The sequence below is a fragment of the Mycobacterium sp. AT1 genome, from assembly GCF_002043095.1.
Taxonomy (GTDB): domain Bacteria; phylum Actinomycetota; class Actinomycetes; order Mycobacteriales; family Mycobacteriaceae; genus Mycobacterium.
On record NZ_MVOC01000022.1, the window covers coordinates 1 to 56,633 of the forward strand.

The following is a 56,633-nucleotide window of genomic DNA, read 5'->3' on the forward strand; positions in this document are numbered from 1 at the left end:
TTGGGGGCCTTAGGCATTTCTATGGCAATTCGCCAAGCTCTCAGTCGAATAGCGTCGCAACTGGAAACAGACGATTCCGTTCCATTTCCAGCAGTTGCTTCTTCTTATCCAATCCGCCGCCATATCCGGTGAGGCTTCCATTTGCGCCTATCACGCGATGGCACGGCACGATGATGCCAATCGGATTATGGCCGTTGGCCAATCCGACCGCCCGCGATGCGCCAGGTGATCCGATTAGTGCTGCTATTTGGCCATAGGACCGGGTTTCGCCGTACGGAATGCCGAGCAGTGCGGCCCACACCTTGCGTTGAAACTCCGTACCGACCAGATCAAGATCCAAATCGAAGTCGAGAAGTTCGCCTGCGAAGTACGCCTCCAGTTGCGCTACGGCGTCGCCGAAGTGTGCCTCGTGGGCTTCCCAGCCGTCGCGGCTTGGCTCGTACGTCTGGTCCACCATTCGCAGGTGCTGCAGCCGACCGCCGCTGCCGGCCAGCGTCAGCGTCCCCACGGGGCTGTCCATGGTGCGGAAGTGCACTGTCTCCATCACTTGTCCTTCTCGGTCGTCTTGGGCGGCCAGTAGTTGACGTCATGCTCGAGGGCGGTCCAAAGATGTTGAGTCGCATAGGCCCTCCACGGTCGCCAGCGGCCGCTACGTTCCGTGAGCACCTTCGGGTCGGAGGGCAGTCCCAGCGCCTTGGCCGCGGCGAGAACGCCAAGGTCGGTCACGGGGAAGGCGTCGGGATCGCCAAGGCCGCGCATCGCGATCACCTCAGCGGTCCAAGGACCAATGCCGGGCAACGCAAGCAGCTGCTGTCGGGCCCGGTTCCAGTCACACCCCGGATCGAGCACCACGCTCCCATCGGCGAGTGCGCGGACGAGCGTCGTGAAGGTCCGCTGCCGTGTCTTCGGGAAGGCGAGGTGCGTCGGGTCGACGGAGGCCAACTGCTCGACACTCGGGAAGACGTGGGTGAGCCCGCCCTTGGCGTCGTCGATCGGGGTCCCGTATGCCCGCGCCAGACGTCCCGCGTGTGTCCGCGTGGCCTTCACCGAAATCTGTTGGCCAATGACGACCCGCAACGCCAGCTCCGATTCGTCGACCGTGCGGGGGATGCGCTGTCCTGGCGCCTTGGCTATCAACGCGGTCAGTTGTTCGTCCCCACTGAGGGCGTCCACGACCGCTTCGGGGTCGGCGTCGAGGTCGAGCAGCCTGCGGCATCTGGCGATGGCGGTCGAGAGATCCCGAAAGTCGTCGAGCGCCAGTTCGCACTTCACGTGATCGGGGTGCGGGGTGAGGCTGACGACGCCGTTGCCCGCGACCAGACGCAGCGTGCGGCGATAGGCGCCGTCACGTACCTCTTCGACGCCGTGGGCACCGCTCGCCGCGAGGTGTCCGAACAGGCCCTCGTAGGCGAAGGGCGTGCGCACCGGCAGCCGCAGAGTGACCACTCCTGATCCGGTGGCCCGCCCGGGGCCGAACGTCGTCTGTGCCCGCTGGCGCAAGGCCGTTGGGGTCAGGGCCGTCACGGACAGCACGGTCTCGTTGAACTGGCGGATGGAGGAGAAGCCGGACGCGAACGCGACATCGCCGAACGGCAGATCCGTCGTCTCGATCAGAACCCGGGCGGTCTGGGTGCGCTGGGCTCGCGCCAGGGCGAGGGGAGCGGCGCCCACCTCCGCGTGCATCAACCGCTCCACCTGGCGGGTGGTGTAGCCGAGGCGGGCGGCCAGCCCCGTGACGCCGTCGCGGTCGACGGTGCCGTCGGCGATCAGTCGCATTGCCCGGGCCACTACGTCACCTCGGACGTTCCACTCCGGTGAACCCGGCGAGGCGTCCGGCCGGCAGCGCTTGCAGGCCCGGAACCCGTCCCGCTGAGCGGCCGCCGCGGTCGGGTGGAATCGCACGTTGCGGGCCAGCGGCGGACGCACGGGGCAACTGGGTCGGCAATAGATGCCCGTCGTGAGAACAGCCGTGACGAACCAACCGTCGAACCGGGCGTCCTTGGACTGAACCGCCCGATAGCAGCGGTCGAAGTCGTCGTACATGCCTAGACCATTACACGCAGGCACCGACAGCACTGGCGGAAAAGCGACATGTCAGTCGCGTCGGCCGGACGCTAACCGAGGATACGAGCCTTCTGGGCTTGGAACTCGGCGTCCGAGAGCACGCCGCCGTCGCGCAGAGTGGCCAGCCGCTCCAACTGCGCGATCGTGTCGTCGACACCGGCCGCCGGGGGCGCACTCGCCGGTGGCGGCTGTGTCGGGGCCACCTGGGGATTCACCTGATCGGCCGCGGCCCAGCGATTCTGTTGGCGGCGTTGGACTTTGCCGTGCACGGCGCTGGCCACCGCCGCTCTTCTCACGGTTCGTAGGAGACTCATGGGTCAGATCCCTTCCAACGCTGCGTTGATGTCGTCGACGTCGACGGGTCCCTCGGATACGATCCGCGCGCCCGCCTCCTCCCAGTCCGCGATGACCCCGATGAGAGCCAGTTCCTCGTAGACGAGAACTGCGGCCGACCCCTGTGGCGCGAGTTGGCCACCCACTGCGGCGAGGTCGTCGGAGTCGAGGAGTCCCGAGAACGCGCCATCGAACTCGGTCAGATCGGCACCGAGTTCGGTGGCCGCCAGGACCCGGGTCGTGCCGGTGGCGTCCTTGGTGACGAATTCCAGGTCGAGCACGCGAATCAGACCGTCGTCGACGAGTCGCAGGAGTCGATCCAATCCCGGACGCAGGGTGGCTGCGTCGGTGAATTCGACGACGACGTAGTCAGTGGGGCCAAGATGGTCGTCGAGCATGCGCCATTCCTGTCAACTCGATGGGCCAGGGTCCTCGATGGTCGGTCACGTCTAGACATACGCGAAGACGACACAGCATATGACGATCAGCGCAGCGATGACGATGGCTGCTCGCTGGGTATTTCGATGCCGCACGACGCTTCCTCTCAGACGAAGTTGAAACGCTCGGTGTGTACGTGGGCGCCCGGTATCCCGACGGCGTCGAGTGCCGTCTCCATCGCGTCCTGCATGGCGCCGGGTCCGCAGATGAAGTACTGCAACGAATGGCGCTCGGCGGGCAGGTGTCTGCGCAGAATGTCAGCGGTGATGTAGCCCCGTTCGCCGGCCCAATCCGCGGGCGGTTTCGATACCACGTAGACCACCGTGAGCGCCAACTGCGTTGCCAGAGTGTCGATCTCCTCGCGGAACGTTGCATCCTCGACTAGGGGAACCCCGAAGAACAGATAACACGGTCTGGTTTCACCTCGGTCGGCGAAGGTGCGCAAGATGCTCATCAGCGGCCCGATGCCCACCCCACCGCCGAGGAGGACGAAGCCGGGCCCGTCGTGCCAGTCCGGGGAGAACACCCCATGCGGACCGTCGAGGTAGGCGCGGGTGCCTGGCGCGATGGAACCGACAGTGCGGGTGAAGTCCCCGAGCCCCTTGATGCTCATTTGCACGGTGGCCGGGTCGTCGCCGTTGGAGGAGAACGAGAACGGATGCTGCGTCAGCGCGAACGGTGAGCGGTGTACCGACAGCCAGCCGAATTGTCCTGGTGCGAATGTGAATCCGCGGTGTCCGTCGGGGCGAAACGTGATCGTGGTGACTCCACCCCGCTCAGGCACCACTGATTCGACCGTCCACGGTCGTCGCGTTCGCATTACCGGCCTGATCACGCGGACCCACATGAACATCGTGAGGAACCCGCCGGTCATCACCACCCACAGCACTCGCTTCCACGGCTGGTTCACGTAGTGACCGATCAGTTCGACGTGGACCAGGGCGGCGGTGATCGCGACGGTGGACAGCACCAGGTGCATCGCTTGCCAGACCTCGTAGCGGATGCGAAGCGAGGAGCGCCACACCGACGTCACGATGACGGCGATCAGACAGAGGATCGACAGGGTCCCGAATCTGCCGGCCCAGGGCGCGGTGAATGGATTGACGCGCTCGAGGTAACTCGTGTCGACCAGGACGATCAGGAGAACGGGGTGGGCGAGGATGAGGGTGGTTCCGACATAGCCCATGTAGCGGTGAAAGTGCACCAAGGCGTCCTCGCCGAACGGAGCTGCGAACGTCTTCACGCGGGCTACCAGGATGAACTGCAACCCCATCATCGACAACCCGACGAAGCCCAGTGCCACGGCGAACTCGCGCCAGAATCCACGATCGTCGTCCACCACGCCGATTGCGGCGAAGATCAGGGGAACGATGACCACGGCGATGTACGCGCCGAGCCATGCGATTGCCCGCACAGCCACCCGTTCGTGCGGGGTCGCGGGAGGCGAGAGGTCATCGACCACGGCACGCTCTCAACGTATTCTTCACGGTCTCAAAGCCTATCGACGTGGGGCTGGACGCGCCGGGAAAGCGGCTGGATGCGACGGCATGACGTCCCCCCCGGGGGAAAGATCGGTCATGCCACCGTCGGAAGCGTCGACGTCTTCGAACACTGAGCATCAGGACCCAGGCCCGAGCCCCGCCTCGCGATGATCACCCCGAGCGTCCACGTCGTTGGTGACCTGACGAGAAAAACGGGTAATGATCACCCCATGGCCCTGATTCCCATGCCCACCGCCGTGATCGACGACGCCGACGTGGCGTGCGCACTGAGTCGAGCGGTCCGGGTCATCAACCCCGTAGTCGACCTGTTGTCCCGCGCCGACCCGTTCGGGTTGAAGGGCCGCAGCCATCGCATCGGGGACTCCGACGGTTCGGTCGACAGGGCGCTCGACGCGCTCGCGTGGGTGCTCAACACCGCCGACGTTCCTGGCACGCAGGCGTGGGCGGACATGACCCTCGACGACCGGGTCAACTGGTGGGTGCACCGAGTGGGTGCGGTGGACAACGTCCTCGTCGCGTTCCCCGGAGTCTTCGGCGCGGTAGCCGACCGGCTGCCCGTCCAGGACGCGCTCGGATTCGCCAATCAGGCGATCGTGTTGTGCGCCGTCGCAAGGGAATACGGCATCCACGACCACGGACAGCAGGTGCGGCTGCTCGCAGCGGTCATGTGCGGGCGCGAGGTCGACGCCGACGAGTACACCGCCGACGCCGACGCCGCTCCGGAGCCGGAGCCGGAGTCGTCCCCGATGGACGGCACCCCGTTGGCCTTTCTGAAGCCGCTGTGGCGCGTGGCGGGACAGCTGCGCGCGATCGTCGACGAACTGGGCAAGCGCTCACGGCCGCGACGGATCTTCCGCTACCTGGGGATGCTGCCCGCGGTGGGTGCGGTCGCCGACTACTTCGGCGAATACGGCGCGCTGGTGCGGGCGGCGAAGGCAGGCCGCAAGTGGATCGAACGCCAGCCGGAGTCGGTCAGCGCGTGATCGGGCAGGAGACGTCGACGTAGATGGGGGTGGTCGTCGTCGGATCCGTAGTCGGGTCGCCCGGGTTGTGAATCGACGTCACCCTGCACGTCTCGAGGAGTGACGTGTCCCCAGCGGGTGCGCCGTTGACCATTACGCCGTAACCCTGTTCCTGGAGTTCGTCGATGACCGCGGCCGCCGATTCGCTGTCGATGTCCGGATCAGCCGCGCTGGGGCCGGCCAAGGCGATCGTCGCGACCCCGCCCACGACGGCCATCGTCGACGCGAGGACTCGCGTGGGGAAGGGCATGGCGTGGTCCTCTCGGCAATCGGATCGAGCGTCCCACCAGTGGGAATGGCACGAGCGTAACTGCCGAGAGTCGCCGTCCCCGGCTTCTACACCGGTACGGCGAGCCGCGTCGGTTCGTCGTGACCGCGCAGCGTCACCGTCTCGCCCAACGTCCACCGCGCGGCTTCGGCGTCACCCGCCCGGGCCACGGTGTCCGACGAGGCGACGAGGTGCCCGTCGATCGTCTTGGACAGCTCGCACAGCCGGGCGGCCTCGTTCACCGGTTCGCCGATGACGGTGTACTCGAACCGATCCTTGGCGCCGACGTTGCCCGCCACCACCTGTCCCGCCGCCACCCCGATGCCCGCCTGACACTCGGGCACCTCGACGCGGAGGCGCTCCGCCATCGCGCGGGCGGCGGCGAGCGCCTCCTCCTCGGGGTTCTCCAACGACACCGGCGCCCCGAACACCGCAAGCACGGCGTCGCCCTCGAACTTGTTGACCAGGCCGTGATGTCGGTCCACCTCGTCGACCACCACGGCGAAGAACCGGTTGAGCAGCTCGACCACCTCGACGGCGGGCCGACTGGTCACCAGCTGCGTCGACCCGATGACGTCGACGAAGATGACCGCGGCCAGCCGTTCTTCGCCACCGAGTTCCGGCTGCTCCTTCTCGGCGAGTGCGGCGACCTCACGGCCGACGTGCTGGCCGAACAGGGCACGCACCCGCTCCCGCTCGCGAAGTCCGGTGACCATCGAGTTGAAGCCCCGCTGTAGCTGGCCGAGCTCGGTGCCGTCGAACACGACCAGGTTGGTATCCAGGTCGCCCTGCTCGACGCGGTTCAGCGCGGCACGCACGCCCCGCACCGGCGTCGCCGTCAGCCACGACAGGATCCACATCAGCACGAAGCCGAAGACCAGTGCGAACAGCGCGAGAACCACGATCGCCCAGGCGAATTGGGTGGGCGTCTGGTTCTTCAGCGTCAGGGAGAAGACGGCCGCGAGCAGGATGCCCAGCACCGGGACGCCCGAGCCGAGGGCCCAGAACACCATGATGCGTCCCAATACCCCCGGGGCGAACCGGCGTGGGGGAGGGCCCACCTCGAGCGCCTGCGCCGCGACCGGGCGCAGCGCGAATTCGGTGAACATGTAGCAGCTGGCCGATACGACGATGCCGGGAAAGCTGATGCCCAACAACCACTTCGGGATGAACTGGGTGTCGTGCACGCCGTACGTGGTGGTGATCATGACGGTCCCGATGCCCCAGAGGATCAGCAGCACGCGCGTCAGCCGCCACGGCGCGAAGAAGGTGTTGCGCTGGTCGGCCTTGGTGGGTGGGCGCTCTTCGATGGCCCAGCGGACGTTCTTCATCACGCGGTAGGTGGCCCAGACCGTGCCGACGATCAGGGCGCCGAAGAGGTAGACGGGGACCGCGATGAACGTGATCCATCGGACGTCCGGGGCGAAGACGTTCGGCGTCGGGAAGGCGACGGTGACGACGAGGGTTGTGACGCCGATGCCGATCAGGTTCGCGATGATCACGAACGTCGTCAGGATGACCTGGATGCGGATCCGGCGGCGAAGTTGGCTCTCCGAGACACGCCCGAGGACCCACGAGCCGTATTCGGGTGTCGTGGACCCCCGTCCGCTCTGGCTGGTCAGCCTCTCCAGTACCCGGCCCAGTCGTTGCGCCGCGTTCTTCGTCTCCGTCATCGTGGCGTCAGCCTAGTGACCCGGACCCGGCCATCTATGGTGGTTCGGTGCGCCTCGTCATTGCCCAGTGCACCGTCGACTACGTCGGCCGTCTCACCGCCCATCTTCCGTCCGCGCGGCGGCTGCTGCTGTTCAAGTCGGACGGCTCGGTCAGCGTGCACGCCGACGACCGCGCCTACAAGCCGCTGAACTGGATGAGTCCGCCGTGCTGGCTCGTCGAGGAGAACGGCGGCGACAGTCCCGTCTGGGTGGTGGAGAACAAGGCGGGCGAGCAGCTTCGCATCACCGTCGAGGACGTCGAACACGACTCCAGCCACGAGCTGGGCGTCGACCCGGGCTTGGTGAAGGACGGTGTCGAGGCGCATCTGCAGAAGCTGCTTGCCGAACACGTCGAGTTGCTGGGCGTCGGGTACACGTTGGTCCGGCGGGAATACATGACGGCCATCGGCCCGGTCGACCTGATGTGCCGCGACGAGCTGGGACGCTCGGTGGCCGTCGAGATCAAGCGCCGCGGCGACATCGACGGCGTCGAGCAGCTCACTCGCTATCTCACCCTGCTCAACCGTGACACGGTGATCGCGCCCGTCAGCGGTGTCTTTGCCGCCCAGCAGATCAAGCCGCAGGCGCGAACGCTGGCCGTCGACCGCGGGATACGTTGTGTGACTTTGGATTACGACCAGATGCGCGGTCTGGACAGCAACGAGTTCAGGTTGTTCTGACGCCGTAGGATGGGCGAATGGCCAAGCGGCGCACCCCACCTCGTCGACAGCGCCCGTCGACCCCGTTTGCGCTGTCGCGCCGCGTCGAGCTCGGGGCGGACGGACGGGACTACGACGTAAGGGCGGTCGCCGCGTCGAGGGCCGTCAAGACCTATCGGTGCCCCGGCTGCGACCACGAGATCAAGCCCAGCGTCGCGCACGTAGTGGTCTGGCCCGCCGACAGCGGAGACGACGCCCTGGACGACCGGCGGCACTGGCATACGTCGTGCTGGGCCAACCGCTCGAACCGCGGACCGACCCGGACGTGGTCGTAGCGGTCAGTGCTCTTCGGTGGCCGGCTCGACCAGCTCGACCAGCACGCCACCGGAATCCTTCGGGTGGATGAAGTTGATCCGCGAGTTTGCCGTACCTCGACGCGGTGCGTCGTAGATCAGCCGGAGGCCGTCAGCGCGCAGCCGCTCGGACAGTGCGTCGAGGTCGCTGACCCGGTAGGCGAACTGCTGAAGGCCCGGCCCGCGCTTGTCGATGAACTTCGCGATGGTCGACGTCTCGTCGAGCGGTGCCATCAACTGGATCTGGGTGCTGCCGCTAGGAGCCCCGCGCACGGTCAGCATCGCCTCGCGGATCCCCTGGTCGTCGTTGACCTCTTCGTGCAGCACGATCATGCCAAGATGGTCGTGGTACCACTTGATCGCCACGTCGAGGTCGGGGACGGCGATGCCGACGTGGTCGACGGCCGTGACCAGTGCGCTGGCGAGGGCCGGACGTGTACCGACATGCTCCGTTGTCATTTAGTCACGGTAACCTTTACCGGAATGATTGCGTAAGTGTGATAGGCCACACAGTCCTGAATACGAAGCTCGTGGAGGTTGGACATGACGACGTCGGTGATCGTTGCTGGAGCACGCACTCCGGTCGGAAAGCTGATGGGTTCGCTGAAGGACTTCTCGGGTAGCGACCTCGGCGGGATCGCCATCGCTGGAGCCCTTGAGAAGGCTGGCGTGGACGCCTCGTTGGTCGAGTACGTGATCATGGGTCAGGTGCTCACCGCCGGCGCAGGGCAGATGCCCGCCCGGCAGGCCTCGGTCGCCGGAGGCATCGGCTGGGACGTGCCCTCGTTGACGATCAACAAGATGTGCCTGTCCGGCATCGACGCCATTGCGTTGGCCGACCAGTTGATCCGCGCCGGTGAATTCGACGTCGTGGTCGCCGGTGGCCAGGAGTCGATGACCAAGGCGCCCCATCTGCTGATGGACAGCCGGTCTGGCTACAAGTACGGCGACGTGAAGGTGCTCGACAGCATGGCCTACGACGGCCTGCACGACGTCTTCACCGATCAGCCCATGGGTGCCCTGACCGAGCAGCGCAACGACGTCGACGCGTTCACCAGGGCCGAGCAGGACGAGTTGGCGGCGCGGTCGCACCGGCTTGCCGCCGCGGCGTGGAAGGACGGCGTCTACACCGACGAGGTCGTGCCGGTGAAGATCCCGCAGCGCAAGGGTGACCCGATCGAGTTCACCGAAGACGAGGGCATCCGGGCCAACACGACGGCCGAGTCGTTGGCCGGGTTGAAGCCCGCCTTCCGCAAGGACGGCACCATCACCGCTGGTTCGGCGTCGCAGATCTCCGACGGGGCTTGCGCGGTCGTGGTGATGAACAAGGCCAAGGCGCAGGAGTTGGGCTTGACCTGGCTGTGCGAGATCGGGGCGCACGGCGTGGTCGCCGGGCCCGATTCGACGCTGCAGAGCCAGCCGGCGAACGCCATCAAGAAGGCGATCGCGAAGGAGGGCATCACCGTCGAGCAGCTGGACGTGATCGAGATCAACGAGGCGTTCGCGGCGGTCGCGCTCGCCTCGGCCAAGGAGCTCGGCATCGACGGTGAACGCGTCAACACCAGTGGCGGCGCCATCGCGATCGGTCACCCGATCGGCATGTCCGGGGCGCGGATCACCCTGCACGCGGCCCTGGAATTGGCTCGCCGCGGATCGGGTTACGCGGTCGCCGCCCTCTGCGGTGCCGGTGGTCAGGGTGACGCGCTCGTCCTGCGTCGCCCCTGACCAGTAGCGGGTCCGAACGTCCGCGCACAACGACACGGCGTAGTAGCCAGCGGTGCGGTCAGGCACAATGGCGGCCATGAGTAGCACCTTCGACCGCCACCGGACTGCGGGCTGGTTCCGAATAGTCGCCTTCACCGAGGCCGTCACCTGGGTGGGACTGCTGGTGGGCATGTACTTCAAGTACGTGGGAACGCCGCGGACCGAGATCGGCGTGAAGATCTTCGGCATGGCGCACGGGCTGGTCTTCATCGCCTTCGTGCTGGCCGCGCTGCTGGTCGGACGAGCGTTCAAGTGGTCGGTTGCGACGTGGTTGCTGGCGTTGCTGGGGAGCATCGTGCCGCTTGGGAGTGTGATCTTCCTCATGTGGGCCGAACGCACGGGCCGGACGGTCCCGCGCGGAGGGCAGGAGCGAAGCGACCGGGGACATGGAGCCGGCGCCGCCGTGGCCGCTCCGGCCGTCCCCGAAACGACGTGACAAACTTGTTCGTGTGACACGTCCACGACCTTCCGTCGGCCCCGCGTTGGCGGGTGCGTTCGATCTATCGGCACTCAAGCAGCCGCCACCGTCACGGGACGCCCCGGCGGGCCCCCCGCCCGACGGTCTCGACATCACCGAGGCGAACCTCGAAACCGAGGTGCTCGCCCGGTCCAACCAGATACCCGTCGTCGTCCTGCTGTGGACGCCCCGCAGTGACGCCAGCGTCCAGCTGGGCGACCTGCTGGCAGCCCTGGCGAAGAGGGACGGCGGCACGTGGGCGCTGGCGACGGTCAACGTCGACACCACGCCCCGGGTGGCCCAGGTCTTCGGCGTGCAGGCCGTGCCGACCGTCGTCGCGGTCGCGGGCGGTCAGCCGATCTCCAGCTTCGAGGGTGTGCAGCCTCCTGAGCAGCTTCGGCGGTGGATCGACTCACTCCTGAGCGCCACGGCGGGCAAGCTCGAGGGTGGCGAGGCAGGGGACGCCGAAGAGGTCGACCCAGAGCTCGAGCGGGCGCGATCGCTGTGGGACGCCGCCGAATTCGACGAGGCTCTCGCCGCGTACCAAGCCATTCTCGACGCCAAGCCGAACCACGCCGAGGCCAAGGATGCGCTGCGGCAGATCGCGTTCCTCAAGCGGGCAACGGCTCAGCCGGAGAATGCCGTCGCGACCGCTGACGCCGCTCCCACCGACGTCGAGGCGGCCTTCGCCGCGGCCGACGTCGAGGTGACTCAGGACCTGGTCGTCGAGGCGTTCGAGCGGCTCATCGCACTGGTGCGGCGCACCGCGGGCGACGAGCGCACGGCGGTCCGCACCCGGTTGGTCGAGCTGTTCGAGCTGTTCCCGCAGGACGACCCGAGGGTCATCGCGGGCCGGCGGAACCTGGCCAACGCGCTCTACTGACGATTTCGGCGCGCTCATCCGCGGTAGTCGCGGACGAGCGCGCCGAAATCGGGTGGGGGTGGGGGATTAGACCGGTTCGAACCACAGTGCGGACAGCGGCGGCAGCACCATCTCCGCTGAGGCCGGGCGACCGTGCCACGGATCCGCCGTCGCCTCGACGGCGCCGAAGTTTCCTGCGCCAGCACCGTTGTAGATCGTCGCGTCGGTGTTGAGCACCTCGCGCCACGTCCCCGTGTGCGGCAACCCGAGGCGATACGAGCCGTGCTCCGCACCAGAGAAGTTGAACACGCAGGCCAGCATCGAACCGTCGTCACCGAAGCGCATGAAGCTCAGCACGTTGTTGGCCGAGTCGTTGGCGTCGATCCACGAATAGCCCTCCGGGCTGGAGTCGCGGGAGAACAGGGCACGACGGGTCTTGTAGATCTCGTTCGCATCGGCCGTGAACCGCTTGATGCCACCGGAGAAGCCCTGCTCGTCCAGCTGGAACCAGTCGACGCCGCGCTCCTCGGACCACTCCGCGCGCTGACCGAATTCCTGGCCCATGAACAGCAACTGCTTGCCGGGATGGGCCCACTGGTAGGCCAGCAGGCTGCGAACCCCGGCGGCCTTCATGTGGTCGTTGCCAGGCATCCGGCCCCACAGCGTGCCCTTGCCGTGCACGACCTCGTCGTGGCTGATGGGAAGGACGAAGTTCTCACTGAAGGCGTACAGCAGGGAGAACGTCAGCTCGTGATGGTGGAAGCTGCGGTGAATCGGGTCACGCTGCATGAAGGCCAGCGTGTCGTTCATCCAGCCCATGTTCCACTTCATCGAAAAGCCAAGTCCACCAAGGTTGGTCGGACGGGTGACACCCGGCCACGAGGTGGACTCCTCGGCGATGGTGACGATGCCGGGGGTGGCCTTGTGGACGGTCGCGTTCATCTCCTGCAGGAACTGCACGGCCTCGAGGTTCTCCCGGCCGCCGTAGATGTTCGGCGTCCAGCCACCCTCGGGCCGTGAGTAGTCGAGGTACAGCATCGACGCCACGGCGTCCACCCGAAGCCCGTCGATGTGGTACTCCTGCAGCCAGTACAGCGCATTGGCCACCAGGAAGTTACGCACCTCGGCGCGACCGAAGTCGAATACGTATGTGCCCCAGTCGAGTTGCTCACCACGCCGTGGGTCGGAGTGCTCGTAGAGAGCCGTTCCGTCGAACCGTCCCAGAGCCCATGCGTCCTTCGGGAAGTGCGCGGGCACCCAGTCGACGATCACGCCGATGCCGGCCTGATGCAGTCGGTCGACCAGGAACCGGAACTCGTCGGGAGTGCCCAATCGCGACGTCGGCGCGTAGTACGACGTGACCTGGTAACCCCAGGATCCGCCGAACGGATGCTCCGCGACGGGAAGCAACTCCACGTGGGTGAAGCCCTGCTCGACGACGTACTCGGTCAGCTGGTCGGCGAGTTCCCGGTAGCTCAGGCCCGGCCGCCAGGACATCAGGTGCACCTCGAGGGTGCTCATCGGTTCGAAGACCGGGTTCTTGATGGCCCGCTCGGCCATCCAGTCGTCGTCTTCCCACGTGTATTCGCTCTTGGTCACCCGTGAGGCGCGCAGGGGCGGCACCTCGGTGGCAAACGCCATCGGGTCGGCGCGCTCGGTGGTGACGCCGTCGGCGCCGTGCACGCGGAACTTGTACAGGCCGTCGGCCGGGAAGTCGGGCCAGAAGAGTTCCCACACCCCGGAGGAGCCCAGCGTCCGCATGGGCGCGTCGTTCCCGCTCCAGTGGTTGAAGTCGCCGATCAGGCTGACGCCCTTGGCATTTGGCGCCCACACGGCGAAGGAGACGCCGCTGACGGGTCCGTCGGCGGTGCTGTAGGTGCGCGGGTGGGCGCCCAGCGCCTCCCACAGCCGCTCGTGGCGACCCTCGGAGAACAGGTGCATGTCCATCTCGCCAAGGGTGGGCAAGAAGCGGTAGGGGTCGGCCACCGTGTGGACGTGCGGGTCGTCGTCGCCGTTGGGATAGCTGACCTCGAGGCGGTAGTCGATCAACCCGGTGAACGGCAGGACGACGGCGAAGAGCGCGTCCTCGACGTGGGAGAAGGTGTAGCGCTCCTTGCCGATGAGGGCGACGACCTCGAGCGCGTTCGGCCGCAACACCCGGATGACGGTGTGGTCGTCGTACTCGTGCGCGCCTAGGATCGAATGCGGGTCGTGGTGGGTGCCCCACAGCAGACGGGAAAGCTCCGACGGGTCGGGCCGCAGGTTCTTGGTGGTGATGTCGTTGGTACTTGTCATGTGAATCAATCCCTCCGCAGCAGCTCGAGCCGCTTGTCGGTTGGTATGTGCGGCATGTTCAGGATGTGGGCGACGGAACGCCCAGGCTCGAGACGTACGTAATTGGCCTGGCCCCACTGATATTCGTCGCCGGTGATCTCGTCGCGCACCCAGAAGCGGTCGTAGTCGGCCATTCCCAGCGCCGCCATGTCCAGCCTGATGGTGCCCTCTTCTGGACCAAATGCGTTGAGCGTCACCACCACCAGCACGCAGTCGCCGCTGATGGGATCGAACTTGCTGTACGCAAGCAACGCATCGTTGTCGATCTCGTGGAACGTGATGGTGCGCAGTTCGGTGAGAGCGGGGTGCACCTTGCGAATCTCGTTGAGCCGCGTCAGGAACGGCTCGAGCGAATTGCCCGATGCGAGTGCACCGTCGAAGTCACGCGGCCGCAGCTCGTACTTCTCGGAGTCCAGATATTCCTCACTGCCCTCGCGGACGGCCTGGCCTTCGAAGAGCTCGTACCCGGAGTACACACCCCAGGTAGGGCTCATCGTCGCGGCCATCGCCGCGCGGATCGCAAACATGCCGGGGCCGCCGTACTGCAGGATCTCGTGCAGGATGTCCGGGGTGTTCACCCACAGGCTCTGACGTGCGTAGTCGGCGTGTTCGGCGATCTGCTCGCCGAATTCGGTCAGCTCCCACTTGGCCGTTCGCCACGTGAAGTACGTGTACGACTGCGTGTAGCCGAGCTTGGCCAACCCGAACAACCGCGCCGGACGGGTGAACGCCTCGGCGAGGAACAGCACGTCCGGGTCGTCGTTCTTGACCTCGCCGATGAGCCAGGCCCAGAAGTTCGGCGGCTTGGTGTGCGGGTTGTCGACCCGAAACACCTTGACGCCGTGCGACACCCAGAATCGGACGACGCGAAGGACCTCGGCGTAGATGCCCGCCGGGTCGTTGTCGAAGTTGATCGGATAGATGTCCTGGTACTTCTTCGGCGGATTCTCGGCGTAGGCGATCGTCCCGTCGGGGAGGACGGTGAACCACTCGGGGTGGTCCTTGGCCCACGGATGGTCCGGCGCGCACTGCAGGGCCAAGTCGAGTGCCACCTCGAGACCCTGATTGCGCGCCTCGGCCACGAAGTCGTCGAAGTCCTCGATGGTGCCGAGCTCGGGGTGCACCGCGTCGTGCCCACCCTCGTCGCTGCCGATCGCCCATGGCGAGCCGACGTCGTTCGGCGCGGCGGTGACACTGTTGTTGCGCCCCTTGCGGTGCACCTTTCCGATCGGATGGATCGGCGGCAGGTAGACGATGTCGAAGCCCATCCGCGCGACGCGGGGCAGCGTCTTGCTCGCGGTCGCGAACGTGCCGTGCACGGGCTTGCCGTCGCCGTCCCAGCCGCCCGTCGAACGCGGGAAGATCTCGTACCACGCGCTGAACCGGGCCAGCGGACGATCCACCCAGATGCCGTACTGCTCACCGCGGGTGATCAGCTCGCGCAACGGATAGTCGTGCAGCAACGCCTCCACCTCGGGTGCGAGGGCTGCCCCCGCCCGCGTGTACGGGTCGCCGGGGGCGCGGAGATTCTTCGCGGCCTCGAGCAACGGATAGCGGTCCTGCCGTGGCACTCCGGTGGACGCCCGTTCGAACAACTGCGCTCCGATGAGCAGATCGTTGTTCAATTCGGATTCGCCCTGGCCTGCGTTGAGCTTCGCCGTGACGTTCTTGCGCCACGTCGCGATGGGATCGCCCCACCCGTCAACGCGGTAGGTCCACAGGCCGACGGCGTCGGGGGAGAACTGCCCGTGAAAGGTGTCGGGCTCGTCGCCCGGCTCCATCGGCAGCCGCTGGGGTTTGATGCGCTGCGAGCCGCCGACGACTTCCTCGATGGGCACCGCTTCGACGTGCGAGTTCGCCAAGCCCTGGGGGGCCGCGGCGAGCTGCGGGTAGGTCTTTCCGTGGTACCGCACCACCAACGTCGCCGACACGGCGTCGTGGCCCTCTCGCCACACCACCGCTTTGATCGGCATTACCTCACCGACCACGGCCTTGGCCGGATAACGGCCGTTGGAAACTACCGGTGCGACGTCGTCGATCTCGATTCGACCGGCCACCACTGCTCCTTACGCTCGCGGTCCGACCGCGGGCTGTCATCTGCTTGATTACCTTGTCGCGCTCTATACCCACCGTAGTGTCCGACTGAACCCCATGTGCCGGATGGACCGATCGAGATGACCTTGAACGGGGTGCTGCGGTGGGTAGGGTGAATCCGCGTGAAGGCACTCCGTAGATTCACCGTTCGCGCCCATCTTCCGGAACGTCTTGCGGCGCTTGAGCGACTCTCGGTCAACCTACGCTGGTCATGGGACAGGCCGACGCAAGAGCTGTTCGCCACAATCGATTCCGGGCTGTGGGAGCAATTTGGACAAGACCCGGTGGCGGTACTCGGGGGAGTGAACCCGAAACGCCTCGACGAGCTTGCTGGCGACGAGGCATTCCTCGCGCGGCTCGACCATCTGGCGGCCGAATTGGACACCTATCTGACCCGACCGATGTGGTACCAGGAGCGAACGTCGGCTGGAGTCTCGCTCCCGACGGGCATCGCCTACTTCTCCATGGAGTTCGGCGTCGCAGAGGTGCTGCCGAACTACTCGGGCGGCCTTGGCATCCTGGCGGGCGACCACCTGAAGTCCGCATCCGACCTGGGTTTGCCGCTCATCGCGGTGGGCCTGTACTACCGGTCGGGCTACTTTCGTCAGTCGTTGACCGCCGACGGTTGGCAACGCGAGGACTATCCGTCACTCGATCCTCAGGGGCTGCCACTGCGCCTGCTCACCGACGCGTCGGGTGAGCCGGTGCTGGTGAGTCTGGCGATGCCCGACGGCGGACAGTTGAACGCGCGGGTATGGATCGCGCAAGTTGGTCGGATTCCCTTGCTGCTCTTGGATTCCGACATTCCGGAGACCGAGCACGAGCTGCGCTCGGTGACCGATCGGCTCTACGGCGGCGACCAGGAACACCGCATCAAGCAGGAGTTGCTCGCCGGCATCGGCGGGGTTCGGGCGATTCGGGCGTTCACCGCTGTGGAGGGGCTGCCGGAGCCGCAGGTGTTTCACATGAACGAGGGGCACGCCGGGTTCCTCGGCGTCGAACGGATTCGTGAGCTGGTCACCGACGGTGAGCTCGACTTCGACACCGCGTTGGCCGTGGTGCGCTCGAGCACCGTGTTCACCACCCACACTCCCGTCCCCGCGGGCATCGACCGCTTTCCGGTGGAGATGGTCGAGCGCTACTTCGGCGCGTCGGAGGCTGGTTCCGAGCTCGTGCCCGGCGTGCCGCTGGACCGCATCGTGGCGTTCGGCGAGGAGGACGACCCGGTGAAGTTCAACATGGCCCACATGGGGCTGCGGTTGGCGCAACGCGCCAACGGGGTGTCGCTGCTGCACGGCAAGGTCAGCCGCGGCATGTTCAACGACCTGTGGCCCGGCTTCGACCAAGACGAGGTTCCGATCGGATCCATCACCAACGGAGTGCACGCCCCGACGTGGGCGGCACCGCAATGGGTCGAGCTGGCCCGCGAACTGATCGGCAGTGAGGACCTCAGCTCTCTCAGCGAGGCGGACACCTGGGAGCGGCTGCAGCAGGTCGACACGGGCCACCTGTGGTGGATTCGGTCTCAGCTGCGCGGGTTGCTGGTCGACGACGTCCGCCGTCGCCTGCGGCGTTCCTGGTTGGAGCGGGGCGCGTCGGAGGCCGAACTCGGCTGGATCGCCGACGCCTTCGACCCCAACGTGCTGACCGTCGGCTTCGCTCGACGGGTGCCGACGTACAAGCGGCTGACGCTGATGCTGCGCGACCCCGAGCGGCTCGAGAAGCTGCTGCTCGACGAGGAACGGCCGGTGCAGCTGATCGTGGCAGGCAAGTCGCACCCCGCCGACGACGGCGGCAAGGCGCTGATCCAAGAGATCGTCCGGTTCGCCGACCGGCCCGAGGTGCGGCACCGGATCGCGTTCCTGCCCGACTACGACATGTCGATGGCGCGGTTCCTCTACTGGGGCTGCGACGTGTGGCTGAACAATCCGCTGCGGCCGTTGGAGGCGTGCGGTACGTCGGGGATGAAGAGCGCGCTGAATGGCGGGCTCAACCTGTCGATTCGCGACGGGTGGTGGGACGAGTGGTACGACGGCGAGAACGGTTGGGAGATCGCGACTGCCGACGGCCTGGCCGACGAATCCCGCCGCGACGACCTGGAGGCCTCGTCGCTCTACGACCTGTTGGAGAAGTCGGTCACCACGAAGTTCTACGAACGCGACGAGCACGGCGTGCCGCGGCGATGGATGGAGATGGTGCGTCACACGCTGCAGGTGCTCGGTCCGAAGGTGCTGGCCTCGCGGATGGTGCGCGACTACACCGAGAAGTACTACGCGCCGGCGGCGGCGTCGCTGCACCGCACGATCGAGGAGGTCGACGGCGTGCCGTTCGGGGCGGCACGGGACCTCGCCGCGTTCTGCGAACGGGCGCGCGGCAGCTGGCCGAACGTCCGCATCACCGACGTCGACGGTTACGGGCTACCAGACACCCCGTTGCTCGGGTCCGAGCTCACGTTGACCGCCACGGTGCACCTCGACGACCTGCGGCCCGATGAAGTGGTGGTGGAGGCGGTCGTCGGCCGGGTTGACACGGCCGACGTGCTGGTCGACCCCCTCGTCGTGCCGATGACGCATACGGGCTCGGCCGACGGCAACGACGTCTTCTCGAGCACGACTCCGCTGCCCGTGGCCGGCCGGGTCGGGTACACCGTTCGGGTGTTGCCGCACCACCGGCTGCTTGCGGCGGACGACGAGCTCGGTCTCGTCACGCTCGCATGAGCCGCATCTTCGAAGTCGCCGTCGACGGCGGGCCATATGCGCTGGCGGCCGGTTCCGACGGCGCGATGTGGGTGACGCTGGTGCACCGCGGCGCCATCGCGCGGGTCGGCCCGGACGGTTCCCTCGAGGTCTACCCGGTGGCCGAGGGCAGCAAGCCGTCGATCATCACCGCCGGGCCCGACGGTGCGCTGTGGTTCACCCGCACCGGCGACGACCGGATCGGGCGAATCTCCACCAACGGTCATCTCGCGTCCTACGAATTGCGAAGCGGCAGTGAGCCGTACGGCATCACATCCGGACCCGACGGAGCGCTGTGGTTCACGGCGACCGGCACCGGCGTCGTCGGCCGGATCGACGTCGACGGCGAGATCAGCGAGGAGGCCGTCCCAGGCGGCATGCCGTCGACGATCACCACCGGACCGGACAACGCGCTCTGGTTCACGCTGAACCGGGCCAACGCCATCGGCCGCCTCGACCGCGGCGATGTCACGGTGCGCAAGCTGCCGACGCCCAACGCCGGTCCGGTGGGTATCACGCGGACCCATGACGACGCGGTGTGGTTTACCGCGGTGCTCGCCGACAAGGTGGGCCGCATTCCGATGAACGAGGCGATGCAGGAGCTGGACCTCCCCGGCAAGCCACACGCGGTGGTGGCCGACCCCTCCGGCGGGGTGTGGGTCAGCCTGTGGGGTGCCGATCAGATCGCGCACTTGAGCGCCGACGGTGAGGTCGACACCATCGATCTGCCCGCGGGCAGCGAGCCCCACGGCTTGGCCATCGGTCCCGACGGAGCGCTGTGGGTGGCGCTGGAGGCGGGTTTCGTGATGCGCCTCCCCACCGCCTAGCGCGACTTGGGCGCGCTCATCCGCGCTCACCGCGGACGAACGCGCCGAAATCGCAAGGGGGGTGTCAGTTGAAGCGCTTGAAGCAGCGGTCCTGGTCACCGAGGACGCCGACGCGGAAGGCGTCGATCCGCGAGAAGCCCGACGGCACCGAGTCGCCGTTGACGTCGCTGGCGGCCACCCCGTTGACGAGGATGCCGGAGACCGCCTCGTCGACGTCACCGGCGGTGAGCTGGATCGTGTCGCCGTTGGCGGTGGTGATGCTGTCGGTCATCTTCACCGTCGCGACACCGGTGAGGCACGCGGTGCGAAGGGCTGCCTTGGCGTCGTCGAGTGCGACGCCACCGTGTTCCTTCTGCACCGCCTGCATGAAGCGGGACACGACCACCGAGTAGGCGGTGTTGTCACCGGAGACCACGCCGCTGTCGTCGACGCCTTGTGCGCCAAGCTCTTCGAGCTCGGACAGGTCGACGGTGATGGTGTTGGTCGTGGGGCAATAGGACGCCGGCCCACCGGAACGTGCGTCGGGGCAATCGGTTTCGCTGAAGCTGAGCCGCGGCGGGTCCGCCGGTTCGAAGGCGACGTTCATCGCGTCGACTATCGACGTCACCGACTGCCGGGTCACCGGCAGCTCGCCGGTCTCGTCATCGGGGAGCAGCACCGGAAGGTCGCCGCGCCGCTGGTTGATCTCGTCGAGGTCGATCGCCTCGCAGACGGCGGCGCCGTCGGTGAAGCCAAACTGGAACGCCGACACCCGCTCGAATGCGGAGCCGTGTTCATCCTCGCCGAACTCACCGTCGCTCTCGGTCAGCAGCGGGTCGCGGAACGCGATCATCGCCGCCAGCAGATTGTTGAGCCCGTCGCCGGTGCTCAGAGTGAACCTCGACGACCTGCCCTCGGCGACCGAGCGCATGTACACCCCGGCCAGGCAGTCGGCCTGCTGTTCGCCGACCAGCGTCGGCGTCTCCTCTGTCAGCAGACCGGCCTGGAAGGCGACGGAGTGTCCGTACTCGTGGGCGAGCACCATGGTCACCGCCATGTCGCCGTTCGCGTCGCGCAATTGCGGCAGCAGTTCACCGCGGTCCCAGCCGATGGTGTTCTCGTCGAGGCAGTAGCCGGCGTTGACGAGGCCCATCACGTCGGCCCCGCAGAAGTAGGCGTCGTCGTCATAGTCGGTGGAGTCCCAGGAGACGAGTTCGTCCACGGGGGTGAACGCACCGTCGAACGTCTGCCCGTAGTGCCCTGCCCAGAACTCCTCGATGTCGCTGACGGCGCTGCCCGCGAGCTCGTCGACGTCCCCGCCGTCGGTGTTCTCGACCTCCCGCGAGGGCGCCTCCGCGTCGTCGCGCAGGCCCGTCGGGCCGTTCACCGCGGGCATGCCCGCCACGCTGAACGGGTTGGCGAACACCGACACCGGAGTGCCCTGCAGTGTCGTCGCGCACGACGTGAGGAGGACGGTGCCGACGGCGAACGCCGTCATGCTGCCCACGAAGTGTCGTCGCATCGTCGACGCCGCCTTTCTGGCCGTTCCGGCGCCAGGACGGCGCGCTGGTGAACGTGCAGGCCAGAGTAGAGAGCGCGGGGGACCCCGATCCCAACTTCGGTGCCGGGGTCAGGCGTCGCGGAGGCGTTCCAGCGCCCGTCGTACCTGGCTGGTGTCGGTCGTCGCCCAGAACGGTGGCAGTGAGGAGCGAAGGAAGCCGGCGTAACGCGCGGTGGCCATCCTCGAGTCGAGAACCGCGACCACACCCCGGTCGTCGACGCTGCGCAGCAGCCGTCCCGCGCCCTGTGCCAACAGCAGCGCCGCGTGGGTCGCGGCCACCGCCATGAACCCGTTGCCGCCGTGCGCCGCGATCGCCCGCTGCCGGGCGGTGACGAGGGGATCGTCGGGGCGGGGGAACGGAATTCGGTCGATCAGCACCAACGACAGCGACGGCCCTGGCACGTCGACGCCCTGCCACAGCGACAGCGTGCCGAACAGCGTCGTCTCGGGGTCCTTGGCGAATCGGCGGACCAACGCCATGGTGGTGTCCTCGCCTTGACACAGCACCGGGGTGTCGAGGCGTTCGCGCATCGCCTCGGCGGCCGCCTTCGCGGCGCGCATGGACGAGAACAAGCCAAGCGTCCGACCGCCCGCCGCGGTGATGAGGCCCTCGATCTCGTCGAGCTGTTCACCCGAGCCGGCGCCGTCACGCCCGGGCGGTGGCAGGTGGGCGGCGACGTAGAGGATGCCCGACTTGGCATGGGCGAAGGGCGATCCTACGTCGACCCCCTTCCACTTCGGGGCCTCGGCGCCGGACAGGCCCCAGGACCGCGCCATCGCGTCGAACGCCCCGCCGATCGTCAACGTCGCCGACGTCAGGATCACCGTCGACTTCTCGAACAGCCTGTTGCGCAACAGCATTGCCACCGACAGTGGGGCGACCCGCAAGATCGAGCGGCGGTTTCCGCGCACCTCGTCCTGGTCGAGCCACACCACGTCGGTGCGATCGGGTATCGCGGGACCGTAGGACGAAAGGATGCGCGTCGCGGTGTCGCTGACGTCGTTGAGCGCCGTCACCGCCTCGTTTCTGGCCGCCGCCGCCTTCGGGTCGGCCGGGGCGGTGTCGATGGCCGAACGCACCCGGTCCGCCGAATCCCGCAAAGCAGTCAGGTAGGTGGCCATCTCGTCGTCCAAGACGTCCTTGCGGCCGGGTTCGGTGTCGTAGAGCGCGGAGGTGAACGTCGCGATCGAGGCCTCGAAGCGTTCTGCGATCTCGGGGTCGACGAGCCGCGACGAGCGTCGATCGGCCATGCCGAGCATGGTCGCCGACAACTCTCCGGTGGCCACGCTGGTCACGCGGTCGACGAGCTCGTGGGCTTCGTCCACCACCAACAGTTGGTGCTCGGGCAGCACGTTGATGTCGGAGATCGCGTCGATGGCGAGCAGGGCGTGATTGGTGACGACGATGTCCGCGGTGGCGGCGGTGCCCCTGGCCTTCTCGGCGAAGCAGTCGGCGCCGTACGTACAGCGGGCGGCCCCGATGCACTCCCGGGCTGACACGCTGACCTGGCTCCAGGACCGGTCTGCGACGCCGGGCACCACTTCGTCGCGATCCCCGGACTCGGTGTCCGACGCCCATTCGATGAGACGCTTGACGTCACGACCCAACGCGGTCGTCGCGACGGCGTCGAACAGCTCGTCCTGCGGCAGGTCGTCGGAGTCGGCGGCGCCGTTGTGAATCTTGTTCAGGCACAGGTAGTTTCCGCGTCCCTTGAGAAGGGCAAACTCGGGGCGACGGGACACCTCGCCGGCCAGCGCGTCGGCCAGCCTCGGCAAGTCGCGGTCGAACAGCTGGCGTTGCAATGCGATGGTGGCCGTCGAGATCACCACCGGCTCGGCCCGCGCCATCGCGTGCTTGATCGACGGCACCAGATAGGCCAGCGACTTCCCGGTGCCGGTGCCTGCCTGTACCGCGAGGTGCTCGCCGGACTCGAAGGCATGGTCGACCGCCTCGGCCATCTCGATCTGGCCGCTGCGTTCGGTACCGCCGAGTGCGGTGACCGCCTTGTCCAACAGCTCCTTGACGCCGCCCGTCATCGCTCCTCAGGCCCGGCGCGTGGCGTCGACCATGCGGGTGGGTATCGCGGGTTCGCCGCTGGAGAGCCCCAACCCGTCCCAGGGCAGGCTGACCAGTCCCGCCGCGACGCGGGCCCGCGCGGCCTGAAGATCGGTGTCGGCGACGACCCGGCCGGCGCGCACCAACGGGTGGGCGAGCGCCGTGGCCACCAATCCGTCGGCCTCGACCGCGGGGCTGTCGGCCATCTGCACGACCTCTTCGACGACGGTGCCGGTGGGCTTCGCCAGCCGGTAGGCCTGCTTGCGGCCGCCGTGGGACTCCTTGTGGCTGCTGCGCTTCGCGACGGGGACACCGTCGACTTCGACGAGCTTGTAGACCATGCCCGCAGTCGGCGAGCCCGACCCGGTGACCAGCGACGTGCCGACCCCGTACGAGTCGACGGGTTCGGCGCGCAGGGAGGCGATCGCGAACTCGTCGAGGTCGCTGGTGACGACGATGCGAGTGTTCGGTGCGCCCAACTGGTCCAGTTGGGCGCGGACCTGCCTGGCCAGCACGCCGAGATCGCCGGAGTCGATGCGGACGGCACCCAGCTCGGGGCCCGCGACGGCAATCGCGTTGGCCACGCCCTTGGTGATGTCGTAGGTGTCGACGAGCAGCGTGGTGTCGACACCGAGGGCTTCGACCTGGGCGCGGAACGCCGCTTGCTCGTCGGGTCCGTCGGGGGAGGTGTGCAGCAGTGTGAAGGCGTGTGCGCTGGTCCCGAGGGCGGGGACGCCGTACTGCCGCTGCGCCTCGAGGTTCGACGTCCCGGTGAAGCCCGCGACGTAGGCGGCGCGGGCCGCGGCGACGGCAGACATCTCGTGGGTGCGCCGGGAGCCCATCTCGATGAGCGGGCGACCCTCGGCGGCGCTGACCATCCTGGCCGCCGCCGACGCGATCGCACAGTCGTGGTTGAAGATCGACAGGGCCAGGGTCTCCAGCACGACGCACTCGGCGAACGTGCCGTGTAGCGACAACACGGGGGAGCCGGGGAAGTACAGCTCGCCCTCGGCGTAGCCGTCGACGTCACCGCTGAAGCGGTAGTCGGCCAGGTACGCCAGGGTCGTCTCGTCGAGGAAGTCTTCGACCAAGGCCAGGGCGGCGTCGTCGAACCTGAAGCGCGGCAGTGCTTCCAGGAAGCGCCCCGTTCCGGCGACGACGCCGTAACGCCTGCCGTCGGGAAGTCGGCGGGCGAAGACCTCGAACGTGGTCTGCCGGTGAGCAGTGCCGTCCCGCAGTGCCGCGGCGAGCATCGTCAGCTCGTACTTGTCGGTGAGCAAGGCCGTCACCGCGCACTCCTTGGGAGCGCCTTCGTGGGAAGTCACGGTGCCAACCGTAGGCCAACCGTAGCCGTTCGGACCGTCACCGATACGGGTGTCTATTCTTGGCGGCATGGTTACCCCGGCGCGAACCGAGCCAGGGACTCGCGTGGATCGGTCCACCGACGAAGACGTGGCCACCGAGAGTCCCTGGGTCACCCTCGTCTGGGACGATCCTGTGAACCTCATGTCGTACGTGACCTACGTGTTCCAAAAGCTCTTCGGCTACAGCGAACCGCACGCGACCAAGCTCATGATGCAGGTGCACGAAGAAGGGAAGGCCGTGGTGTCGGCCGGAAGTCGGGAGTCCATGGAGATCGACGTGACCAAACTGCATGCGGCGGGCCTGTGGGCCACGATGCAGCAGGATCGCTGAGTCCGGCAGCGTGCGGAAGTGGAAGCGTGTGGAAGCCGCTGACGGAGCGCGGTTTCGGTCTGCCCTTGCAGCCCACGAGGCGGCGCTGCTCGAAAGCCTGGTCAACTCCCTGATGGAGATGCTCGTCGACCGCGAAACATCTTCGCCCACCGACGAACTCGAAGAGCTCACCGGCATGCGGACGGGTCACTCCCAGCCGCCGGAGGACGACACGATGTTGCGTTTGCTGCCGGACTTCTTCCGGCCGCAGCACGACCATCCGGCGGGCTCGCGCACCGCGGAGAGCCTCAACAGCGCCCTGCGCAGCCTGCACGAACCCGAGATCATCGAAGCGAAACGTCATGCGGGACAACGCGTGTTGGACACCTTGCCCGCTGGCGGCGGCAAGTTCGAGATCGCCGAGGACGACGCGCATTGCTGGGCCTCCTGCGTCAACGACATCCGGCTGGCGCTCGGCACGATGCTCGAGATCGGAGCCGACGGCCCCGACCACCTGCCTCCCGAGCATCCGATGGCCGGGCACCTGGACGTGTACCAGTGGCTGACGGTGCTGCAGGAGTACCTGGTGCTCGGGCTGTTGGGCAAGCGCTAGTGACGGGCTCGATCACCGACGTCTCCGGCATCCTGGTCGGCAACCACCAGCGCCTGGATCCCGACGCGACATTGGGCGCAGGCTGGGCGTGCGGCACCACCGTCGTCCTGGTCCCGCCCGGCACCACCGGTGCCGTCGACGTCCGTGGCGGCGCTCCGGGCACCAGGGAAACCGACCTGCTCGACCCCGCCAACAGCGTGCGCTACGTCGACGCCGTCGTGCTCACGGGCGGCAGCGCCTACGGACTCGCCGCCGCGGACGGCGTCATGCAGTGGCTCGAGCAGCACGATCGCGGCGTCGTGATGGACGGCGGCGTGGTCCCGATCGTGCCCGCCGCGGTGATCTTCGACCTCCCCGTGGGCGGGTGGCAGTGCCGCCCGACCGCCGAATTCGGTGCGGCCGCGGCCGCCGCCGCCGGTGTCGAGGTACCGATGGGCAACGTCGGGGCCGGGGTCGGCGCCCGCGCAGGCGTGCTCAAGGGCGGGCTCGGCACGGCGTCGGTCACCCTCGACGACATCGGGGTCACCGTCGGTGCCGTCGTCGCGGTGAACTCGGCAGGCAACGTCGTCGACCCCCGCACCGGACTGCCGTGGATGGCCGACCTCATCGCCGAGCTGGGCCTGACCCCGCCACCCGCAGACCAGATCGCGGCATTCGCCGAGCGCGACGCCGAGCTCTCACCGCTCAACACGACCATCGCCGTCGTCGCCACCGACGCGGCGCTGAGCAAGGCGGCCTGCAAGCGTGTGGCCGTCGCCGCGCAGGACGGCCTGGCCCGCACCATGCGGCCGTCGCACACCCCACTCGACGGCGACACCGTCTTCGCGCTGTCGACCGGTGCCGTCGAGGTGTCACCCGCGTCGGACACCCCTGCCGCGATGTCACCGGAGACCAAGTTGACGACACGCGTCGGGGCGGCCGCCGCCGACTGCCTGGCCAGCGCGGTGATGGCCGCGGTGCTGGCTGCAGAGACGATCGCCGGCGTCCCCAGCTACCGCGACCTGTTGCCGGGAGCGTTCACCACCTAGGACACCATCCGGCGCCGGTAACCTCGGTGGGGAGCGGAAGGGACGGCAATGGCGACGAGCGGACCAGGTCTCACGGCGGACCCGAAGAAACCCGGCTGGATGATCGGCGGCGCCACCGTGCTCGCCTTCGTCGCACTCCTCTACGTCGTCGAGGCCGTCGACCAGGTGTCCGGCAGCCGGCTCGAGCAGGACGGCATCCGACCGCTCGAGGTGGACGGACTGTGGGGAATCCTGTGGGCACCCCTGCTGCATGCCAACTGGGCGCACCTCGTCGCGAACACCGTGCCCGCGCTGGTTCTCGGCTTCCTGGTGTCGCTCGCCGGGATGGCCCGCTTCGTCTACGCGACCGTCATCGTGTGGATCCTCGGAGGACTCGGCACCTGGCTGATCGGCAACATCGGCGCCCCCGCAGGAGTGGAGACCAACCACATCGGGGCCTCCGGGCTCATCTTCGGCTGGCTGACGTTCCTCATCGTGTTCGGGTTCTTCACCCGACACGCATGGCAGATCGTCGTCGGCATCGTGGTGTTCCTCGTCTACGGCGGCATTCTGTGGGGCGCCCTTCCCGGCACGTTCGGGGTGTCGTGGCAGGGTCACCTGTGCGGTGGCGTCGCCGGGGTGTTCGCCGCCTACGTGCTGTCGGGGCCGGAACGCCGGGCGAGGGCGAAGCGCCCCACTCGAACCGTGCCGCGCTCGGCCGTCTGAGACTCCGCGGAGCTTTGCTGAAATGAGGCGTTCGCCACACTCGCCGCGCGCCGACCGCCTCGTCTCCGTCGGCGTCACGCCAGCTCGGAGGTCACGTACCTGCCACTTCGTGACACTCGGAACCAATTGCGCTCATGTTTTCGTCACGCGGTGATCGGGCATGGCAAGCTGATGGACGTGCGAGTCACCGTACTGGGGTGTTCCGGTAGCGTCACCGGGCCGGATTCGCCTGCTTCGGGCTACCTCGTCACTGCGCCGGACCCCCCGCCGCTCGCCGTCGACTTCGGTGGCGGAGTGCTGGGAGCGCTGCAGCGGCACGCCGACCCCGGGACCGTGAGTGTCCTTCTCTCGCATCTGCACGCCGACCACTGCCTGGATCTGCCCGGGTTGTTCGTGTGGCGCCGCTACCATCCGACGCCGCCCAAGGGCCGCGCGTTGATGTACGGACCCGCCGACACCTGGTCCCGGTTGGGGGCGGCGTCCTCGCCCGAGGGCCGCGAGATCGACGACTTCACCGACATCTTCGACGTCCGCCAGTGGGTAGACAACGAACCGGTGCAGATCGGCGCACTGAACGTGCTGCCCCGCTTGGTATGTCATCCGACGGAGTCCTACGGCATGCGCTTCACCGATCCGTCCGGGGCGACGCTGGTCTACAGCGGTGACACCGGTTACTGCGACGAACTGATCGAGTTGGCCACCGGCGCCGACGTCTTCCTGTGCGAGGCGTCGTGGACCCACGCCGCCGACCGGCCGCCGAATCTGCACCTCTCGGGGACCGAGGCGGGCCGCGCGGCCGCCAAGGCGGGCGTGCACGAGCTGCTGTTGACCCACATCCCGCCGTGGACGTCGCGCGAGGACGTCATCAGCGAAGCCAAGGCCGAGTTCGACGGTCCGGTGCACGCCGTCGTGTGCAACGAGACGTTCGAGGTTACGGCGCACTAGTCCCTCGTCCGCACCCGTTAGGGTTGGCGGGTGTCCAGACGAGAAGACGGAAGACTCGACGACGAGTTGCGACCGGTAACCATCACCCGCGGCTTCACCAAGCATCCGGCCGGATCCGTGCTCGTCGAGTTCGGCCAGACCCGCGTGATGTGCACGGCCAGCGTCACCGAGGGCGTGCCGCGCTGGCGCAAGGGCTCCGGGTTGGGCTGGCTGACCGCCGAGTACGCGATGTTGCCCGCCGCCACCCACACCCGCTCGGACCGCGAGTCGGTCCGTGGCAAGGTCGGCGGCCGCACCCAGGAGATCAGTCGGCTCGTCGGCCGATCACTGCGGGCGTGCATCGACCTCGCCGCACTTGGCGAGAACACGATCGCCATCGACTGCGACGTCCTCCAGGCCGACGGCGGCACCAGGACCGCGGCCATCACCGGCGCGTACGTGGCCCTCTCCGACGCCGTCACCTACCTGTCCGCGGCCGGACGGCTTTCGGACCCGAGGCCGTTGTCGTGTGCCATCGCGGCGGTGTCGGTCGGAGTCGTCGACGGGCGGGTCCGGACGGATTTGCCGTACGAGGAGGACTCCCGCGCCGAGGTCGACATGAACGTCGTCGCCACCGACACCGGGACCCTCGTCGAGATCCAGGGCACCGGGGAGGGCGCGACCTTCCCGCGTACGACGTTGGACAAGATGCTCGACGCCGCGCTGGCCGCCTGCGACCAGTTGTTCGTCGTGCAGCGCGAGGCGCTCGCGCTGCCGTACCCGGGGGAGCTGCCCGAGCCGAAGACCCCGGCGAAGAAGGCGTTCGGAAGCTGACCGAGACATGACCGACCTGCTGGTCGCCAGTCGCAACCCCAAGAAGCTGGCCGAACTTCGCCGCGTCCTCGACGGCGCAGGCGTGACGGGCCTGCGGCTGTTGTCACTCGACGACGTCGCGCCGTTCGAGGAAGCGCCCGAGACGGGTGCCACGTTCGAGGAGAACGCGCTGGCCAAGGCGCGCGACGCGTATCGGGCCAGCGGTCTGCCCTCGGTCGCCGATGATTCGGGGCTTGCCGTCGACGCGCTCAACGGAATGCCCGGTGTGCTCTCGGCGCGGTGGGCAGGTGCCCACGGCGACGACGTCGCGAATCTCCAACTGCTGCTTGGTCAACTGCGTGACGTGCCCGACGACCGGCGCGGTGCGGCGTTCGTGTCGGCGTGCGCACTGGTGTCGGCATCCGGCGAGAGCGTCGTGCGTGGGGAGTGGGCCGGGCGCATCGCCCACGCTCCGCGAGGCGACGGCGGATTCGGCTACGACCCGATCTTCGTGCCGACCGGCTCGGACCGTTCCGCAGGTGAACTGACCCCGGCCGAGAAGGATGCGGCGTCTCACCGTGGGCGAGCCCTCGCGCTGCTGCTGCCCGCATTGCGCGCGTTGGCCTGACCGCTGGTTTTACGTAGCGTAACTAACGTGTAGCGTTCGACGGCGTGGGTCGACGCGTTGCAGGGCCGGAGAATGCGCCGTTGCCCACGGCGCACCCGAGCGTGTTGATCGCCGTCCTGGCGGCGGCAGGCATCGGCGTGTCGCTGATGCAGACCCTGATCATTCCGTTGCTGCCCGAGCTGCCAAAGCTGCTGAACGCCAGCGCATCCGACACGTCGTGGGCGATCACGGCGACGTTGTTGACCGCCGCGGTGGCCACGCCGGTCTTCGGCAGGCTCGGCGACATGTACGGCGCGAAACCGATGTTGATCACGTGCGCGCTGCTGCTGATCTGCGGATCGGTGCTCGCCGCCTCGACGAATTCCCTGATGCCGCTGGTGGTGGGCCGGGGGTTGCAGGGCTTCGGCTTCCCGATCATCCCGCTGGGCATCAGCGTGCTGCGGGCGTGCGTGCCGGCCGAGAGGGTCGGTGCGGCAATGGGTCTCATGAGCGCCTCCCTTGGAGTGGGCGGCGCCCTCGGCTTGCCCCTGTCGGCGGTGATCGCGCAGCACTACGACTGGCACATGCTGTTCTGGTTCGCCACCGCTCTCGGGGTGGCCGCCCTGCCGATGTTCCTCTTCCTGGTCCCGCACGTGCCGCCGCGCACCCGGGGTCGGCTGGATCCGGTCGGTGCGGTGCTCCTGGCGGGTGGGCTCGTCACCCTGCTGCTCGGCATCTCGAAGGGCCAGGGCTGGGGTTGGCTGAGCGCACCGACGCTGGCCTCGTTCGGCTCGTCGGTGCTGATCTTCCTGGTGTTCGGCTGGTGGGAGCTGCGGGTGTCCTCGCCGACCATGGATCTGCGAACCACGGTCACGCGGCCGGTGCTGGCCACCAACGTGGCATCGGTCGCGGTGGCGTTCGGCATGTTCGGGTTCTCCCTGGTCGCCCCGCAGATCATGGAGATGCCGCGGGAGACCGGCTACGGACTGGGACAGTCGATGCTGGCGACGGGGCTGTGGCTGGCCCCGGGTGGTCTCGCCATGATGGTGACTTCGCCGCTCGCTGCGCGGATCGCCGCCGTGCGCGGGCCGCGGTTCACCTTCGTGATCGGTGCGCTCGTCATCGCGGTGTCCTACGCCGCAGGCATCGCGTTTCTGGCCGCGCCGTGGCAGATCATGGTGCTCAACGTGGCCGTCGCCGGAGGAGTCGGATTCGCCTACGCGTCCATGCCCGCGCTCGTCAACGCGGCCGTGCCGATCTCGGAGACCGCCGCCGCCAACGGCATCAACGCCCTCGCCCGATCACTGGGAACGTCGATCTCCAGTGCGGCGATCGGTGCCATCCTGGCCGGGATGACGGTGTCCTACGCCGGCGCGGCGGTGCCGTCGATGGCGGGATTCCGTACGGCGATGGTGGTGGCCGCCGTGGTGGCAGCCATCGCGGCGGGCCTGGCGCTGTTGATCCCCGTCGCGGCGGCCGAGGCCACCGAGGAGTCGGTCGAGGTCGAGCGTCAGAGGTCGTAGTCGGCCTTGACCTTCTTGGTCTGGAAGTGCTCCACGATGATGCCCAGAAGCGGGATGGTTCCTGCCAGCAGCACGCCGATGGTCTTGCCGATGGGCCAGCGCACCTTGGTGGCGAGGTTGGCGGCGGACAACAAGTACGCGAAGTAGATCCAGCCGTGGATGGGCGCGACGATCCACAGCAGCGGCCAGTCGACCTTCACGATGTACTTCAGCACCATCTCCGCGCACAGTGCGATCAACCAGATGCCGGTGGCCCACGCCAAGATTCGATACGCCTTGAGCGCCTTGCGGATCGACTCCGTCGGAGTGCGCGTCGGGTCTTCGGCAACCGGAGCTTCGGGTTCGGGGCTGCTCATGTCGTGGTCCTGTCGTCGGTGTCGGGGCGGCGGCCGTCGGCCTTGGCGAGCTCGGCCAGGTACGCGTTGTACTCGGAGAGCGTGGGGTCGTCGTCGTGGTGCGCCGCGGCCTTGGGCCGCTCGGGCAGCAGACCGTCGGGAATCTGGGTCGGCTTGTCGTGGTCCGGCCGCGGCGGCGGCGCCTCTTCGTAGCGGACGAACTTGTAGTACGCATAGAAGCAGAAGCCGCCGAACATGGGCCACTGCAGGGCGTACCCGAGATTCTGGAACGAGCCGGACGCGGACTCATAACGCGTCCACTGCCACCAGGCCAGCGCCAGGCAGCCCGCGGCGGCGACGAACACCAGCGCGACGAGCGCCGGTCTCCTACGCCGTGTAGTGGACATTCGTCCACGGTACCGCGACGGACTTGGGTCCGATGAATTCGTCTAGGCGTGCGGTGGCTGCCCTCCCCGCCGTCGAGATGGGAAGCACCACCGACACGAGTTCGGGATGGAGACGCAGGTACGATTTCACGCACTGCGGGCGTGATGGAATTGGCAGACATGATGGCTTTAGGTGCCATTGCTCGGAAGAGCGTGGGGGTTCGAGTCCCCCCGCCCGCACTCTCACGTCGACCGGGACGTCCTGAACCGACTTCGGTAAGCGCTCGGCGTGATTCCCAGCTCGCGGTGAAACAGCCGGCGCAACGACTCGCTCGACCCCACCCCCGTCTGCTCGGCAACCTGGTCCAGCGTCGCGTGGCTCCCGGTCAGCGCCGCGCACGCCGCCTCCAGCCGGGTCCGGTCGACGAAGTGCGCTGCGGTGTGGCCGGTTTCGGCGAGGAACAAGCGCGACAAGTGCCGCGGGCTGACGCCGGCCTCGGCCGCGAGGCTGGCCAACGTGTGGTTGCGGCGCGGATTCTCGGTGATCGCGTCCATCACCACCCGCACCACGGAGTGGTCGGTGGGCTGTGCGTCGAGACGCACACTGAACTGGGACTGGTCACCCGGGCGCGCCATGAACACGACGAGATCCCTGGCGACCTCTCTGGCCATCACCGGGCCGTGGTCGTGCTCGATCAGCGACAGCACGAGGTCGATGCCCGCGGTCACGCCTGCGGAGGTGACGTACTTGCCGTCGGTGACGAACAACGACGCCGCGTCGACGATGACCTCGGGATAGCGTGCGGCGAGTTGGCGCGCGAGCTTCCAGTGCGTGGCGGCGCGACGACCGTCGAGCAGCCCCGTCGCCGCCAGCGGGAACGCGCCCGCACAGATGGAGACCGTGCGTCGGCTGCGCTGGGAGAGGTCGCGCACCGCCGCGACGAGCGCGGTGTCGGTGACGCTGGCCTGCCAGTTCGGCGACCCGGGCACCAGTAGCGACCCGAACGTTGCCTGAAGGTCGTCGACGCGTGCGTCCGCGCCGTGCCGGGCGCCCGAGCTGGCCACCACGTCGGCACCGTTCAGCGAGGCGTGGGTGATGCGGTAGGCCGCGCCGAGGGCGTTGGCCGAGGCGAACGCGTCGATCGGACCCGCGACGTCGAGCATCTGGACGCCGTCGTACAGCAGCACCACGACGTCGTGCGCTCCCATGTCCATATCTGAGGGTTTCATGGCCACGCGCGCACGGCGTCACCGAGGCGTGCACGCCGATAGTCGAGGTATCCGGTCGACGACCCCGCCGACCGTGACCACCATTCGAAGGGACGAGAACATGACCGAGACCATCGGCGGCGTAGCCATTCCCGACAGCGCACTGGCCAAGGACGCGACCGAGCTGATCCGAGACACCACCAACGAGTTGATCTTTCACCACTCGCGCCGGGTGTTCCTGTTCGGAAGCCTTCAGGCACGCAAGTTTGGGATCACTCCAGATGCCGAATCGCTGTACGTCGCAGCGCTCTTCCACGACACCGGGCTGGTACCGCCGTATCGGGGCTCCGCCCAGCGCTTCGAGATGGACAGTGCCGACGCCGCCCGGGCGTTCCTGATCTCACACGGCCACTCCCGTCCGGAGACCGACGTCGTCTGGACGGCGATCGCGCTGCACACCACACCCGAGGTGCCGTACGGGATGGATCCGGTGATCGCCGCGACCACCGCGGGCGTGGAGACCGACGTCCTCGGGCTCCGGTTGGACGCGATCGAGCGCGCCGATCTCGACGCCGTCACCTCGGCGCACCCGCGGCCGAACTTCAAGGCCGAGATCCTCCGGGCGTTCACCGACGGCTTCTCCGACCGCCCCGACACGACGTTCGGCACCGTCAACGCCGACGTCCTCGAACACTTCGTCCCCGGCTTCCGGCGGACCGACTTCGTCGACGTCATCACCAACTCGGCCTGGCCGGAGTGAGGGGTTACAACCCGATCTTGCCCAGCGCCTTGCGGAGCACACCGCCGGAATGACCGGTCGGAGGCTGGCGGTCGGCGTAGGGCCACGGCCGATTGCGTTCGGGCACCGAGGACGCCCGCGCCTGCTTGAGCTGCATGCGCAGATGCGCGCGCACGTCGTGCAGGGCCGGGTCGTCCCACCGGTTGTCGGTCTCGATGGGATCGGCGGTCAGGTCGTAGAGCTCCCATTGGTCGTCGAGCGGGTCGGTCCGGTACGCCTCGCCACCGATGCCGTTGGTGGCCAACTGGCGCACGCCGGGCTCGGTCCACGTCGACGGATCGTCGAAGGTGCGGACCAACTTCCACAGGTGGCCGGCGCCGCCGGAGGCGTCGGCGTCGTCCACGCGGACCACCAGGCCCTCGAAGTTGGACGCCACGTGCGCGGGAATCCTGATGCGCAGTGGCGCAGGAGGATTCACCGTCAAGCCCAATCCGCGGGCCGCGGCCGACGCCCCGGTGTCGCCCTCCAACACGTTGTCCCGCGTCATCAGATAGATGGCCCGACCGTCGTCGGCGGCCGCGCCGTTCACCACCGGCATGAGGTCGCGGCCGGGTAGCGGGTGCACCTCCGAGAACGACTCGGAGAGCACGTCGGCGACCACGTCGACGTCGACGCCCGCCGCGGCGAGCAGGGTCGGCACCAGGTCGACGTGTGACGTCGGAGCCGAGACGACCCGGGCCGTCGTCGCGTCATCGCCGATGCGGGCGACGACGAACGGCACCCTGGTCGCCTCGTCGTACAGGTTGAACCACTTCTGGTGCAGGCCGCCGTGAGCCCCGAGCAGGTCCCCGTGATCCGACGTGCGCACCAGGACGGCATTCTCGGACCCACCCTCGGTGACCGCGCGGCGCACCCGGTCGAGCGGTCCGTCCACTTCGGCGTGCAGGCGGTAGTACAGGTCGCGATACTGCTGGGCGTTGCGCTTGTATGCGCGGCCGATCGCCTGCGCGGGACCGTACCCCGAGTAGTAGGACTCGCGGAACGCGATCTGCGCAGCCGGCTTGGTGCGCAGATCTTCGTCTGCCGTCGGCGGGGCTGGCACGTGCGGCGGATCCAGCGACGGCGACGCGGCCAGTGGACTTCGGCGTTGCCACGCCGGGAACAGGACGATGTCGTGCGGGTTGACGAAGCTGGCGACCAGAAGGAAAGGGCGCAGCGCGGCCTCGTCACCTGAGCGGCGGCGTTCGTAGCGGTCCTTCAGCCAGGCGACGACACGATCAGCGAACAGTGGATCGCGGCGAAAACCGCTGTTGGACAACGCCGCCCCGTGTGGCTCGGGGCCGACCCAGCCGGAGAAGCCGTACGGGCCAAGCGGGTCGGCGTCGAGGTAGCGCCGAACCGCGGCCTCGTCGACGACCCCGTCGTCGTCGTTGGTGGCCAACGGTCCGCCGGTGGCGGGGTCCTCGAGATCGGCGTGCGAAATGTGCCACTTGCCGTCGTAGTGGGTGTCGTAACCGGTGGCTCGGAACCAGTTGCCGAGCGTCGGCACCTCGCCACTGCGTAGCCACCGCAGCCGGGAATCGTCGTAGCGCTTGCCGATTCCGTCGGTCTGGGTCACCCCGTGCAAGTCGGGATACTGGCCGGTGAAGATCGTCGGGCGACTCGGCACGCACGCCAGCGACCCCGTGTAGTGCCGCGTGAAGCTCACGCCGTTCTCGTCGAACCACCGCCTGCCGCCGAGGGCGCGCCGGCGCCAGGCGAGCAGATCGGGCGACTCGTACGGCGGTATGGCGCGTTCCTCGTCGGTCATGAGGATGACGACGTCGGGTCGTCGAGGATCGGTCACGGGGTGTTCTCCGTTCGTCGGGCCAAGCCGGTTAGCATCGAATCGGACAGCTTGGCCATGGTGCGGCAGACGGCCCATTCGGCCGCACCGGCCACTGGACCTGGGCCGATCTCAACACTGCTCGTCAACGTGACCCGCGTCGTGGTGCCGAACGTTCGCAGCGTCCAACGGTTGGCGACGGTGCGTAGCCGGCGGGGCAGGCCTTCGACGTCGTATGCCAGTGCGACGGCCGGATCGAACTCGGTGATGCGCTCCACCAGCACGTTGCGCCCGACCTGGACGCGACGCGTCGTGCCCTTCGCCGCACCGCCGGGGCCGTGGTTGAGGATGCACGAGTGGTCGACGTCGTCCGCCCACGCACTGAGTGATCCGAAGTCGGCGAGAACATCCCAGATAGCCTGCGGCGGGGCGGTTATCGTGCGGCTGCGGCTGATGTCTGCCACCCCGCCATCAAACACCATCGGGGACCGCCACGGGAGCTAGTCGACGAGCCGACTAGATCATGTCCTTTCTGGTCAGCCACCTCATGACCGGCCAGCCGACGAAGACGGGCAGCCAACAGGTCAGCACCCGGTACAGCAGGACCGACGGGACGGCGACCGCGGCCGGCACCCCGAAGGCGGCGAGTCCGCCGATGAGCGCGGCCTCGACGGCCCCGACGCCGCCGGGGGTGGGGGCGGCCGATGCCAGCGTGCCACCGATCATCGTCACGACGGTGACGGTGACGAAGGTGGTGCCGCCGCCGAACGCGCCGACGCTGGCCCACAGGGCGAGTGCGGCCCCGAGAGTCGTTGCGGCGCAACCGGCGACGATGATCGCGAGGCGCTTCGGCTCGCGCGCCAGCTCGACGAGCTCGCCGCCCAGTTCCTTGATGCGGGGCCGCAGTTCGGTGCCCAACCACCGCCGGAGCTTCGGCACGAACGTGAACACGCCGACGATGCCGAGCGCCACGCCGCCGATGAGGTAGAGCACCGTGGTCTTGGGCACGAAGTGGGACAGGTTCGCCGACGTTCCTGCGATGACGCTGAAGAAGATCAGCAGACCCACGTGGGTGATCACCTGTACCGACTGCTGAAGGGCCACCGCGGCGGTGGCGCGCAGCGCGCCGAGTCCGCCCTTCTGAAGGAACCTGGTGCTCAACGCGAGACCGCCGACACCGGCGGGCGTGGTGGTGGCGGCGAAGGTGTTGGCCACCTGCATGATCGTCAGGTTGCGGAAGCTCACCAACCCCGAGGCGCACGCCCACAGGGCTGCGGCCGCACCCACGTACGTCAGCGCAGACACCGCCAACCCGAGCAGCGCCCACCACCAATTGGCGGTCCGCAACTCGGAGAAGAACGCGGGCACGGTGCTGATGAAGGGATAGGCGACGTAGACCAGCGCCACCAGCAGCACCAACTGGATCACCTGGATCCTGGTGAAGCGGGTGATGGTCTCGGCCTTGATCTGGTCGGCACCCGTCTGATGCATCACCTCGTCACGGGCGGCCGACATCACGGTGCCCGGATCGATCACCGACGCGCGGATGTGCTTGGGCAGAGCGGCTTTCGTCAGCCGGCGGGAAGCGCTGAGGACGGTGTCCTCGTCGAACTCGGCGATCGCGGCGCGCACCGCGGCCTCGGCACCGAAGATCGCCGTCGTCGTCACCAGAAGGGCGGCGATGTCGGCCTGCAACAGCACGTCGGTCGCACCGTATTCGGCGCTGCCGAAGCCGCCGAAGAGTGCGGTGGCTCCGTCGTCTCCGACGTCGACTGTGATCTCCTTGCCCCGCAGATCGCCGTGGGAGATCTGGTGGCCGTGCAGAACCGCGAGTGCCTTCCAGACGGGTGCGACGAGGGATTCGTCGGCGGAGGTCTCGTCGAGTGCCACGCCCCGCGTCGGGGTGTGGGCGTACAGCGTCCAGCCGCGGTCGAGCGCGGACAACGCAACCGTCGTGCTGTTGGCCACCCCGAGGTCGCCGATGGCGATCGCCATCAGGCCGCGGTGCTCGACGGCGCGCCGCATCGAGGCATGCAGGGGAGCGGTCTCGCTGTTGCGCAATCTCACTCGCCGCCAGACCTGGCTCATGATGCCGCCGCTGCGCTGGTTCGGGCCGTACATCTCGAGGATGGCGCGCGACCCCCCGTCGTCCTCGGGGTCGTCCGTCGCCGCCCACAACACCAGCGGTCCAGGACCGGCGGGGCGCACCACCGTCAGCCCGGTCACGGCGAATCCGCGGCGAAGCAGCGAGCGCACGGCTCCGTCGAGCGGCACCTCCAGCGCCGGGGTTCCGACGATCAGCACCGTGAGCGCCCCCACGAACCACCCCACCGCGAGACCCAGCAGGGTTCGGGCCGGCACCACGGCGCTGACGACCAGATGGATGGGCACGAAGGCCAGCAGCAGCGCCCACCACCACCGGCGCCACCGAGCCTCCAGCCACGGGCCGGACACCGTCAGCATCGCGGCGAGCATGGCGATCCAGCGAGGGTCGTCGAGGAACTGCGACAGCAGCGTCCGCAGTCGGTCGTCGAGGTCGAAGTGCCAGCGGGGCGCCGCGAAACCGCTGGAGTTGACCGAGAGGGCGAGAACCGCGATCAGGCCGGCCGCGCCGTAGGCGCCGAGCAGGCGCCACTGCCGGGCGGTGACGAGCCCGAAGAGGATCGCGAAGGGGAGCGCCAGAATGGCGACGCCATAGGCTAGGTACACCAGGTTCGACTGCGTCGGGGTCAGCAGCGCGACGATTCCCGAGATGGACCGCTCGAGGGCCACCCAATCCCGGCGCGTGATCAGCGAACTGGTGATGACCACGATGAGGAAGACCGCGGCGAGGGCCAACCGGAAGATGTCGTTGGTGCGTCGCGCGAGCGGCTGCAACAGGTCGCCGGAAACGGCGACGTCCCGCCCGTCAACTCGCATGACTGAAGGATTTCTTCCGATCGATCGTCGTGCCGCGTGGTCGGCGGCCCGCGGCCAACCTATCCCAGCCGTCGACCGGTTCCCGGGATTGTCGGACCCGAGCTACATGTGCGTACCGCCGTCGACCCGCACTTCGGTGCCCGTCACCCAGTACGCGTCGGGGGAGCCGAGCATCGCCACGACGCTGGCCACGGCGTCGGGTTTGGCGAACATCGCGCCATCCTCCAGCGGCAGCACGGACATGATCTTTCCGAGCAGCGCGAAGTCCATGTCGTCGGGGAGACCGGGTCCCACGCTTTGCTTCGACTCGCCGACGCCGTCGGTCATGCCGGAGGACACCGACCCCGGCTGCACGCAGTTGAACCGGATGCGCTCCTTGCTGAACTCCAGGGCAAGGGCGTGCGTCATCGCCTGCACGCCACCCTTGGACGCGGCGTAGGCCGACATGTAGGGGTGGGCGAAGTTCGCCGAGGTGGAGCTGAAGTTGACGACGGCGGCCCCGGTGCCACGCCGCAACGCGGGAATGGCCTCGCGGGTGACGAGGAACGTGCCAAAGAGGTTGACGCGCACCACCTTTTCGAAGTCGGCCAGGGTGGTGTCGGTGAAGTGCGCCGACCGGAGGATGCCCGCGGCGTTAACCAGGGTGTCGAGACCGTCCGTCGCGTCGAGGGCCTCGGCGAAGCCGGCGCGGACCGACTGCTCGTCGCCGACGTCCATGCGCACCGTCGACAAGCGGTCACCCTGCGAGCCGGCCTTCGCCACGGTGTCCGCGAGCCCAGCCTCGCTGACGTCGGCCGCGACGACGGTGCCGCCCTCGTCGAGGATGCGCAGAACGGTGGCCTGCCCGATGCCGGAGCCTGCGCCGGTGATCAGGGCCCGACGGTCGGCGTAACGCCGCAATGAGGAAGACATGGGGCGAATGATGCCTGCCGGAGGCGTCGGTGTCAGGCAGTCGCGGAAGAGGCCATGTGCAGCGCGGCGAGGTGGCTGAACAACATGGAGGCGCCGATCGGGTTGCCGCCGCCCGGATACGTGGTGCCGCTGACCGCGGCCATCGTGTTGCCCGCGGCGTACAGGCCCGGAATCGCCCGCCCGGTGGTGTCCAGGACGCGCGCGTCGCGGTCGGTGCGCAGACCGCCCTTGGTGCCCAGATCGGACAGGCCGAACGCGGCGGCGTGATAGGGCGGCTTGGTGAGGGGCACCAGGGGTGACGCACCGCCGGTGAACGCGCGGTCGTAGGCCTCGTCGCCACGGCCGAAGTCGGAATCGGTGCCGCCGGCCGCCAATTCGTTGAAGCGCGAGACGGTTTCGACGAGGTGGGCGGGCGGGACGCCGATCGCCTCCGCGAGAGCCTCCAGGGTGTCCGCGGTGTGCCACAGCCCGGCCTCGCGGTACCGCTCGGGCTCGACCAGCGACACGCTGGCCGACAGCATCGGCGGGGTCTCGCCCGCCGTGTCGTCGTAGACCATCCAGAACGGCAATCGCAGTGCGCCGGAGTCGACGTGCGCGATGACCTCGCGACCCAGCTGGTCATACGGGGCGGATTCGTTGACGAAACGCCGACCATCGGAGTCGACGAAGATGCCGCCCGTGGCACCGAGGGAGAAGGTCGACCGGCCGTCGGGATGCGTCAGCCCCGGCGACCACCAGGCCTGATCCATCAGATCGGTCGCGGCACCGACTCGGATGGCCGCCTGGTGCGCGGCACCCGTGTTGCCGGGCGCGCCCATGGAATCGGTGGGATCGCCTGGCACACCAAAGGTTTCGCGCATCTCGGCGTTCTGTTCGAACCCGCCTGCGGCGAGGAGGACGCCCCGGCGGGCCCGGATCCGGACCGGGACGCCGCCACGTAGGACGACGGCCCCCGTCACGGCGCCGTCGTCGTCGACGACGAGGTCGGTCAACGGAGACTCGAGATGTACCGTCGCCTGCGGAAGGCGAAGCAGCGCGGCCAGGAAGCGGCCGACGAGGGCGCGGCCACCGGTGAGCACGTCCGGTGCAGGGGCGCCGAGCCGCTCGTTGTCGAGTGGTCCACGGATTCGGTCCGAGTAGGGTCCCAGAACCTCGGCCTTCAGCGCCCGCGACACGATGTGGCGCATGCCGTCCAGGCGCGCGCTCGGAGCGCTGCCGAAGTAGTCGGGCCAGGGCAGCACCTTGAACGCGAACGAGTCGTCCTGCTCGAGGTACTCGACGAGGCGTGCCCCGCCTTCGACGTAGGCGTCCTGCAGGTCCCGCGGCGTGCGGTCGCCGACGACGGCGTGGAAGTAGGCCAACGCGTCGGCGATCGTGTCGTCGACGCCGAGGCGGCGCAGCACCGGATTGCACGGGAACCACATCCCGCCACCGCCGGAGAAGGCCGTCGTCCCCCCGAACTTGTCGGAGGCCTCGACCAGGGCGACGGACAGACCCTCGCGAGCGGCGGTGTAGGCGCCGGTGATGCCGCCGCCCGAGCCGACGACCACCACGTCGACCGTCTCGTCCCAGCTCTCCGATGCGTCAGTCGTCATGGTGAACCCTCAACTCCTCAAGGTGAATCCGGCATCCAACGGCCATGACGTGCCGGTGATGAACGCCGCGTCGTCGGATACCAGCCACGCCACCGCGGTCGCGATCTGCTCGGGTTGCAACAAGGAGATCGGCAGCGCGTTGAGCTGACTGGACAGCCACGGATCACCGGCCGCGGACAGCTTCATGGTGGTCGCGTTCAGGATCATGTCGGTCGCGACGCCGCTGGGGTGGATCGTGTTCACCCGGATCGAATGCTCGGCGAGCTGGTCGGCCCACACCTGCATCAGCGCCACCAGTGCGCGCTTGGAGGCCGCGTACCCCTGAACGCCCGCGCGTTCGGTGCCTGCGGCCCTGATGCCCTGGGTCGAGCTGACCAGCACGATCGATCCGCCGCGGCCACCGGCGACCATCGCGGGGATGGCCGCGTCCACGGTGTTCCACGCGCCGATCAGGTTGACCTCGACGACGTCTCGGAAGGTCTTCGCCCGCTCGTCGGTGTCGCTGACCCGGATGATTCCGGCGTTGGCGATGACGACGTCGAGGCGGCCGAACCGCTCGACGCCGTCGGCGACCGCGGCCGTCACCGCGTCGGGATCGCGAACGTCGGTCTGGCTGGCCATGATTCGGTGGCCGTGTTCCTGAACCAACCGCACCGTCTCGGCCAGGTCGTCGGTCGTGGCGCCCGGGTAGTCGGTGGCGTCGAACTCGGCACAGACGTCGAGCGCGACGATGTCGGCGCCCTCACTGGCGAGTTTGACGGCGTGGGCGCGGCCCATCCCGCGGGCGGCGCCGGTGACGAGCGCGACCTTGCCGGTCATGGTCCCCATCAGAACTTGAGGTGCCGGCTGACGTCGCCGACCTGGTCGACGAACATGGTTCGGGTGTCGAACCACCACGTACCGTCCATGCGACGGAAGGTGTCGCGGTAGCGGCCCGTCACGATGACCTGCAGCGGCAGGTCGGGGGTCGCCTGCGTGACGCAGTAGTACGCGCTGGCGCGCGCGGTGCCCGCGTCGTCGTCGACCTCGATCCGCACGTTGGTGGTCAGATGTTTGGTCATCGGGGTGCCGTCGTCGTAGAAGCGCACCGCCATCTCGTACATCTTGCGGACGCCGGTGGTTCCGGTGAAGACCGTCTCCGGCCCGCCGCCGTCGACGCCGCAGATCCGGCCGTGTGCGAACAGTGCGGCGACCCCGTCCAAATCGCCCGCGTCGAATAGCTCCGCGTAGGTGTAGACCAGGTTCTCGACGTGCCGGGCGCTGTCCATCGCGGCTGACATTACGGTCGTCGAGCCGAATTGGTCACCGGTTCAGCGCAGGTGGCTAATCTGACGACCGTGACATCTCAGTGGTCGCCGACCCGACTCGGCAATCTGACCGGCAAGCGCGTCGTCGTCACGGGGGCCACCAACGGTGTCGGTCTTGCGACGGCGGGCGCGCTCGCACGTGCCGGCGCCCACGTGATCCTCGCGGTGCGCAACGTCGAGTTGGGCGCCCGGCGGGCCGCCGAGATCGGCGGGGACACGACCGTGGTCAAACTGGACCTCGCCGACCAATCGTCGGTGCGCGCGTTCCCGAATCTGTTCGACGGTGACGTCGACGTGCTGGTCAACAACGCGGGCTTGGTCGCGCAGAACCGGTCCGAGACCGTCGACGGGTTCGAGATGACCTTGGGCACCAACTTCCTCGGGCCGTTCGCGTTGACCAATCTGATGTTCCCGCGGGTGCGTTCGCTGATCGTCAACGTTGCCTCCGACGCGCACAAGTCGGCCAAGATCGATCTCGACGACCCCCACTTGCGCACCACCAGGTGGTCGGCGTTCCCCGCCTACGGCCGGTCCAAGTTGGCGATGATGCTGTGGGGTCTCGAACTCGACCGACGGTTGCGTGCGGCCGGGTCGCCCGTCACCAGCCAGCTGACCCATCCCGGGTGGGTCGCCTCGAATCTGTCGAATGTGTCCGACAAGCGGGTGATGTCGGCGTTTCACACGGTGGTGAAGACGGCGGCCAACGTGCTGGCCAACGACACCGATGCTGGCGCGGCCCCGACGCTGTACTGCATCAGTGAACCCATCCCGCCGGGCAGCTACGTCGGCATCGACAGCCGGCTGGGGCTCAAGGGCGCGCCGACGCTGAGCGGCCGTTCGGCGGAGGCGTGCGACTACGACGTGGCAGCCCAGGTGGTGGCATTCGCCGAGAAGGAAACGGACACAACCATTCCCGTCTAACCGCGGGCGAGAGCCCACCGGATGCCGCCGACCAGGGTGCGGCCGGCCACCCGGACGGCCGTCGCCTCCAGCGGGGGCAGGTAAGGCAGACGCAACGGCAGCCGGGCCCACGCCGGAAGCATGGCCACCGAGGTCGCGGCGAGCACCGCGTACGGAGGCTTGGCCAGCAGCGGCAGCGGGGGAGTGAGCAGCAGGAACTTGGCGGCCTCGCGGGCGGCGGCGGTACCGTTCAGCTCGGGTCTGTATTCCGAAATGCGTTGTCTCAGTTCGTCTTCGGTGCGCGGTGGGTCTACCACCCCGAGTGCCGCGGCGACCCGGGCGGTGTCGGCGACGTAGTCGTCGCGCTCCTGCCGGTCGAGTGGGCGGGCCCCGTACAGCTGATGCGCCCGCAGAAAGCTGTCGACCTCGGCGACGTGAACCCATCCGAGGAGGTGCGGGTCCGACGCCTCGTAGGGCCTCCCGTCGGCGGCGATCCCGTGTACTCGACGGTGGATGCCGCGCACCTTGTCGACGGCGCGCTGGGCGTCGTCGGCCGGACCGAACGTCGTGACGGCCAGGAAGGTGCTGGTGCGCTGCAGCCGCCCCCACGGATCGCCGCGGTAATCGGAGTGTTCGGCGACACCCGCCATCGCCAGCGGATGCAGGGATTGCAGCAGCAGTGCGCGCAGTCCACCGACGAACATCGACGCGTCACCGTGCACCCGTCTGATCGGGCGGTCCTCGGCGAACCACCGCGGGCCGGGGGTGTCGTGGATGCGCGCCCGGTTGGCCGGACCTTCGGGGCCCGCCACCATGCCGAACAGTCGTTGGCCGAGGCCGTCGCGCACGGTCGTCAATCCAGGCAAGGCCACGTAACCGACAGTACGCCCGGCATCGTCGGGCTATCTTGCAGAAAGTGCGACAGAAGGGTGACGGCGATGGCCGTGTTGACCTCGTTGAACGTGGGCCTTCCCGCCGACGTCGAGTGGAACGGACGAGTCGTCCACACCGGGGCGTGGAAGGCTCCCGTCGACGGTCCGCGAATGGTGCGCCGCCTCAACGTCGACGGTGACGGCCAGGGCGACCTCGGTGGGCACGGCGGCGAAAACCGGGCCGTCCTGGTGTATCAGGTCGACTCGTACCGGTACTGGAATGCCGAATTCGGACGCGACGACCTGGCGCCCGGCCACTTCGGGGAGAACTTCACCGTCGACGGTCTGCCCGACGACGAGGTCTGCATCGGTGACCGCTACCGGATCGGCTACGCCGAGTTCGAGGTCACCCAACCGCGAGTCACTTGCTACCGCGTCGGTCTTCGGGTGGGGGTGCCGAGCATGGCGGCGCTTCTGGTGTCCCATCGTCGTCCCGGGTTCTACCTGCGGGTGATTCAGGAGGGCGAGGTGCGCGCCGGCCAGGAGATCGTGAAGACCGCTTCGGGTCCCGGTGAGGTGACGGTCGCCGAGATCGACGCGCTGCTGTACCTGCCCGGCCATCCTCGGGACAGCCTCGAGCGCGCGCTGCAGGTGCCCGCGTTGAGCCCCGGGTGGAAGGCGTCGCTGGAAAGCCTGGTGGCGCAGGCGGACGGGTCGGCGGGCAACGCGGGGTTGACCGCCGCGGCGGGTGTCCCACCGCCCGCGTGGACGGGATTCCGGCCGCTCGTCGTCACCGCCGTGCGCGACGAGAGTGCCCTGATCCGGTCGCTGACGCTGGCCGATCCCGATGGGCGGCCGTTGCCGAATTGGTCACCGGGACAGTCGATTACGCTGTTTCTGCGACCCGACCCCGACGGTCCCGCCGTCATCCGCAACTACTCGCTGTCCAACCCGCCCGGTTCGGGGATCTACCGAATCGGAGTGAAGAAGGAACCGCAGGGGCGGGGCAGCGGGTATCTCCACGCGGGGATCGCGGCGGGCAACGTGCTCGACGTCGCGGCTCCCCGTGGCACTTTCGCGCTCACCATCGCCGAGGACCCCGACGGCCCGCCCGTGCTCCTGGTGTCCGCGGGCGTCGGGATCACCCCGGTGCTCTCGATGTTGCACGCGCTGGTCGCGGCCGGCTCGACGCGGGAGGTGTGGTGGTTGCACGGCGCGCGCGACGGAACGGCGGACGCGTTCGCCGCCGAGTGCCACGAACTGCTCGGCAAGCTGCCCGGTGGCCGGTCGTACGTGTTCTACAGTCGGCCCGCGGCGGCTGATCGGCTGGGCCTTGACTACACCGGGGCGGGCCGAATCTCGGCCGAGGCGTTGGACGCACTCGGACCGCCCAAGGAGGCCGACGCGTACCTGTGCGGTCCGGTCGACTTCATGTCGGTGCTCACCGCGGCGCTCGTCGCATATGGGCTGGCGTCGGAGCGCATCCACAGTGAGACCTTCGGCGCGACGGCAGCTCTCACCCCCGGCATCGCGGCGGCCGCGGCCGGGCCACCGCATCCACCCGCCGGTGCGCCGGGGCCGGGGCCCGACGTCGGCTTCGCCCGCAGCGGTCTGACGGTGCCGTGGGGGCCTGCGTACCCGAGCCTCTTGGACTTCGCCGAGGCGTGCGACGTGCCGACCCGGTGGTCGTGTCGGACCGGGGTCTGCCACAACTGCGAGACGGCCGTGTTGTCGGGATCGGTGCGCTACTCACCGGAACCGTTGGAGCCACCCGCGGAGGGGAACGTCTTGATCTGTTGCTCGACGCCGGACGGCGAGCTGGTACTCGACCTTTAGCCGCTCGTCAGATCCGACGCAGCGTGTCCCAGTCGTGCTCGTCCTCGAGCGCCGCGATGGCCTTGGCGGTGCGCTCCTTCATCACCAGGGTGAAGACGACGCCGACCACCACGGCGAGCAGCAGTGCGACCCAGGAGAACCGGGACAGCCACTTCTCGGCGGCCAGGCCAAGGTAGTAGACGACACCCGTCGTGCCGCCGGCCCAGAACACCGCGCCGGTTGCGTTGGCCGCCAAGAACTGTCGGTAGGGCATCTTCAGCGCACCGGCGAGCGGGCCTGCGAAGATGCGTAGCAGCGCGATGAACCGCCCGAAGAACACCGCCCACGCGCCCCAGCGGGTGAAGAGCTGTTTGGCCAGTGCGACGTGGCCGGGGCCGAAGTGCTTGGGGAAGCGCCTGCCAAGCCGCTCGAACAAGCCCATGCCGTAGCGGTGGCCGATGCCGTAGCCGATGGTGTCACCGACGATCGCGCCGATGGTGGCGGCCGTCGCCACGCCGACGGGGTTGATGTCCAGCGTGTGCCGCGACGCCAGCAGGGCGGCGCTGACGAGGGCGATCTCACCGGGCAGCGGAATGCCGAGGCTCTCCAGGCCGATCACCACGCCGACGACGAGATACACCGCGATCGGCGGAATGGTCTGCAGCAGGGCGTCGACGGTCACGCGCCAAGGATGCCCTACTCGATACGGGGTCGGCGGGAATGTCGGGGCGAATAGAGTCGCACGGCATGGCCGACTACCGCTTCGTCACCTATGAGAAGTTCGACGAGGGCACCATCGCCCGGATCATGCTCAACCGACCGGACCAGCGCAACGCCCAGCAGCGCGGGCTTCTCGTCGAGCTCAACGAGGCGTTCCTCCAAGCGGAGGCCGACGACGACGTCCGCGTCGTGATCCTCGGCGGGCACGGGCCGATGTTCTCCTCCGGTCACGACCTCGGTTCCAAGCAGGCGATGTCGGAGTACGCTCCCGGCCCGGATCAGCACCCCAGCTTCACCGAGGGCGGAGCGACCCGCCAGGCGGCCGAGAAGCTGATGTTGCAGGAGTGGCACCACTTCTTCCAGAACACCCTGCGGTGGCGAAACCTGCGCAAGATCACCGTGGCGCAGGTGCACGGCGACGTGTACGCCGCTGCGCTGATGCTGATGTGGTCGTGTGACCTCATCGTCGCGGCGGAGGGCACCCGGTTCGCCGACGTCGTCGGCACCCGGCTCGGCATGTGCGGTGTCGAATACTTCGCCCACCCTTGGGAATTCGGAGCACGGAAGACCAAGGAGCTGATGCTCACCGGTGACACCCTCTCCGTCGACGAGGCGTACCAACTCGGCATGGTGTCCAAGGTGTTTCCCCTCGACGACCTGGCCGAGCGAACGCTGGAGTTCGCCAGGCGGATCGCGAAGGTGCCGACGATGGCCGCCCTTCTGGTCAAGGAGTCGGTCAACCAGACCCAGGACAACCAGGGCTTCTACAACTCCTTGAACGCGTGCTTCACGTTGCACCAGCTCAACCACAGCCACTGGACTCAGCTGCACGGTGGCGGATTCCCCGTCGCAGGTGAATCCGACGGCGTCCCCAATTGGCGGCAGGCGCCGCCGGTGGTGCCCGCGGTGAAGGACCAGGTCCGCGCCGGTGGAACGGAGCAGGCCGATGCGTGAGACCGTCGTCGTCGGAGCCGTGCGCACGCCGGTGGGCAAGCGCAACGGCGGGCTGTCGGCCCAGCATGCCGCCGACCTGTCCGCGGTCGTGCTGAGCGAGCTCGCCGAACGCACCGGTGTCGACCCCGCGGTGGTCGACGACGTGATCTGGGGTTGCGTCTCGCAGGTCGGGGACCAGTCGAGCAACATCGGACGGTGGGCGGTGCTCGCCGCTGGCTGGCCGGAGCACATCCCCGGCACCACGGTGAACCGGGCCTGCGGGTCCAGTCAGCAGGCCCTGGACTTCGCCGTCCACGCGGTGATGTCGGGCCAACAGGACGTCGTCGTCGCCGGGGGTGTCGAGGTGATGAGCCGGGTGCCGCTCGGCTCCGCGCGGGCCACCGGCATGCCGTACGGCCCGAAAGTGCTTGCCCGCTATGACGACTTCTCGTTCAACCAGGGCATCTCCGCGGAGATGATCGCGACGAAGTGGGAGCTGTCCCGCGCCCGCCTCGACGAGTTCTCCGCGCAGTCGCACGCCCGCGCGGCGGCCGCCCAGGACGCTGGCGCGTTCGTCGACCAGATCATGCCGGTGTTCACCGACGACGGGGGAGTCGTGACCGCCGACGAGGGCATCCGGCGGGGGACTACGGTCGAGAAGTTGGCGGGGTTGCAGCCCGCCTTCGCCGACGACGGCGTCATCCACGCGGGCAACTCGTCGCAGATCTCCGACGGCGCCGCGGCCCTGCTGGTGACCACCGCGGAGAACGCCGTCACGTTGGGCCTCACCCCGTTGGTGCGCTACCGCGCGGGCGCGGTCACGGGCGCCGATCCGGTGCTGATGCTGACGGGACCGATCCCGGCGACCGAGAAGGTGCTGCACAAGGCGGGCGTGGGAATCGACGAGGTCGGCGTGTACGAGGTCAACGAGGCGTTCGCGCCGGTTCCGCTGGCGTGGCTGGCGGAGACCGGGGCCGACGAAGCGCGCCTCAACCCACTCGGCGGCGCGATCGCGCTCGGCCATCCACTGGGGGCCTCGGGTGCGGTCCTCATGACGCGGATGATCCATCACATGCGCGACAACGGAATTCGCTACGGACTGCAGACCATGTGCGAGGGCGGCGGCACGGCGAACGCGACCATCGTCGAGCTCATCGCCTGAGCGTCACTGGTTTCCGACTTCCAGGTCGAGGTACTCGGCGAACCTCGCCCGGGCCGCGTCCCGCTTGCGGGGAGTCCACTCCGTCGGCCACACGTCGTCGCTGGCCCGGTAGCCGCGAAGCACCTGCTTGGCGACGGTGGTCTTGTGCACCTCGGTGGGGCCGTCGGCCAACCCCATCACGCCAGCGGCCGTCACCATGCCGAGGAACGGCATCTCGTTGGTGACGCCAAGCGCCCCGTGCACTTGCATTGCACGCCAAGCGATGTCGTGGAGAACCGTCGGCATCAGCACCTTGACGGTGGCGATGTCCTTGCGCACCCTCTTGTAGTCGTCGTACTCGTCGATCTCCCACGCGGTGTAGAGGACCAGCAGCCGAAACTGCACGAGCTGGGCGTAGGAGTCGGCGATGAAGGCCTGCACGGCTTGCTTGTCCGACAGCAGGCTGCCCGCCGTCTCGCGGCTGAGTGCGCGCTCGCACATCATGTCCATCGCCTTCTGGGCAAGACCGATCGTGCGCATCGCGTGGTGGATGCGGCCGCCACCGAGTCGGGTCTGGGCGATCGCGAAGGCCTGTCCCTCGCCGCCGAGCAGCGCGGTGTCCGGCACCCGCACGTCGTCGTAGTGGATCAGCGCGTGGGAGCCCTGGCCTTCGGCCTCGCCGTGCAGGCCGGTATTGCGCACGACGTGGACGCCAGGAGTGTCGGTGGGCAGAAGAAACATCGACATCCCCTGATAGGGGCTGACGTCGGGGTTGGTCACGACCATCACGATCAAGAAGGCCGCGGTGCTTGCGTTGGAGGAGAAGTACTTCCAGCCGTTGATCACCCAGTCGTCGCCGTCGCGCACCGCGCTGGTGCTGAACTGCGTGGGGTCGGAGCCGCCCTGTGGTTCGGTCATCGAATAGCTCGAGAAGAGCTCGCCGTCGAGCAACGGCCGCAGATAGCGCTCCTTCTGTTCGGGGGTGCCGAACTGCGCGATGATCTCGGCGTTGCCGGTGTCGGGTGCCTGGCACCCGAAGATCACCGGCGCCCACTGCGACCGGCCGAGGATCTCGTTGAGCAGCGCGAGCTTGAGCTGACCGTATCCTTGGCCGCCGTGCTCGGGTCCGAGATGTGTTGCCCACAGGCCCTTTTGGCGCACTCGGTCCTTGAGTGGGTCGACGACGCTGCGGCGCCTCTCGTCGAGCGGAGTGAACTGCAGGTGCGGCCAGATCAGGTCGAGCGGCTCGACTTCGTCGCGAACGAAGTCATCCGCCCAGTCCAGGAGTTTCTGGTACTGCGGGTCGGTCTGGAAGTCCCACACGAGGTCACCTTGCCCATCTTGGATGTGGTGGTCGCACCACCGGTGGTGCTTGCACACTGGAATGATGACTGCACTTCGCGCGGCCGCGCTGGCATTCGGTCTCCTCGCGCTGTGCGCAGGCGGATTGCAATTGTGGGCGTACGCCTCGAGTGGGTACCCGCGCCACCTGGTGCTCGGGGTGTTCGCGGTCGCGGTGGGTCTGAGCGTGGTGGTGGCCGCCGTCTCGCGGAAGGGCCCGAGGTGGCCGTAGTCTCCGCTCGCGTGTCGGGCTCGACCCGTACCGTCGACTACATGACAGAGGCCAAGCGTGCCGACCTCGTGCTCTCCGGCGGCGGCGTCAAGGGAGTCGGCCTGGTGGGGGCCGTCGTCGGACTTCTGGACGCCGGGTACCAGCCGCAGCGCATCTCCGGTACGTCGGCCGGATCCATCGTCGGCGCGGTGGTGGCGGCCGCGGCCCACACCGGCACGATGACGGGTGCACAGGTCAAAGAGCTTGCGCTGCAAATCGATTACCGCAAGTTCCTGGACCCCGGCCCACTGGAACGGGTGCCGCTCGTCGGCCCGTCCCTGGCCCTGCTGCGCGGATCAGGCATCTACCGGGGTGACTACATCCACGACTGGATCCGGGGCCAGCTCGCCGATCTCGGCGTGGCGACCTTCGGTGATCTGGCGCTCGTCGACGACGAGCTGCCACCCGAGCGGCGCTACCGCCTGGTGGTCACCGTCGCCGACGTCACCACGGGGCAGCTGGTCCGGCTGCCGTGGGACTACCGCAGGGTCTACGGCATCGACCCCGACGAGCAACTGGTCGCCGACGCCGTCCGCGCGTCGATGTCCATCCCGTTCTTCTTCCGGCCGGTGCAGCTGACCAGCACGTCGGGCCTCACGTCGACGCTGGTCGACGGGGGACTGCTGTCGAACTTCCCGATCGACTCGCTCGACCGGACGGACGGAACGGCGCCGCGGTGGCCGAGTTTCGGCATCACGCTGCTGCCGAACTTGCCCGACGGCAACGACAAGGCGATCCCCGCGCTGGCCGCGCTCCGCGTGTTGGGCGCTCCGCACCTGCTCGAGGACGTCATCACCACGATGCTGGTGGGTCGCGACCAGACGTACCTGAACCAGCCGTGGGTCGACGCGCGGGCGATCCGCGTTGACTCGACCGACGTCGGATTCCTCGACTTCGACATCACCGAGAACGAGGTGGAGGCGCAGTACCTCAAGGGTTACGGCGCGGCGGAGGACTTCCTGGCCGGCTGGGATTGGGCGGCATATCTTCGCCGGTTCCGCTGATCGTCGCTACTGTCTCGACGATGAAGCAGTGCGCAGTCGTGCCGATGACGTCGTCTGCGGGCGTCGACGCGGCCATCTCGCCGGTGAGCGGCGAGGCGCCGTTGGTGCGGGTGGTCAGGTCGGTTCTGCAGGCGGTGGCCTCCGGTGACGTCGTGGTGGCGACGGTGCCCGTCCTCGCGGCAAGTGTCGAGGAGTGCCTGCGGGCAGCGGGATTGGGTGTCGCGGTCGCCGTGACGCGGGGATCGGGATCGCGCCGTCAGGTGCTCCGCGCGGGCCTCGAGCACCTCGGCGTCGAACCGCACACCGCGGCCGCGATCCTGATCTGCGACCACCGGTTTCCGCTGTCGCCCGGTGAGCTGGCCGTTCGCGTGCTCGCCGCCCTGGTCAGCGGCGGTGACGTCGTGGTGCCCGTGCTGCCGGTCACCGACTCGGTCAAGACGGTCGACGAGGTGGGGTCGGTGCTGAGCACCGTCGACCGCGCCACGCTGCGGACCGTGCAGTTCCCGCGGGGCTTCACCGCGTCGGCGCTGTGGCAGTTGGTCGCCGTTCCTCTGGGGGTTGCAGAGTCGCCGGCCACCGTGGACGACGAATTCCACGACGCCCTGCGCGCGGGGCTCGACGTCGGCGTGGTCGACGGCGACGCGGACGCCTTTCAGGTGGAGTTGCCGCGAGACGCGCACCTGCTGGACGCCGTCATCGCGTGCCGCTGCGACTGATCCTGTCCTGAAGGAGCCGTTCTGCGAGCCGCACGTCGTCGGCGAACGTCACCTTGAGATTGGTGGCGGCGCCGGGGAACACCTGCACCTCGAGGTCGGTGTAGTTCTGCACGCACGACGCGGTGTCGGTGCCCTCGAAGCTGCCGTCCGCGGCGGCCAGATACGCGGCGAGCAGCGGTCGCGCGCGGAACGCCTGGGGGGTCTGGACCCGGACGAGCGTGCCGTCGGGGGGTGACAGTCGGCCGTCGACGTCGGTCTCCACCACGTCTGCCGCGGGCAGCACCGGGATGGCGCCGCCGCGGGTACGTGCCGTCGTCACGGCGGTGTCCATCATGGCCGGGCTGGCCAGCGGGCGCGCGGCGTCGTGGACGAGCACGACGTCCACCGCGCCGGATTCGATGCCGGGTGCCAGGTGGCGCAGGACGTTCTCCTCCGAACCGTGGCGGGTGTCCCCGCCCTCGACGAGTTCGACTCGCAGCTGGGGCAGCTCCGCGGCCAGGGTCCTGGCGGCCAGGTCCCGTTCACCGCGGCGGAACACCAGGATCGTGCGGGTGACGTTGGCCGACCGGGCCACCGCCTCGACCGACCACGACACCATGCTGCGACCGGCCAACGGCAGATAGGCCTTGTTGCCGTCGGCGCCGACGCGCGTGCCCATGCCCGCGGCCAGGACCACCCCGACGGCGGCGGGTGGCGTCTCCAGTGGCGGGGTCACTCGGCGAGGTTGAATGCCGCGAGCACCTTGGTCGGCCGGATCCGCACCACGAGCTCTCCGGGGACCCCGTTGCGGCGGCCGTACTCCTCGGCCTTGTCGGCGCCCATGTAGCGGCCTCCGGCGCGAGTGGCGACGGCGACGAGGTCCTCGGGATCCTCGCTGAGCTCGGCGATGCCCTGGACCTGGACGAACGAGTACGGCGGATGGGGATCGTCGACGCACACCACTACTCGGGGGTCCCTCCTCAACGCGCGACCCTTGGCGGTGTCCTTGCCGGTGTTGAAAACCAGCTGGCCGTCCTCGACGACGAACCAGACGGGTGCCACCAACGGCCGGCCGTCGGCCGCCACGTAGCCGAGCATGGCGGTCCGCGTGCCCTCGGACAGGAATGCGATCACGTCATCGGAGAGTTCGTTCACACCGTCCACGTTAAGCCCGCAGGAACGGGCGCGAGAGGCCCTAGCGGACGGTGCTCCGAAATTGACAGAAACAGTTTGACGGCCTACATATATTGAGCGCGGCGTTCCGCTCGCGAGTGACGCCGATCGTGGCCGATGGCGTCCGTGCAGTCGACTTCATGGGAGACCGGTGACCTCGAATGAGTGATACGGGTCCGCACCGGTCGCCGATCGCGCGCTTCATCCGAGTGTTCGCCCCCGTGATCGTCCTCGGGTGGCTGGCCCTGACGGTGATCACGAACGTCGTCGTCCCGCCGTTGGAGACGGTCGGCGAGGCGCACACGGTGTCGATGAACGCCAAGGACGCGCCGTCGATGATGGCGATGCAGGAAATCGGCAGGACCTTCAAGGAATTCAGCTCCGACAGCAACGCGATGATCATCCTCGAGGGCGACAAGCCGCTCGGCGCGGACGCCCACCGCTACTACGACGGCCTGATCAAGAAACTCGAAGCCGACACCGCCCACGTCGAGCACATCCAGGACTTCTGGGGCGACCCGCTGACCGCTTCGGGCGCCCAGAGCAACGACGGCCTTTCGGCCTACGTCCAGGTGTATTTGCACGGCAACATGGGCGAGACGCTGGCCAACGACTCGGTGAAGTCCGTCCAGAAGATCGTCGCCGAGACACCCACCCCGCCGGGGGTCAAGACGTACGTCACCGGCGGAGCCCCGCTGGTGTCGGATCAGACCGAAGCCGGCAACACCAGCATCCTCATCGTCACGATCATCACGCTGGTGGTGATCGCGTTGATGCTGGTGCTGGTCTACCGCTCCGTGGTCACCATGCTGCTGGTGCTCTTCATGGTGTTCATGGAGCTCGGCGCCGCCCGCGGCATCGTCGCCGTCCTCGGCTACTACGAGATCATCGGGCTGTCCACCTTCGCGACGAGCCTGCTGACGCTGATGGTCATCGCCGCGGGCACCGACTACGCGATCTTCCTCATCGGCCGCTACCAGGAAGCGCGGGGGACCGGCGAGGACCGCGAGTCGTCCTACTACTCGATGTTCCACGGCACCGCGCACGTCGTGCTGGGGTCCGGGCTGACCATCGCGGGCGCCATGCTCTGTCTCAGCTTCACCCGGCTGCCGTACTTTCAGAGCCTCGGCGTGCCGTGCGCCGTCGGCACGCTGGTCGCCGTGGTCGCCGCGCTGACCCTCGGGCCGGCCGTCGTCACGATCGGCAGCAGGTTCCGCAGCATCTTCGAACCCAAGCGGGCGATCCGGTCACGCGGCTGGCGACGCCTCGGCACCGCGATCGTGCGGTGGCCTGGCCCGATCCTGGCCGCCACCATCGCGCTTGCGCTGATCGGTCTACTGGCCCTGCCCAGTTACAAGACGAGCTACGACAACCGCAGGTACCTGCCGACCGACATGCCCGCCAACGTCGGGTACGACGTGGCGGACAAGCACTTCAACGCCGCCAGGATGAACCCCGAACTGTTGATGATCAAGAGCGATCACGACCTTCGCACGTCGGCGGACTTCATCGTCATCGACAAGATCGCCAAGGCGATCTTCCACACACCTGGCATCTCGCGGGTCCAGACGATCACCCGTCCGGACGGCAAGCCGATCAAGCACAGCACGATCCCGTTCCAGATCAGCATGCAGGGCACGGCGTCGAAGCTGAACGAGAAGTACCAGCAGGATTCGTTCGCCAACATGCTTCAGCAGGCGAACGACATGCAGACGATGATCGACACGCTGACTCACATGCTGTCGTTGATGGACCAGCTCTCGGCCAACATCAACGAGATGTCGACGAAGATCACCGAACTCGCCGCGACAGTCGGTGAGCTTCGCGACAACATCGAGAACTTCCAGGACATGTTCCGGCCCCTCAAGGCCTACGTGTACTGGGAGCCGCACTGCTATGACATCCCGTTGTGCGTGACCGGTCGGGGGATCTTCGACGCGCTCGACGGCACCAGTTCCCTCACCGACCAGATCGGTGGCTTGGTCACCGACACGCAGAAACTGGCCGCGCTCACCCCGCAGCTGGCGGCCACGCTACGGCCGCAGCTCGAGCAGCTTCGGTCGGTCAAGCAGATGCTGCTGACGACCTACCAGGTCCAGATGGGCTTCCAGAACCAGCAGTCGGCGATGTCGGAGAACGCCACGGCGATGGGGGACGCGTTCGACGCCTCGCGCAACGACGACACCTTCTACCTTCCTCCGGAGATCTTCCAGAACAAGGACTTCAAGCGGGGGATGAAGAACTTCATCTCACCCGACGGGCATTCGGTGCGGTTCATCATCAGCCACGAGGGCGACCCGGCGACGGTGGAGGGCATCAACCACATCGACGCGATCAAGCAGGCCGCCAAGGAAGCCGTCAAGGGCACGCCGTTGGAGGGCTCCTCGATCTATTTGGCCGGTACCGCCGCCACCTACAAGGACATGCGCGACGGGTCCTTCTACGACCTGCTGATCGCCGGAATATCAGCCGTCACACTGATCTTCATCATCATGCTGGTGATCACCAGGGCGTTGGTGGCCGCTGCGGTGATCGTGGGAACGGTGCTGCTGTCGCTCGGGGCGTCGTTCGGGTTGTCGGTACTGCTGTGGCAGCACATCCTCGGGCTCGAGCTGCACTGGATGGTTCTGGCGATGTCGGTGATCCTGCTACTCGCGGTGGGCTCGGACTACAACCTGTTGCTGGTGTCCCGGATGAAGGAAGAGCTGCACGGCGGGTTGAAGACCGGCATCATCCGCTCGATGGCGGGCACCGGTTCGGTGGTGACGTCGGCCGGGTTGGTCTTCGCCGCGACGATGGCGACGTTCGCCTTCAGCGAGCTGAGGGTGATGGGCCAGGTCGGCACCACGATCGCACTCGGGCTGCTGTTCGACACCCTGATCGTGCGCACCTTCATGACCCCGGCGATCGCGGCGCTCATGGGCAAGTGGTTCTGGTGGCCGACGATCGTGCGGTCACGGGCGGCCATGCGCGTTCCCCCGCCGCCGGAGCCCGCCGAGATCCGCTGAGATCGCGGCTCGCCCGGCTTGGCACCCGAACGTGGCGTCACCAGCCAACTTTCGGTACGGTCAACCGCCGTCGGAAGGAGCTTGTCGGGTGAACGAGCCAGAGCCAACATCGTCCCCAGGAGCAGTGCGGGCGCACCGCGTCCGACGGATGGCGGGCCGTGACCCGCACGAGCGGCATCGCGTCGCCACCCCGCTGGAACTGCTGTTCGACCTGACGTTCGTCATCGCGTTCGGCGTTGCGGCGTCCGGGTTTTCGCACGCACTCGCCGCCGGTCACGTCGGCGTCGGCTTCACGGGGTTCATCTTCGCGACGTTCGCCACGTGCTGGGCGTGGATCAACTTCACCTGGTTTGCCTCGGCTTACGACACCGACGACTGGGTGTACCGGCTTCTGACCATGGTGCAGATGGTCGGCGTGCTCGTCCTGGCGCTCGGCATTCCGCCGTTCTACGCGTCGATCGAGCACGGGGGCCATCTCGACAACGCCTTGATCGTCGCCGGTTATGTCGTGATGCGCGTGGCGATGGTGGCCCAGTGGCTGCGTGCGGCGCGCCAGGATCCCGCGCGCAAGCCGGCCAGCCTCACCTACGTCACGGTGATCACCGTCGTCCAGGTCGGGTGGATCG

The 56,633-nt window shown here is 68.1% G+C and carries 54 protein-coding genes and 1 tRNA gene (1 of these 55 running past the window's edge); 27 read left to right on the forward strand and 28 right to left on the reverse strand.

All coding sequences use genetic code 11. The annotated features are described in order from the left end of the window. Positions 1–40 precede the first annotated feature (40 nt). The 5 genes from B1790_RS10785 to B1790_RS10805 all read right to left on the reverse strand — a co-directional run bounded on the left by B1790_RS10785 (position 41) and on the right by B1790_RS10805 (position 4,249). Positions 41–544 (reverse strand): methylated-DNA--[protein]-cysteine S-methyltransferase, encoded by a 504-nt coding sequence (locus B1790_RS10785; RefSeq protein ID WP_079923215.1) that lies wholly within the window; start codon positions 542–544, stop codon positions 41–43. After that, positions 544–2,043, reverse strand: a complete 1,500-nt coding sequence (locus tag B1790_RS10790; RefSeq protein ID WP_079923216.1) for a DNA-3-methyladenine glycosylase 2 family protein — start codon at positions 2,041–2,043, stop codon at positions 544–546. Before B1790_RS10790 ends, B1790_RS10785 begins: the two co-directional genes overlap by 1 nt. Positions 2,044–2,114: 71 nt before the next feature. Then, positions 2,115–2,378, reverse strand: coding sequence for an SHOCT domain-containing protein (locus tag B1790_RS10795; RefSeq protein WP_079923217.1), 264 nt, complete (start codon positions 2,376–2,378; stop codon positions 2,115–2,117). A gap of 3 nt (positions 2,379–2,381) precedes the next feature. Next, on the reverse strand, positions 2,382–2,795 hold the full coding sequence (locus B1790_RS10800) for a DUF6325 family protein (RefSeq protein ID WP_079923218.1): 414 nt from the start codon (positions 2,793–2,795) through the stop codon (positions 2,382–2,384). Between the two features lie 146 nt (positions 2,796–2,941). Continuing rightward, a complete protein-coding gene (locus tag B1790_RS10805; protein WP_142271239.1) occupies positions 2,942–4,249 on the reverse strand; it encodes a ferric reductase-like transmembrane domain-containing protein in 1,308 nt (435 codons plus the stop codon). A gap of 297 nt (positions 4,250–4,546) precedes the next feature. Here B1790_RS10805 and B1790_RS10810 point away from each other — a divergent pair, with 297 nt between their 5' ends. Then, positions 4,547–5,320: a hypothetical protein gene (locus B1790_RS10810; protein ID WP_079923220.1), complete on the forward strand. Its 774-nt coding sequence runs from the start codon at positions 4,547–4,549 to the stop codon at positions 5,318–5,320. Here the strand turns inward: B1790_RS10810 and B1790_RS10815 are convergent. Both B1790_RS10815 and B1790_RS10820 read right to left on the reverse strand, forming a co-directional pair. After that, positions 5,310–5,609 (reverse strand): hypothetical protein, encoded by a 300-nt coding sequence (locus B1790_RS10815; RefSeq protein WP_142271240.1) that lies wholly within the window; start codon positions 5,607–5,609, stop codon positions 5,310–5,312. The two genes, B1790_RS10810 and B1790_RS10815, sit on opposite strands and share 11 nt — an antisense overlap. 86 nt (positions 5,610–5,695) lie before the next feature. After that, positions 5,696–7,300, reverse strand: a complete 1,605-nt coding sequence (locus B1790_RS10820) for an adenylate/guanylate cyclase domain-containing protein (protein WP_079923222.1) — start codon at positions 7,298–7,300, stop codon at positions 5,696–5,698. Positions 7,301–7,347: 47 nt separating this feature from the next. Between B1790_RS10820 and nucS the strand changes: the two genes are divergently transcribed. Next, positions 7,348–8,019, forward strand: a complete 672-nt coding sequence (nucS, locus tag B1790_RS10825; protein WP_079923223.1) for an endonuclease NucS — start codon at positions 7,348–7,350, stop codon at positions 8,017–8,019. 17 nt (positions 8,020–8,036) lie between these two features. Next, positions 8,037–8,333 carry a hypothetical protein gene (locus tag B1790_RS10830; RefSeq protein WP_079923224.1) on the forward strand — a complete coding sequence of 99 codons (297 nt, stop codon included), beginning with the start codon at positions 8,037–8,039 and terminating at the stop codon, positions 8,331–8,333. 3 nt (positions 8,334–8,336) lie between these two features. On the opposite strand, the gene mce is transcribed toward B1790_RS10830, so the two are convergent. Then, a complete protein-coding gene (gene mce / locus B1790_RS10835; RefSeq protein ID WP_079923225.1) occupies positions 8,337–8,810 on the reverse strand; it encodes a methylmalonyl-CoA epimerase in 474 nt (157 codons plus the stop codon). An 84-nt stretch (positions 8,811–8,894) separates the two neighbouring features. On the opposite strand from mce, the gene B1790_RS10840 reads away from it, so the two are divergent. The 3 genes from B1790_RS10840 to B1790_RS10850 all read left to right on the forward strand — a co-directional run bounded on the left by B1790_RS10840 (position 8,895) and on the right by B1790_RS10850 (position 11,455). Next, a complete protein-coding gene (locus B1790_RS10840) occupies positions 8,895–10,076 on the forward strand; it encodes an acetyl-CoA C-acetyltransferase (protein WP_079923226.1) in 1,182 nt (393 codons plus the stop codon). A 67-nt stretch (positions 10,077–10,143) separates the two neighbouring features. Beyond that, complete coding sequence (locus tag B1790_RS10845) at positions 10,144–10,551, forward strand: DUF3817 domain-containing protein (protein WP_142271241.1); 408 nt, start codon at positions 10,144–10,146, stop codon at positions 10,549–10,551. Between the two features lie 13 nt (positions 10,552–10,564). Continuing rightward, entirely contained in the window at positions 10,565–11,455 is an 891-nt protein-coding gene (locus B1790_RS10850) for a tetratricopeptide repeat protein (RefSeq protein WP_079923227.1), read from the forward strand. Positions 11,456–11,521: 66 nt separating this feature from the next. Here the strand turns inward: B1790_RS10850 and glgB are convergent, their stop codons facing one another. Next, positions 11,522–13,729, reverse strand: coding sequence for a 1,4-alpha-glucan branching protein GlgB (gene glgB, locus B1790_RS10855; protein ID WP_079923228.1), 2,208 nt, complete (start codon positions 13,727–13,729; stop codon positions 11,522–11,524). A 5-nt stretch (positions 13,730–13,734) separates the two neighbouring features. Continuing rightward, positions 13,735–15,825: an alpha-1,4-glucan--maltose-1-phosphate maltosyltransferase gene (locus B1790_RS10860; RefSeq protein WP_142271242.1), complete on the reverse strand. Its 2,091-nt coding sequence runs from the start codon at positions 15,823–15,825 to the stop codon at positions 13,735–13,737. A gap of 159 nt (positions 15,826–15,984) precedes the next feature. Here B1790_RS10860 and glgP point away from each other — a divergent pair, with 159 nt between their 5' ends. Both glgP and B1790_RS10870 read left to right on the forward strand, forming a co-directional pair. Beyond that, positions 15,985–18,579 carry an alpha-glucan family phosphorylase gene (gene glgP / locus B1790_RS10865; RefSeq protein WP_079923230.1) on the forward strand — a complete coding sequence of 865 codons (2,595 nt, stop codon included), beginning with the start codon at positions 15,985–15,987 and terminating at the stop codon, positions 18,577–18,579. Beyond that, on the forward strand, positions 18,576–19,424 hold the full coding sequence (locus tag B1790_RS10870; RefSeq protein ID WP_079923231.1) for a virginiamycin B lyase: 849 nt from the start codon (positions 18,576–18,578) through the stop codon (positions 19,422–19,424). The genes glgP and B1790_RS10870 overlap by 4 nt, the downstream gene beginning before the upstream one ends. 64 nt (positions 19,425–19,488) lie before the next feature. On the opposite strand, the gene B1790_RS10875 is transcribed toward B1790_RS10870, so the two are convergent. The 3 genes from B1790_RS10875 to B1790_RS10885 form a co-directional block, all read right to left on the reverse strand. Beyond that, positions 19,489–20,925 carry a neutral zinc metallopeptidase gene (locus B1790_RS10875; RefSeq protein WP_079923232.1) on the reverse strand — a complete coding sequence of 479 codons (1,437 nt, stop codon included), beginning with the start codon at positions 20,923–20,925 and terminating at the stop codon, positions 19,489–19,491. 108 nt (positions 20,926–21,033) lie between these two features. Further along, complete coding sequence (locus B1790_RS10880) at positions 21,034–23,001, reverse strand: ATP-dependent DNA helicase (RefSeq protein WP_079923233.1); 1,968 nt, start codon at positions 22,999–23,001, stop codon at positions 21,034–21,036. Positions 23,002–23,007: 6 nt separating this feature from the next. Beyond that, positions 23,008–24,345 (reverse strand): nicotinate phosphoribosyltransferase, encoded by a 1,338-nt coding sequence (locus tag B1790_RS10885; protein WP_255407264.1) that lies wholly within the window; start codon positions 24,343–24,345, stop codon positions 23,008–23,010. A gap of 67 nt (positions 24,346–24,412) precedes the next feature. Here B1790_RS10885 and clpS point away from each other — a divergent pair, with 67 nt between their 5' ends. The 8 genes from clpS (at position 24,413) to B1790_RS10925 (ending at position 30,907) form a co-directional block, all read left to right on the forward strand. Continuing rightward, positions 24,413–24,715, forward strand: coding sequence for an ATP-dependent Clp protease adapter ClpS (gene clpS / locus B1790_RS10890; protein WP_079923235.1), 303 nt, complete (start codon positions 24,413–24,415; stop codon positions 24,713–24,715). 10 nt (positions 24,716–24,725) lie between these two features. Continuing rightward, a complete protein-coding gene (locus B1790_RS10895) occupies positions 24,726–25,307 on the forward strand; it encodes a DUF2017 domain-containing protein (protein WP_079923236.1) in 582 nt (193 codons plus the stop codon). Further along, positions 25,307–26,335: a P1 family peptidase gene (locus tag B1790_RS10900; protein WP_079923237.1), complete on the forward strand. Its 1,029-nt coding sequence runs from the start codon at positions 25,307–25,309 to the stop codon at positions 26,333–26,335. The genes B1790_RS10895 and B1790_RS10900 overlap by 1 nt, the downstream gene beginning before the upstream one ends. Before the next feature lie 48 nt (positions 26,336–26,383). Beyond that, positions 26,384–27,040, forward strand: a complete 657-nt coding sequence (locus tag B1790_RS10905; protein WP_079923238.1) for a rhomboid family intramembrane serine protease — start codon at positions 26,384–26,386, stop codon at positions 27,038–27,040. Positions 27,041–27,211: 171 nt separating this feature from the next. After that, on the forward strand, positions 27,212–27,985 hold the full coding sequence (locus tag B1790_RS10910) for a cyclic nucleotide-degrading phosphodiesterase (protein WP_079923314.1): 774 nt from the start codon (positions 27,212–27,214) through the stop codon (positions 27,983–27,985). A gap of 30 nt (positions 27,986–28,015) precedes the next feature. Further along, on the forward strand, positions 28,016–28,798 hold the full coding sequence (gene rph, locus B1790_RS10915; protein WP_079923239.1) for a ribonuclease PH: 783 nt from the start codon (positions 28,016–28,018) through the stop codon (positions 28,796–28,798). Between the two features lie 7 nt (positions 28,799–28,805). Beyond that, positions 28,806–29,405, forward strand: a complete 600-nt coding sequence (gene rdgB, locus B1790_RS10920) for an RdgB/HAM1 family non-canonical purine NTP pyrophosphatase (protein WP_079923240.1) — start codon at positions 28,806–28,808, stop codon at positions 29,403–29,405. A gap of 44 nt (positions 29,406–29,449) precedes the next feature. Continuing rightward, positions 29,450–30,907 carry an MFS transporter gene (locus B1790_RS10925; protein ID WP_255407265.1) on the forward strand — a complete coding sequence of 486 codons (1,458 nt, stop codon included), beginning with the start codon at positions 29,450–29,452 and terminating at the stop codon, positions 30,905–30,907. Here the strand turns inward: B1790_RS10925 and B1790_RS10930 are convergent. Both B1790_RS10930 and B1790_RS10935 read right to left on the reverse strand, forming a co-directional pair. Further along, entirely contained in the window at positions 30,895–31,263 is a 369-nt protein-coding gene (locus B1790_RS10930) for a DUF3817 domain-containing protein (RefSeq protein ID WP_079923242.1), read from the reverse strand. The two genes, B1790_RS10925 and B1790_RS10930, sit on opposite strands and share 13 nt — an antisense overlap. Then, positions 31,260–31,649 (reverse strand): hypothetical protein, encoded by a 390-nt coding sequence (locus B1790_RS10935; RefSeq protein WP_079923243.1) that lies wholly within the window; start codon positions 31,647–31,649, stop codon positions 31,260–31,262. The genes B1790_RS10930 and B1790_RS10935 overlap by 4 nt, the downstream gene beginning before the upstream one ends. Before the next feature lie 135 nt (positions 31,650–31,784). On the opposite strand from B1790_RS10935, the gene B1790_RS10940 reads away from it, so the two are divergent. Continuing rightward, a tRNA-Leu gene (locus B1790_RS10940) sits at positions 31,785–31,868 on the forward strand. 3 nt (positions 31,869–31,871) lie between these two features. On the opposite strand, the gene B1790_RS10945 is transcribed toward B1790_RS10940, so the two are convergent. Next, entirely contained in the window at positions 31,872–32,837 is a 966-nt protein-coding gene (locus B1790_RS10945) for a GlxA family transcriptional regulator (RefSeq protein ID WP_142271243.1), read from the reverse strand. Between the two features lie 121 nt (positions 32,838–32,958). Here B1790_RS10945 and B1790_RS10950 point away from each other — a divergent pair, with 121 nt between their 5' ends. Continuing rightward, positions 32,959–33,597: an HD domain-containing protein gene (locus B1790_RS10950; protein ID WP_142271244.1), complete on the forward strand. Its 639-nt coding sequence runs from the start codon at positions 32,959–32,961 to the stop codon at positions 33,595–33,597. 4 nt (positions 33,598–33,601) lie between these two features. Here the strand turns inward: B1790_RS10950 and B1790_RS10955 are convergent, their stop codons facing one another. The 7 genes from B1790_RS10955 to B1790_RS10985 form a co-directional block, all read right to left on the reverse strand. Next, the gene (locus B1790_RS10955) at positions 33,602–35,386 is read right to left on the reverse strand and encodes a sulfatase-like hydrolase/transferase (protein WP_233165064.1); all 1,785 of its coding nucleotides are present in this window, start codon (positions 35,384–35,386) and stop codon (positions 33,602–33,604) included. 32 nt (positions 35,387–35,418) lie between these two features. Further along, complete coding sequence (locus B1790_RS10960) at positions 35,419–35,883, reverse strand: SRPBCC family protein (RefSeq protein WP_079923246.1); 465 nt, start codon at positions 35,881–35,883, stop codon at positions 35,419–35,421. Positions 35,884–35,917: 34 nt separating this feature from the next. After that, positions 35,918–38,320 carry a lysylphosphatidylglycerol synthase transmembrane domain-containing protein gene (locus B1790_RS10965; RefSeq protein ID WP_079923247.1) on the reverse strand — a complete coding sequence of 801 codons (2,403 nt, stop codon included), beginning with the start codon at positions 38,318–38,320 and terminating at the stop codon, positions 35,918–35,920. A gap of 102 nt (positions 38,321–38,422) precedes the next feature. Further along, positions 38,423–39,232: an SDR family NAD(P)-dependent oxidoreductase gene (locus B1790_RS10970; protein WP_198951977.1), complete on the reverse strand. Its 810-nt coding sequence runs from the start codon at positions 39,230–39,232 to the stop codon at positions 38,423–38,425. Between the two features lie 32 nt (positions 39,233–39,264). Next, entirely contained in the window at positions 39,265–40,827 is a 1,563-nt protein-coding gene (locus B1790_RS10975; RefSeq protein ID WP_079923249.1) for an FAD-binding protein, read from the reverse strand. 9 nt (positions 40,828–40,836) lie between these two features. Then, a complete protein-coding gene (locus B1790_RS10980; protein ID WP_079923250.1) occupies positions 40,837–41,655 on the reverse strand; it encodes a mycofactocin-coupled SDR family oxidoreductase in 819 nt (272 codons plus the stop codon). Next, positions 41,655–42,095 carry a nuclear transport factor 2 family protein gene (locus B1790_RS10985; protein WP_233165055.1) on the reverse strand — a complete coding sequence of 147 codons (441 nt, stop codon included), beginning with the start codon at positions 42,093–42,095 and terminating at the stop codon, positions 41,655–41,657. The genes B1790_RS10980 and B1790_RS10985 overlap by 1 nt, the downstream gene beginning before the upstream one ends. A 69-nt stretch (positions 42,096–42,164) precedes the next feature. Between B1790_RS10985 and B1790_RS10990 the strand changes: the two genes are divergently transcribed. Continuing rightward, complete coding sequence (locus B1790_RS10990) at positions 42,165–43,055, forward strand: SDR family NAD(P)-dependent oxidoreductase (protein WP_079923316.1); 891 nt, start codon at positions 42,165–42,167, stop codon at positions 43,053–43,055. On the opposite strand, the gene B1790_RS10995 is transcribed toward B1790_RS10990, so the two are convergent. Further along, on the reverse strand, positions 43,052–43,849 hold the full coding sequence (locus B1790_RS10995; protein ID WP_079923317.1) for an oxygenase MpaB family protein: 798 nt from the start codon (positions 43,847–43,849) through the stop codon (positions 43,052–43,054). The genes B1790_RS10990 and B1790_RS10995 overlap by 4 nt on opposite strands. Positions 43,850–43,972: 123 nt before the next feature. On the opposite strand from B1790_RS10995, the gene B1790_RS11000 reads away from it, so the two are divergent. Next, entirely contained in the window at positions 43,973–45,742 is a 1,770-nt protein-coding gene (locus tag B1790_RS11000; protein ID WP_079923318.1) for an MOSC and FAD-binding oxidoreductase domain-containing protein, read from the forward strand. A 7-nt stretch (positions 45,743–45,749) separates the two neighbouring features. Here the strand turns inward: B1790_RS11000 and B1790_RS11005 are convergent, their stop codons facing one another. Continuing rightward, positions 45,750–46,403 (reverse strand): DedA family protein, encoded by a 654-nt coding sequence (locus tag B1790_RS11005; protein WP_079923252.1) that lies wholly within the window; start codon positions 46,401–46,403, stop codon positions 45,750–45,752. Between the two features lie 65 nt (positions 46,404–46,468). On the opposite strand from B1790_RS11005, the gene B1790_RS11010 reads away from it, so the two are divergent. Together B1790_RS11010 and B1790_RS11015 are read left to right on the forward strand one after the other, a co-directional pair. After that, positions 46,469–47,395 (forward strand): enoyl-CoA hydratase, encoded by a 927-nt coding sequence (locus B1790_RS11010; RefSeq protein WP_079923253.1) that lies wholly within the window; start codon positions 46,469–46,471, stop codon positions 47,393–47,395. Further along, positions 47,388–48,536 carry an acetyl-CoA C-acyltransferase gene (locus B1790_RS11015; protein ID WP_079923254.1) on the forward strand — a complete coding sequence of 383 codons (1,149 nt, stop codon included), beginning with the start codon at positions 47,388–47,390 and terminating at the stop codon, positions 48,534–48,536. Before B1790_RS11010 ends, B1790_RS11015 begins: the two co-directional genes overlap by 8 nt. 3 nt (positions 48,537–48,539) lie before the next feature. Here B1790_RS11015 and B1790_RS11020 read toward each other — a convergent pair whose 3' ends face one another. Continuing rightward, positions 48,540–49,838 carry an acyl-CoA dehydrogenase family protein gene (locus B1790_RS11020; protein ID WP_079923319.1) on the reverse strand — a complete coding sequence of 433 codons (1,299 nt, stop codon included), beginning with the start codon at positions 49,836–49,838 and terminating at the stop codon, positions 48,540–48,542. A 64-nt stretch (positions 49,839–49,902) separates the two neighbouring features. Here B1790_RS11020 and B1790_RS11025 point away from each other — a divergent pair, with 64 nt between their 5' ends. From B1790_RS11025 to B1790_RS11035, 3 genes are read left to right on the forward strand one after another with little or no spacing between them, the layout of a single operon-like run. Then, positions 49,903–50,088: a hypothetical protein gene (locus B1790_RS11025; protein WP_079923320.1), complete on the forward strand. Its 186-nt coding sequence runs from the start codon at positions 49,903–49,905 to the stop codon at positions 50,086–50,088. 41 nt (positions 50,089–50,129) lie between these two features. Beyond that, entirely contained in the window at positions 50,130–51,131 is a 1,002-nt protein-coding gene (locus tag B1790_RS11030) for a patatin-like phospholipase family protein (protein ID WP_079923321.1), read from the forward strand. 20 nt (positions 51,132–51,151) lie between these two features. Then, positions 51,152–51,847, forward strand: a complete 696-nt coding sequence (locus B1790_RS11035; protein WP_079923255.1) for a 2-C-methyl-D-erythritol 4-phosphate cytidylyltransferase — start codon at positions 51,152–51,154, stop codon at positions 51,845–51,847. Here B1790_RS11035 and B1790_RS11040 read toward each other — a convergent pair. Both B1790_RS11040 and B1790_RS11045 read right to left on the reverse strand, forming a co-directional pair. Beyond that, positions 51,825–52,562, reverse strand: a complete 738-nt coding sequence (locus B1790_RS11040; RefSeq protein ID WP_255407266.1) for a 2-C-methyl-D-erythritol 4-phosphate cytidylyltransferase — start codon at positions 52,560–52,562, stop codon at positions 51,825–51,827. The two genes, B1790_RS11035 and B1790_RS11040, sit on opposite strands and share 23 nt — an antisense overlap. Further along, a complete protein-coding gene (locus tag B1790_RS11045; protein WP_079923323.1) occupies positions 52,559–52,981 on the reverse strand; it encodes a PPOX class F420-dependent oxidoreductase in 423 nt (140 codons plus the stop codon). The genes B1790_RS11040 and B1790_RS11045 overlap by 4 nt, the downstream gene beginning before the upstream one ends. Before the next feature lie 179 nt (positions 52,982–53,160). Here B1790_RS11045 and B1790_RS11050 point away from each other — a divergent pair, with 179 nt between their 5' ends. Together B1790_RS11050 and B1790_RS11055 are read left to right on the forward strand one after the other, a co-directional pair. Beyond that, positions 53,161–56,007, forward strand: coding sequence for an RND family transporter (locus B1790_RS11050; protein WP_079923256.1), 2,847 nt, complete (start codon positions 53,161–53,163; stop codon positions 56,005–56,007). Between the two features lie 148 nt (positions 56,008–56,155). After that, positions 56,156–56,633: the start of a low temperature requirement protein A gene (locus B1790_RS11055; RefSeq protein WP_079923257.1), read on the forward strand. It continues 725 nt past the right edge of the window; only the first 478 of its 1,203 coding nucleotides appear in the window; it begins with the start codon at positions 56,156–56,158; the stop codon falls past the right edge of the window.

Excerpts from the sequence above, each read along its gene's own strand:
- B1790_RS10785 (WP_079923215.1), bottom strand. The coding sequence starts at position 544 with ATGGAGACAGTGCACTTCCGCACCATGGACAGCCCCGTGGGGACGCTG.
- B1790_RS10790 (WP_079923216.1), bottom strand. The coding sequence starts at position 2,043 with ATGTACGACGACTTCGACCGCTGCTATCGGGCGGTTCAGTCCAAGGAC.
- B1790_RS10795 (WP_079923217.1), bottom strand. The coding sequence starts at position 2,378 with ATGAGTCTCCTACGAACCGTGAGAAGAGCGGCGGTGGCCAGCGCCGTG.
- B1790_RS10800 (WP_079923218.1), bottom strand. The coding sequence starts at position 2,795 with ATGCTCGACGACCATCTTGGCCCCACTGACTACGTCGTCGTCGAATTC.
- B1790_RS10810 (WP_079923220.1), top strand. The coding sequence starts at position 4,547 with ATGGCCCTGATTCCCATGCCCACCGCCGTGATCGACGACGCCGACGTG.
- B1790_RS10815 (WP_142271240.1), bottom strand. The coding sequence starts at position 5,609 with ATGCCCTTCCCCACGCGAGTCCTCGCGTCGACGATGGCCGTCGTGGGC.
- B1790_RS10820 (WP_079923222.1), bottom strand. The coding sequence starts at position 7,300 with ATGACGGAGACGAAGAACGCGGCGCAACGACTGGGCCGGGTACTGGAG.
- B1790_RS10830 (WP_079923224.1), top strand. The coding sequence starts at position 8,037 with ATGGCCAAGCGGCGCACCCCACCTCGTCGACAGCGCCCGTCGACCCCG.
- mce (WP_079923225.1), bottom strand. The coding sequence starts at position 8,810 with ATGACAACGGAGCATGTCGGTACACGTCCGGCCCTCGCCAGCGCACTG.
- B1790_RS10840 (WP_079923226.1), top strand. The coding sequence starts at position 8,895 with ATGACGACGTCGGTGATCGTTGCTGGAGCACGCACTCCGGTCGGAAAG.
- B1790_RS10845 (WP_142271241.1), top strand. The coding sequence starts at position 10,144 with ATGGCGGCCATGAGTAGCACCTTCGACCGCCACCGGACTGCGGGCTGG.
- glgB (WP_079923228.1), bottom strand. The coding sequence starts at position 13,729 with ATGACAAGTACCAACGACATCACCACCAAGAACCTGCGGCCCGACCCG.
- B1790_RS10870 (WP_079923231.1), top strand. The coding sequence starts at position 18,576 with ATGAGCCGCATCTTCGAAGTCGCCGTCGACGGCGGGCCATATGCGCTG.
- B1790_RS10875 (WP_079923232.1), bottom strand. The coding sequence starts at position 20,925 with ATGCGACGACACTTCGTGGGCAGCATGACGGCGTTCGCCGTCGGCACC.
- B1790_RS10880 (WP_079923233.1), bottom strand. The coding sequence starts at position 23,001 with ATGACGGGCGGCGTCAAGGAGCTGTTGGACAAGGCGGTCACCGCACTC.
- clpS (WP_079923235.1), top strand. The coding sequence starts at position 24,413 with ATGGTTACCCCGGCGCGAACCGAGCCAGGGACTCGCGTGGATCGGTCC.
- B1790_RS10905 (WP_079923238.1), top strand. The coding sequence starts at position 26,384 with ATGGCGACGAGCGGACCAGGTCTCACGGCGGACCCGAAGAAACCCGGC.
- B1790_RS10910 (WP_079923314.1), top strand. The coding sequence starts at position 27,212 with ATGGACGTGCGAGTCACCGTACTGGGGTGTTCCGGTAGCGTCACCGGG.
- rdgB (WP_079923240.1), top strand. The coding sequence starts at position 28,806 with ATGACCGACCTGCTGGTCGCCAGTCGCAACCCCAAGAAGCTGGCCGAA.
- B1790_RS10930 (WP_079923242.1), bottom strand. The coding sequence starts at position 31,263 with ATGAGCAGCCCCGAACCCGAAGCTCCGGTTGCCGAAGACCCGACGCGC.
- B1790_RS10935 (WP_079923243.1), bottom strand. The coding sequence starts at position 31,649 with ATGTCCACTACACGGCGTAGGAGACCGGCGCTCGTCGCGCTGGTGTTC.
- B1790_RS10945 (WP_142271243.1), bottom strand. The coding sequence starts at position 32,837 with ATGGGAGCGCACGACGTCGTGGTGCTGCTGTACGACGGCGTCCAGATG.
- B1790_RS10950 (WP_142271244.1), top strand. The coding sequence starts at position 32,959 with ATGACCGAGACCATCGGCGGCGTAGCCATTCCCGACAGCGCACTGGCC.
- B1790_RS10955 (WP_233165064.1), bottom strand. The coding sequence starts at position 35,386 with ATGACCGACGAGGAACGCGCCATACCGCCGTACGAGTCGCCCGATCTG.
- B1790_RS10960 (WP_079923246.1), bottom strand. The coding sequence starts at position 35,883 with ATGGTGTTTGATGGCGGGGTGGCAGACATCAGCCGCAGCCGCACGATA.
- B1790_RS10965 (WP_079923247.1), bottom strand. The coding sequence starts at position 38,320 with ATGCGAGTTGACGGGCGGGACGTCGCCGTTTCCGGCGACCTGTTGCAG.
- B1790_RS10970 (WP_198951977.1), bottom strand. The coding sequence starts at position 39,232 with ATGTCTTCCTCATTGCGGCGTTACGCCGACCGTCGGGCCCTGATCACC.
- B1790_RS10975 (WP_079923249.1), bottom strand. The coding sequence starts at position 40,827 with ATGACGACTGACGCATCGGAGAGCTGGGACGAGACGGTCGACGTGGTG.
- B1790_RS10980 (WP_079923250.1), bottom strand. The coding sequence starts at position 41,655 with ATGGGGACCATGACCGGCAAGGTCGCGCTCGTCACCGGCGCCGCCCGC.
- B1790_RS10985 (WP_233165055.1), bottom strand. The coding sequence starts at position 42,095 with ATGGACAGCGCCCGGCACGTCGAGAACCTGGTCTACACCTACGCGGAG.
- B1790_RS10995 (WP_079923317.1), bottom strand. The coding sequence starts at position 43,849 with ATGGTGGCGGGCCCCGAAGGTCCGGCCAACCGGGCGCGCATCCACGAC.
- B1790_RS11000 (WP_079923318.1), top strand. The coding sequence starts at position 43,973 with ATGGCCGTGTTGACCTCGTTGAACGTGGGCCTTCCCGCCGACGTCGAG.
- B1790_RS11010 (WP_079923253.1), top strand. The coding sequence starts at position 46,469 with ATGGCCGACTACCGCTTCGTCACCTATGAGAAGTTCGACGAGGGCACC.
- B1790_RS11015 (WP_079923254.1), top strand. The coding sequence starts at position 47,388 with ATGCGTGAGACCGTCGTCGTCGGAGCCGTGCGCACGCCGGTGGGCAAG.
- B1790_RS11025 (WP_079923320.1), top strand. The coding sequence starts at position 49,903 with ATGACTGCACTTCGCGCGGCCGCGCTGGCATTCGGTCTCCTCGCGCTG.
- B1790_RS11030 (WP_079923321.1), top strand. The coding sequence starts at position 50,130 with ATGACAGAGGCCAAGCGTGCCGACCTCGTGCTCTCCGGCGGCGGCGTC.
- B1790_RS11035 (WP_079923255.1), top strand. The coding sequence starts at position 51,152 with ATGAAGCAGTGCGCAGTCGTGCCGATGACGTCGTCTGCGGGCGTCGAC.
- B1790_RS11050 (WP_079923256.1), top strand. The coding sequence starts at position 53,161 with ATGAGTGATACGGGTCCGCACCGGTCGCCGATCGCGCGCTTCATCCGA.